Source organism: Corallococcus terminator, from assembly GCF_049194865.1.
GTDB lineage: Bacteria > Myxococcota > Myxococcia > Myxococcales > Myxococcaceae > Myxococcus > Myxococcus terminator_A.
Map to the genome: position 1 here is coordinate 1 of NZ_JBLZWL010000063.1, position 57671 is coordinate 57671.

The following is a 57671-nucleotide window of genomic DNA, read 5'->3' on the forward strand; positions in this document are numbered from 1 at the left end:
CGCTCGGTGAAGCGCTCATCGCCGAAGTGCGAGCGCAGGAACGCGCCAAGCTGCGGCGTGCCGGCGGAGCTCAAGTGAGCGCCGAGGAAAGCCTCCAGGTCCTCCGCGAACGCCTCCGCCGTGGGGTGACGGTCTTCCGGAAACTGGGCCATCGCCTTGAGGACGATGGCCTCCAACTCGACGGGCAGGTCGGGCCGCAGCTCGCGCGGGCGCTTGAACTCGTTGTGCAGGAGCGCGTTGAGCACCGCGAGGTCGTTCTCCCGCGAGAAGGGCCGCACGTGCGTGAGCGCCTCGAACAGGCTGACGCCGAGCGCGAAGATGTCCGCGCGCCGGTCCACCTCGCCGCCCTTCGCCTGCTCCGGCGCCATGTACATGTACTTGCCCTTCACGACGCCGGTGCGCGTGTTGGCGAGCCTCGACTCGGCCTTGGCGATGCCGAAGTCCAACACCTTCACCTGTCCCTGGTACGTCAGGTACAGGTTCGACGGAGAGACGTCGCGGTGGACCACGTTCTGCGGCTGCCCCATCTCATTGGCGAACTCGTGCGCGTAGTGCAGCCCGCGCGCCGAATCGATGAGCACCCGCAGCACAATCGGGAATGGCAGGTACTGCCGCCGACGCCCGGCCAGCCGCAGCGTCGTGGAGAAGTCCTCGCCCGCGAGGTACTCCATGCAGATGTAGTAGCAGCCCTCCGTGAAGCCCAGCTCCTGGATTTGGACGATGTTCGGGTGCGCCAGCTTCGCCGCCAGCCGCGCCTCGTCCCGGAACATCTCCACGAAGTCGGGGATGCTCGACAGGTGCGGCAGCATCCGCTTGATGACGACGTTGCGCTCGAAGCCGTCCGCGCCCAGCAACTTGGCGAGGAAGATCTCCGCCATGCCGCCCTCGGCCAGCTTCCGCACCAGGACGTACGGCCCATACGGACGCAACAACGGCGGCGGGACGTCCTCGGAGCCTGGCTGTGTCGTCGGAGTCAGGGACATCCTCAGGGCCCTCGCTGTCGAAGGGTGCGGACCGTATGGACATCCGGGGCACCGGGACGGGTCATCTTAAACACCAGTACCGGGGGCGCGCCCACTGGCTCCACCCAGGTATCGAAGCGGTGCTTGCCGTCCAGGGAGACAGGACGTCCATTGATGGACACGCGCGCATTCACGGGCGCCACGCCCGAGGCCCGGACCTTCTCGGCGGACCGCTGAGCGTTGCGCGGCTGCGACACCAGCAGCATCGGTACTGAGTTGTCGTACACCAGCTCGAGCTTGTTCATCCGTCCCCCCTTCAGTTGTTCGCCCGTCGCGGACAGCGGCGTGACGGACCAGAGGTAGCTGCCCTCGCCCAACGCGCCCGCGTCCAGCGCCGCGCGAGCCTCTGTCACCGTGCGCTCGGCCACCGGCTTCTCCAGCGAGCCGGCCCGGTACACCGCCACCTTGTACCGCGCCGCCGAGGCCTCCTCCGCATAGGTGAACGTCACCGACGGCGGCTTGTCCTGGTAGAAGATGGTCGTCTTCTCCAGGCCCTCGGGCACCACGTTGCGCACGCGGTCCAGGTCTCCGCCGAGCCGCTCCGGACCGAACGTCGCGCTGCCCTTCGCGAATTCCTGGCCGTCCTTGCCGCGTACCCGCCAGTACAGCGCGCCGCGCGCGGGGGCGGGCACGTTGACGAAGGACTGGAACACCGTGCCGGACAGCAGGGGCCGTGTGAAGGCCGCATCCGAGGCCACCTCCACCAGCACCTCGCCCTCCTTCTCCCAGCCGAAGGCCACCTCGGGCAGCCCCTGGTGGTAGACCTCCGCGCCATCACCAGCGCCGAGCAGCAACGGCGCCGGTCCGAGCGCCTCGATGCGCGCCGTGCCCGACTCACCCGTCACCGTCGCACGCTCACCGGCACGCAGCGGCTGGCGCACGTCCCCGCGCACCAACGTCACCCGCCCCGTGTGCGCGTCGACCAGATAGCCCGTCGAGGTGCGCCGCACCGCCAGTCGCGACGCGCCGTCTCCCTCCAGCGTGAGGCCGGGCAGCACCACGCGACTCTCGCGGCCCTGCGCGAGCTGGACGCCGAGTCCTCCCTGGCGCAGGTCCATCCGGGCCTCGTCCCGCGTGCCACCCTGGCCCGCGCCCTCCAGCACCATCTCCGCCGACGGGCCCAGAGACAACTGAGAGGTCGAGCCCTTCAACGCCAACTCCGCGGTGCCACCGCCGCGCGTGCGTACGCCATCTCCCGGGGCGAGCACATCGCCCTCCGCGCGCAGCGCACGCCAGCGCTTGGAGTCCTTGCCACGCAGCTCCGCCCGCCCCGAGCCCAGTCGCACCGTCACCGAAATGGGCGCGAGTTCCACCAGCCGCGAGCCGCGCAGCAGCAGCTCCGCCCGCCCCGCGGACACCTCGACCGAGTCGCCCTCCGACGCGCGCAGTTGCTGGCCATCCTTGGACACGAACTCGATGGCGCCCAGCTTCACCTCCACGCGCCCGGAGTCTTTCGTCACCTGCACGCTCACCTCGCTGGGCTCGGAGCCCACGCGCGTGAGACCGAAGGGCGTCAGCAGCGTCAGCGCCACCTTCTTGCCACTCGTGGGAGGAGTCCCAGCGGGTCGCGCGGGGACACGCGACAACACGATGCCGCGATCCACCGTCAGCACCACGCTCCCCGCCTCTTCACCCACGCCGACGCGCGCAGCAGCGCCCACTTCCACCGAGCGCCCGTCCGCGAAGCGCATCGTCGCCGCGCCCGTCGCGCCCGTCTCCAGCGCATCGCCCGAATACAGCGGGCCTTCCCGCGCGGGGACCTTCTTGCCGCCGCGCTCCACCAGCACCTCGCCGGACAGGCCCTCCAGGCGAGCCAGCTCCACGGCGGGGCCCGCGTCGACCACGGCCGGAGTCGTCTCCACCACGGGAACGGACGGAGCCGCCGCCTCCTCGTCGCAGGCTGTCGCGACGAGCAAGAGGGTCAGGAGCCAGGGACGCGCGTTACTCACCGTTGATGCCTCGGGACGAAGTCGACAGGGAAGAGGGCGTGTTGCTCACCGCCGCTGCATCGGGAAGGCATCTACGTCGAAGCGGACTCGCGTGCCAACCACCAGCAGGACCACGGGCGAGGGGATGCATGTCGCTCACCGCCGCTGCATCGGGAAGGCATCTACGTCGAAGCGGACTCGCGTGCCAGCCACCAGCAGGACCACGGGCGAGGGGGAGCATGTCACTCACCGCCGCTGCCTCGGGAAGAGGTCGACGTTGAAGATGGCCTGCTCGCCATCCTTCAAGGTGACGAGCTTGGTCTGCGCCAGATAGCCGCGCGCGGAGATGGTGATGCGGTAGGTGCCACCGCGCACCTTGAAGGTGAACGCGCCCTTGGCGTCCGTGCGCGCCTTCACCTTCGCCTGGGGAATGAGCAGCGTGGCCGCGACGGGCTTTCCGCCCCGGGCACTGCGCACCTGACCGGTGAGCGTCGCCGGCTCACCCTTGCGCTCCGAGGCGAGCGGCACGGACAGCTTCGTCTCCTGCCCCGCGACGATGACGGCCGCCTCCTCCGCCACACGATAGCCCTGCGACTTCGCCACCACGGCCACGGGCCCTGGCGGCAGCGCCTTCACCCACGCCTCGCCCTTCAGGTCCGTGCGCACCTCCACGGCCCCCACCGTCAGTCGCACGCCCGGCAACGGCACTCCGTTGCCCGCGCTCACCACCGTCACCTTGAGCCCACCCGTCGCCGGAGGCAGCTTGCGCGGGCGCACCGCCAGCGCCACGCGTCCACCCTCCTCCACGGTGACTCGACCCTCGGCAGGCTCGTAGCCATCGACGCTCACCCGCGCCACGACGTCACCCGGGGGCAGCTCCACGTTCTCCAGCGTGCCTTGCGCATCCGCCTCGCGCGGCGCGCTCTCCACGCCTCCCGACACCAGCACCACCCGCGCTCCGGACAGCGGCGCACCCGACTCCGCGTCCAACACCTGGAGCGACAGCCCTCCCGCTGGCTCCCGCGCGGGAAGCGGCGCCAGTTCCTGGGCCCGAGCCTGGGGCGCATCATTCCAGGCAAGCTCCAGCGCGGCGCCCACCCGACGCATGCGCTGCTCTGACCGCGTCCCGTCCGCGAGCGTCACCGTGTCCTGCACGTGCTGGAAGTCCACGAGCAGCGTGCCGGACCAGCGCTGCGTCCCCGTCAATGGAAACAGCAGCGCGCCCCCGGCCGCGAAACCCTTCGCCTCCGCCTTCGTCCCCGCCGAGTCGCGCACCGCCAGCGCCACCGGCACCTCACCCCGCGCCTCCACCTCCAACCGGGTGAACAGCGGCAGCCGCAGGCTCCCCGTCACCAGCGCCGCGTGCCGAACCCCGCGCGACAGCACCGGCTCCGAGGACGCGCCGAAGTGCGGAAGCTGCGCGAAGCCGTACCCCGCGCCCACCTCGGCCCGCACCGGACCGAGCCAGGTGCGCACCTTGGGCCCCACCGACGCACGCAGCAGGCTGCCTCCGGTGATCCGCAGCGCGCCTTCCTTGAGATCAAACCCCTCCCGCTGCACGCCCGCCCACCCACCAAGCCAGGAGCCCGCCCAGACCGAGCCCACCGCCGCCAGATCATTCGGGGTGAAGCCGTCATACGTAAGCCCAGGCCCTACATCCGCCTGGGCACCGTTGCGGAGGGCCACGCCGTAGCGCAGGCGCAGCGAGGCACGCTCGCGCACCTCCTCCGCCCGGGCGGGCGAGGAGCCGACCAGCACCAACAGCAAGGGCGCCAGACGCGCCAGGATGGGGGCAAGGGGGCGTGGGGGCGTCAAAGCCCGGCGGAGTATAGAGAAAGCCGCGAGCACTCCCAAACCGGCGCCATCCGGGCTTTCAGAAAGCCCTCCAAGGTGCTTGACGGCAACCCCCTGGGTGGCGGGGGCGGGGTCCAGGCCGTGTTCTCACCGCGACGCGCGGATGGCTTCTTGCTGGAGTGGAGGGGCTTTGCTAAGCATCCTCACCGTCGGTAGCGCCTCGTCTAACCTCCGGGATTCACTCCAGAAACAACGGGGTGTTGCCGTGAGGCGGGCGAGCGAACGCTGAGGAGCGCATACGCCCATGGGCACGCAACTGGTGATGTACGAAGAGGAGTTCACCAAGATCAACGCCGTTTGCGACCGGCTCACCAAGGACGCGAACGCGAAGGTGGTGTTCCTCGTCGACAAGAACGGGCAGCTCATCTCCTCGGCCGGGCAGACGCAGAACATCGACACCACGTCCCTGGCCTCGCTGACGGCCGGCAACGTGGCGGCGATGGGCGGACTCGCCAAGCTGATCGGTGAGAACGAGTTCCCCAACCAGTTCCACGAGGGGGCGAAGGACTCGCTCTACATGACCATCGTCGGCAGCCGGGTCGTGCTGGTCGTCATCTTCGACAACCGCACCAGCCTCGGCCTCGTCCGCCTTCGCATCAAGAAGGCCAGCGACGAGCTGACGAAGATCTTCGAGAGTCTGGTGAAGAAGACGGACGCCCCGGGTGCCGGGTCGCCGTTCGCCGAGATCTCCGACGACGATATCGACAACCTCTTCAGCGAGTAACCCGGGAAGCCATGTCCTTCATCAACTACTCATCCCGCGAAATCAACTGCAAGATTGTCTATTACGGGCCGGGTCTCTGCGGGAAGACGACCAACCTTCAGTACATCTACAACAAGACGGCGGCCGAGACGAAGGGCAAGCTGATCTCCCTCTCCACCGAGACGGACCGCACGCTCTTCTTCGACTTCCTGCCGCTGTCGCTCGGTGAGATTCGCGGCTTCAAGACGCGCTTCCACCTCTACACGGTGCCCGGTCAGGTGTTCTACGACGCCAGCCGCAAGCTCATCCTCAAGGGCGTGGACGGCGTCGTGTTCGTGGCCGACAGCCAGATTGAGCGCATGGAAGCGAACATGGAGTCGCTCGAGAACCTGCGCATCAACCTGGCCGAGCAGGGCTACGACCTGAACAAGATTCCCTACGTCCTCCAGTACAACAAGCGGGACCTGCCCAACGCGGTCTCGATGGAGGAGATGCGCAAGGCCATCAACGCGCGCAACATCCCCGAGTACCAAGCCGTGGCGCCCACGGGCGTGGGTGTGTTCGACACGCTCAAGGCCGTGGCGAAGCTGGTGCTCACGGAGCTCAAGAAGGGCGGCTGAGCTGGGAGCAGCCTGGCAGTCAACTCCCGTACCGCGGGTGAGAAGACGCCCCGCGGTCAAGGGTGTTACAACCTGCTGCCGACGGGCCGGGCCGTCCGCCTCCTGAGGTCGCACAGTGCGTGTCGCAGCCGCCACCCTTCGCCTCCTCGCGCTCGTGAGCGCCACCCTCTGTGGGGCGGCGCTCGCGCAGGAGCCGCGCCCCACGGCGCCCGCCGCCGCCTCGAGCGCCCCGGCGGCTTCCACCGAGGGAGACAGCACCGCGGATGAGGCCTTCAACGCGCGGGTGAAGACGCTGGAGGAGCAGGTCGTCGACCTGAAGGAGAAGATCTACCGCTCCAAGGCGCGCCTCCTGTTGCTCCAGGAGACGGTGCTGGGCGGAGACGTCACCACCGGGGCTCGCGCGCTCATCGTCCACAAGAACGAGATGGGCAGCTCCTTCATCCTGGAGTCGGTGACGTACGCGCTGGACGGCGCGCCCATCTTCACGCAGGTCGACATCCAGGGCGAAGAGCTGAGCAAGCGCGAGCAGTTCGAGGTCTTCAACGGGCGCATCGTGCCGGGACAGCACCAGCTCGCGGTGCGGCTCGTGTATCGAGGCGGCGGCTTCGGCGTCTTCAGCTACCTGGAGGGCTACAAGTTCAAGGTGCAATCCAGCTACACCTTCAACGCGGAGCCAGGAAAGGTGTCCACGGTGCGCGTGGTGGGCTTCGAGCAGGGTGGCCTCACGCTGGACATGAAGGACCGGCCCGCGGTGCGCTACGACATCGAGCTGTCGCGCGACTCGGCGCCCCGCATCGACGGCGAAGCGGGCGGAAGCCCCCCGGCCGCCACCTCCACTGAAGCGCGGTAGGGGCCCGCCGGTGAACGTGTCGCTTCGCGCTCTCGCCCTCGCGCTCGGCCTCGTCGGCGGCGCCTCCGCCTGGGCCGCCGAGCCCCCTCCCCCGCCGCCGACTCCTCAGCAGTTGGAGCAGCGGCTGACGGCCGTGGAGCAGCAGCTCCAGCTCGCCGAGGAGAGCCTGCGCTTCGTGGAGACGCAGTACAGCCAGCGCGCGGAGCCCGACGAGGAACAGGCCCGCTCGCGCCGCTACTCCGACGCGGAAATCCAGTACCTGCTCGGAGACTGGAACGCCGCCTCCGTCCTCTTCTATGACCTGGTGAGCGACCCGGGGTTCCGCGGCCACCCGCGCTACGCGGACGCGCTCTACTTCCTCGCGGACGCGCTGTACCAGCAGAAGAACGACATCGGCGCGAGGCTCTATCTGCGCGAGCTGTTGTCGCAGCCCACGCCCTCGGCGCGCCACCGCGACGCCCTCACGCGCTTCCTGGCCATCTCCGGGAGGCTGAACCTCTTCGATGGCGTCGAGGCGTACGTCGAGCAGGCGCGCGGATTGTTCGGCGGGCAGCTCCCGCCCGACGTGCAGTACGTCCAGGCGAAGTGGCTCTTCCGCCGCGCGGACCTGCCCGCCTCGGAGCGAATCGCCCGGGCGCGCTCGGCCTTCGCGCCGCTGGCCCAGGTCCCTGGTGGCCCGTACCAGCTCCAGGCCGGCTACCACATGGCGGTGCTGTCGATGCAGTCCGGCGAGCTGCCCCTCGCCATCCTCCAGTTCCAGCAGCTCCTCACGCCCCTGTCGAACGAGCAGGCCGCCGCGCCCGTCGCGACGTCGGGCAAGCCCGTCACCCGCTCGACGACGGACACGGACACCAAGCGCATCCGGGAGCTGTCGCTGATGTCGCTGGGGCGGCTCTTGTACGAGGCGGGCCGGTTCGACGAGGCGTTGGACCGCTACGGCCAGGTGCCGCAGGACAGTGAGTCCTTCCCGGACTCGCTCTACGAAATCGCGTGGACGCAGGTGCGCAAGGGCAACCACCAGGAGGCGAAGAACGCCGTCGACATCCTGTTGCTCGTCGCTCCCGACGCGAAGCTCGCGCCCGATGCGAAGCTCCTCCAGGGGCACCTGCTCCAGAAGCTCAAGCGGTACGACGAGGCCATCGCCGCGTACGACGAGCTCATCGGCACCTTCCGCCCCGTGCGCGAGAAGGTGGATCTGCTGTTGAACGCCAACCGAGACCCCGTCGCGTACTTCGAGCGGCTCCTGGCGCGCACGGACACCGTCCCCGACGTGCGCACGCTGTTGCCGCCCCTGGCCCTGAAGTACGCGTCCACCGAGCGCGAGGTGAGCAGCGCGGTGAAGATGGTGGGCGACATCGACATCGGGAAGAAGGGCGCGGTCGACGCACGCGAGCTGGCGGCCCGCATCCTCCGCGCGTTGGACGCACGCAAGCTGGAGACCTTCCCGGAGCTGCAGGCGGGCTTCACGCGCTCGGACGCGGTGGAGACGGCCGTCACGCACGTGGAGGCGGCGCTGGTGGAAGTGGAGGGGCTGACGCTGGAGCCTTCACTCACCTCGCAGGAGCGGGAAAGACTCCTCGTGCTGCGCCGTGAGCGCGACGCGCTGGCCGTCCGCTTCGACAAGCTCCCCACCACGCAGAAGGAGATGGAGGAGCGGCTGCGCCGCATGCAGTACCGCGTGGACGCGGTGGACCGCGAAGCCTTCCGGCTGGGCACGGAGATTCAGGGCCTGAACGCCATCGCCTCCTCGGTGCGCAAGTGGGTGGATGACACGCGACTGCTCCGCCAGACGCCGCCCGACGAGGAGCGCGAGTTCCTGGTGCAGCTCCAGGGCGAGGTCCAGACGCTGAACGACCTCCAGATGGAGCTGGACCGGACGCGGGGCCGGCTCGCCGATGAGCGCAACAGCGCCGCGGCCTCCCTCTCGGGAGAGCAGGCCATCCGTGGACGCTACGCGGCGGCGCTGCGCACCGAGCACGAGGTGCTCAGCGAGGCGGAGCGTCGGCAGGCCCCCACCGCCGTGCTGACACACGCGCATCAGGTGCGGGAGCGGGGCGAGGCGCTGAAGAAGCGCGTGGTGGAGGCGCAGGTCGCGCTGAGGGCCAAGGTGGACCAGAAGGGACAGCGCATCCGCGCCAAGGTGCTGGCCGAGCAGCAGTTGCTGGAGCGCTACGAGGCCGAGGTCGCCTCGGTGTCCGGCAACGCCAAGCAGCTGGTGGGCCGCATCGCCTACGACAGCATCCGGCGCGTGCGTCGGCAGTTCTACGACCTGGTGCTCAAGGCGGACGTGGGCGTGGTGGACGTGGCCTTCACCGAGAAGCAGGACAAGACGACGAACATCCAGAAGGTGTCCGCGCAGAAGGCCGAGGCGCTGCGCGCGCTGGACGCCGACTTCCGGGACGTGCTGTCGGAGGAGGGACGGTGATGCGGCGCGTGCTCGCGGTGCTGCTCTCCGTCGCCTCGCTGCCCGCCACCGCCCAGGCGCCGGCCACCGCCGCGCAAGCACCCGCCCCCGCCCAGGTGGAGAGTCCGTCCGGCACACCTGCCGCGGGCTACCTGACGGGCCTGGGCCGCACGCCCGAGGAAGAGGCGCTGCTCCAGGACGTCAGCCGCGCCCTGCGCACGTACGACGAGGAGTCTCGCGAGTTCAGCCGCGAGGTGCAGCTCTTGATGGAGCGCAAGTACGAGCAGAAGCGCGACTCGCTCGCGTCCTCGTACGAGAAGGTCATCCGGGACTTCGAGGCCCAGGAGCGCAAGGAGCGGATGGAGGCCATCGTCCGCTTCGAGGAGTTCCTCCGCCGCTACCCCCAGGAGCCGCGCTACACGCCGGACGTGATGTTCCGACTGGCGGAGCTGTACTACGAGCGCTCCCAGGACGAGCACCAGCTCGCGATGAAGGAGTACCGGGACAGGCTGGAGGCCCACGACAGGAACCCGGACTCGGCCTTCCCCGTGGAGCCGAAGAAGGACTACGGGGACTCCATCGCGCTGTACCGCCGGCTCCTGAAGGACTACCCCACCTACCGCCTCAACGACGGCGCCTGGTACCTGCTGGGCTACTGCCTGGAGGAGCAGGAGGAGGTCGACCAGAGCTTCCGCACCTACCAGCAGCTCATCGCCCGCTATCCGCGGAGCCGCTTCGCCACCGAGGCGTGGGTGCGCATCGGCGAGTACTGGTTCGACAACTACAAGGACCCGCAGGCGCTGCCCCGCTCCGCGCAGGCCTTCGAGGCCGCCGCCCGCGACACGCTGCATCCGCTCTACGACAAGGCCCTCTACAAGCTGGGCTGGACGTACTACCGGATGGACCGCTTCGACGAAGCGGTGGAGTCCTTCCTCACGCTGGTGGACTTCTACGAGGCCCAGCGCGTCGCGAAGGGCGAGGCGGAAGCCGGCGGAGACCTGCGCGACGAGGCCCTCCAGTACGTGGCCATCTCGCTGGCGGACGAGACGTGGGGCGGACTGCCTCGCGCCCAGGCCCTCTTCGCGAAGCGCGGCCCCAAGCCCTACGAGGCGGACGTGTACCGCCGGCTGGGCAACGTCTACTTCGACCAGACGAACCACCCGGCCGCCATCGCGGCGTATCAGCGCGTGCTCCAGCAGAACCCCATGGCGCCGGACGCGCCGGAGCTCCAGCAGCGCATCGCCCTGGCCTATGAGCGGGACAGGCTCCTCGCGGAGGCCTTCGCGGAGTCGGAACGGCTCGCCAGCCTCTACCAGCCCGGCACCGCCTGGTACGCGAAGAACCAGGGGGACCCGGACGCGCTCTCGCGAGCCAACACGCTCGTCGAGAAGAGCCTGTACACGAGCGCCACCTTCCACCACCAGCAGGCGCTGGTGTTCAAGAAGGAGGGCAAGTTCGACCAGGCCAGCGCTGGCTTCGCCACCGCCGCGCGCGCGTACGGCACGTACCTGGAGCGCTTCCCGCGCAGCAAGAGCGCGGGTGAGATGCGCTTCTATTACGCGGAGTGCCTCTACTTCTCCTTCCAGTTCGCCGAGGCGGCGAAGAGCTACGAGCTGGTGCGCGACACCGGCGTGAGCGAGAAGCACCGCGACGAGGCGGCGCACAGCGCGGTGCTCGCGTGGCAGCAGCTGCTCGCGCAGGACCTCCAGGCCGGCAAGGCCCAGGACCTCAAGCCGCTGCGCTCCACCGAGCGGCCCGAGGGCTCGACGGTGAAGCCCGTGCCGCTGGCGCCCACCGAGCAGAAGCTGGTGTCGGCCTCCGACAAGTACGTGGCGCTCTTGCCGCGCGACGCGAAGGCGGCGGGCATCGCCTACAAGGCCGCGGAGCTGTACTACGCGCACGACGACTTCCCCGAGGCCCGCAAGCGCTTCGAGCGCATCATCCAGACGTGGCCCAAGAGCGAGGTGGCCCGCTACGCCACCAACCTCACCGTGGAGACGTTCCTCATCGACAAGGACTGGCGCAGCGTGGAGGAGGTCAGCACCCGGCTGGCCAGCAACACGCAGGTCATCGACCCGACCAGCGACCTCCACAAGCAACTGGTGAAGTTCAAGCTCGCCGGCCGCTTCAAGCTCGCCGACCAGCTCCTCGCAGAGGGCAAGCACGAGGAGGCCGCGCGCAAGTACACCCAGCTCGTCGACGAGGAGCCCCGCCACGAGTTCGCGGACAAGGCCCTCAACAACGCGGCCGTCGCGCACGAGAACACCCGGCGCTTCGACTCCGCGATGAAGCTCTACGAGCGCATCTATCGCGAGTACCCCGCGTCGCCGCTCGCGGACGCGGCGCTGTTCCGCGTGGCCGTGAATGCGGAGAAGTCCTACGACTTCGACAAGGCCGTGGTCAGCTACCAGAAGCTGGTGAAGGACTACCCCGCGTCGAAGGACCGGGAGGCGGCGCTCTTCAACACCGGGCGCCTGCTCGAGGGCCAGCAGCGCTACGCGGAGTCCGCGGCGACGTTCCTGCGCTACGCGGAGCTGTTCCCCACCGCCGAGGACGCTCCGAAGAACCAGTACCGCGCGGCCATCCTGCTGGAGAAGCAGGGCGACCCTCGCGGCGAGGTCCGCGCGCTCCAGGAGTTCGTGCGCAAGTTCGCCAACAAGCCCGGGCAGGTGGAGCTGGTGGTGGACGCGCACCGGCGCATGGGTGACGCGCACCAGAAGCTCGGCGACGAGAAGGAAGCCCAGCGCGCCTACACCCAGGCCGCGAGCGAGTTCGACCGACGCAAGCTCAAGCCGGACACCCATCCCCTCGCGGCGAACGCGGCGGCGTATGGACGCTTCCAGTTGGCGGAGGCGGAGCTGCGGACGTTCGACAAGCTGAAGATTGGCGGCTGGGGCAAGTCCCTGGTGCGCAGCTTCGCGGTGAAGCGCGCGGCGGTGAAGACGGTGAAGGACGCGTACTCGCGCGTCTATCCGTACAAGCAGCTCGAGTGGTCCCTCGCGGCGGCCTACCGCTCCGGCTACGCGCTGGAGCGCTTCGCCAACACCATCATCGAGACGCCCGTCCCGGCCGACGTGAAGAGGCTGGGTGAGGAGGCGGTGGTGACGTACCAGGACCTGCTCGCGCAGAACACGGCGGAGCTGGAGGACGCGGCGGTGGAGAGCTACGCCGTCGCCCTGGCGGAGGCTCGCAAGAACCGCGTCTCCAACGAGTGGACCCGGCGCACGCTGGAGTCCCTCAACCGCTTCCGTCCCAAGGAGTACCCGGTGCTCAAGGCGCCCAAGCAGGCGCTCGCGTCCGACGCCGCCTATCCGGACGGACTCATCGGCAGCGTGAGCGGCCCCGCTCGCCCCACCTCGACGGACGAGAGCCGCATCACCGGGGGAGCCAAGCCGTGAGCTTCACGCCACGCACTCCGGGCGCCTCCGCCCTTACCGCGCTGTTCCTGTCCTTGGGCCTGTGGCTGTCCGCGTGTGCCTCGGCGCCCTCGGCTCCGAAGACGCGCCCCGCTCCCGAAGCCACGGCCCCCGTCGAAGGCACGGTCAACGCGAACTCGAAGCCCACGCCCACCGTCGTCGCGCCTCCTCCCCGAAGCGCGGCGCAGGACTTCGAGCAGGCCGTGGCGATTGCACGGGCCGGAGAGCTGACGGCGGCGGAGTCCGCGCTGCGCGCACTGGTGACGCAGAATCCGCGGCTCGACTACGCGTGGACGAACCTGGGCATCGTCCAGGAGCGGCTGGGTCGTCACGAGGACGCGGAGCGCTCGTATCGACAGGCGCTGGCGGTGGCCCCCGAGCAGGAGTCCGCGTGGGACTGCCTGGCGCGCCTGTATGGCCGCACGGACCGCTCGGCGGCGCTGGAGACGGAGCTGCGCGGGCTGGTGGAGGCGAAGCAGGACTCGGTGCCGCTGCACACGGCGCTGGCCATCACCCTGCTCCAGCAGAAGAAGCTGGCACCGGCCGCCGCCGAGGCGAAGCAGGCCCTGCGGCTCGATGAGCGGAACACGCGCGCCATGCAGGTGCTCGCGCAGGTGTACTACCGCGAGGGCAAGCACGAGCTGGCGCGCATGGTGCTGGAGAACGCGCGGGACATCGCGCCCGGCGACGCGGCCACTCGCAACGCGCTGGGGCTGGTGTACCTGGCGCTGAAGGTCGGCCCGCAGGCGCTGGAGGAGTTCAAGGAGGCCGCGAAGCTCCGGCCCGACTTCGCCGAGGCGCGCAACAACTTCGGCGCGCTGCTCAACGAGGCCCAGGACTACCCGGCCGCCGTCACCGAGCTCGAAGCCGCGGTGCGCGCCGCCCCCGACTTCGCCGCCGCGCGCCTCAACCTGGGCAACGCGTACCGGGGCCAGGGCGAGTTCGAGCGCGCCAAGTCCGAGTACGAGCAGGTGCTCACGCTGCGCCCCGGTCAGCCCGACCCGTTCTTCAACCTCGCCATCCTGTTCCTCGACGTGGAGCCTCCAGGGGTGGACCCCGTCGAGCGGTACAAGACGGCCATCACCTACTTCGAGCGCTACGAAGCCCAGGGCGGGCGCGACGAGCGCATCCCCCAGTACACGAAGGACGCGCGCAAGAGCATCGAGCGCGAGGAGCGACGGCTGGAGCGCGAGCGCAAGGACCAGCTCCGCAAGGCCGCGGAGCAGGAGAAGGCCCAGCGCGAACAGGCGAAGCAGGCCGCCGAGAACCCCTCTCCGCCCACGCAAGCCGCGCCCTCGGCCAGCGACGCGCCCCCCGCCGCGATCTCGAGCCCCGAAGCAGCCCCGGCCGCGAAAGCCCCTTCCGGCTCACAGCCCGCCCCCACCCCGGCTCCTCCCGCGCACGTCGGAGCACCCTCCGAGGGAACTCCGCCCCCCGCGCCGGTGTCCCAGCCCGAGCCCGCTCCCGGCACCGCGCCCTCGAAGAGCGGCTCGGGTAAGCTGGCCACCGACAAGAACTAGGACCGCATGCGCGCCACCTTCGCCCTCTTCGTGCTCCTCATCGCCGCGCCCGTGCTCGCGCAGGACGCTCGCAAGTCCTCCGCGCCCGGCACTGGCGGAGCCACGTCGAGCAGCGAAGCGGCGCCCGCGAAGAAGGCGCCTCGCAAGGTCATCCGCCTGGACGCGCTCACCGTCGAGGGCCGCATCCAGAAGCCCCAGGCGTTCTACATCCTCCCCCGCTCCAACCTGAGCTTCGACGACCTCAACCGCACGGAGAGCTTCGTGCCCAAGGTCGAGAAGAGCGTCGAGCAGGAGCCCTTCTAGGCCATGGCCGCCCCGTCATCTTCCAAGCTGCTCCGCGTCGGCCTCATCCAGAACGGCCAGATCGTCGAAGAGCACCACGTCCGGCGCGAGAGCGTCACCATCGGCCATGACGCGCGCAACACCATCGTCCTGCCCGCCTCGGACGACCGGCCCGCGCGCTTCAGCGTGTTCGAGAGCCAGGGCCACCAGTTCCTGCTCGTCATCAACGAGTCCATGAAGGGCCGCGTCAACCTCGGCTCCTCCGACGTGGACTTCGACGCGCTGCGCTCCCAGGGCATCGCCTCGCGCCGGGGCGACCTCTACGTCCTGCCCCTCCAGGAGACCGCGCGCGGCAAGGTGGAGCTGGGCGACGCCACCCTCTTCTTCCAGTTCGTCACGCCCCCGGCCGAGGAAGCCCGTCCGCTGATGCCCTCGGACATCCGCGTCAGCCGCTGGAAGACGATGGACCGCGTCTTCTTCGGCATCCTCGCGGCCTCGCTGCTCGTCCACTTCTCCGGCGCCGCCATCATCCTCTCCGCTGAAGCACCCAAGGAGCAGGAGCTGGCGTTGGATCAGCTCGATGACCGCTTCGTGCGCGCCATCATCCCCCAGCGCCCCATCGAGCCGGTGAAGCCCGCCACGGCGGGACCCACCGAGGCACCGAAAGAAGACCCCAAGCCCACCGAGCCGAAGGACGGCACGGACAAGCCCGCGTCGGAGAGGCCCGCGGCCATCGCCGCCGCCGAGCGCCACGCGGAGATGGTGAAGAAGGTCTCCGACAAGGGCCTCTTGAAGATGCTCGGCTCCAAGGGCTCCGGCACCGGCGCGTTCCAGGACGTGCTGGGCGGCGCCAGCGGTGGCAGCGACATCGTCGCGGCGCTCCAGGGCGCGGGCGGCGTGGGCGTGGCCACCGAGGCCTCCGTCGGCAAGGGCAACGCCCCGCGCGGCGGTGGCACCGGCACCGTGACGGGCATCGGCGAGCTGGGCACCCAGGGCGGCGGCAAGGTGGACCTGGGCACGAAGAAGGAAGTCGAAGTGAAGGGCCGCGTGCAGGACTCGACTCCAGAGGTCGACAGCTCCGACGTGGACCGCGACGCGCTCGCCCGCTACGTCCGCGCGCGCAAGGGCGCCATCCAGAGCTGCTACGAGAAGGAGCTCAAGCGAAACCCCAACCTCAAGGGCAAGGTGGTGGTGCGCTTCTCCATCACCCCCTCCGGTCGGGTGGGTGACTTCGACATCGACGAGAACACGCTCGGCAGCGAGGCGGTGGCCAGTTGCATCCGCGCCGCCATCCGCGGCTGGGTGTTCCCGTTCAAGCCCGAGTCCGCCGCCACCGTGTCCTACCCCTTCGTCTTCTCGCCAACGGGGTAGTCTCCAGCGCCGGTGCACCTGGCGCGGGCTCCGAGGACACCATGGAGAAGCTGGCCGTCATCGCCGCCTCACCGCTGTTCGAGATGCTCTCCCCCGTGGAGCTGGACCGCCTGGCGGAGCTCGCCCGGACGCGCCACTGCGCCCCCGGCGAGGTCATCTTCGCGGAGGGCGACCTGGGCGACAGCCTCTTCGTCGTCGTCGAGGGCCAGGTGGAGGTCGTCCGCGATGGCGATCCCCAGGCCCTGGCCGTGCTGTCCCACCCCGAGTTCTTCGGGGAGATGGGCCTCATCGACAAGGACTACCGCTCCGCCACCGTCCGCGCGCGCACCCGGGCCCACCTGCTCCAGCTGACCGCCGGGGACTTGCGCGCCTTCCGCGGCGACCACGCCGAGGGCTTCACCTTCGTCGTCGTCAACATCGCCCGAAGCCTGGCTGCTCGACTGCGTGAGGCCAATGCCCGCCTCTCCGGTAACCACTGAATAACTGGGGGGTTGTCGCGTTGACACCCCTCCCCCCGCCTTCTACGCTTTGACGCAATGGGATGGGCCGGGAGAGCCGAGAGGCGTATGCGCACTGTCGGAATCGTCGCTGCAATCGTCGCCACGGGCGTGGCCGTCGCGCAGGGACCGGTGCCGTCGCCCCGGGCGCCCGCCGCCTCCGCCGCGCTGGAGAAGGCCAGCGAGGTGCCTGACTCGCAGAAGCTGGAGCGCAGCACCCAGGCGCTGAGCGGGATGCGAGACGTGCTCCGCCAGGTGCTCGGCAAGGTGGAGGAGGCGCGCCGCACCAAGGACGTGGTGAAGCTCAACTGCGCCAACGAGAAGCTCACGCAAATCAAGGGCCTGCTGCGCATCTCCGAGCAGGCGGACGTGTCGCTCCAGGAGGCCCTCACCCGGCGCGAGGTCTCCACCAGCGAGCACGAATACACCAAGGTCATGATCGCCCGGCAGAAGGTCGCCCAGCTCCGCTCGGAGGCCGAGGAGTGCATCGGCCAGCTCGCCTTCCGCACCGACGAGAACCTCTTCGTCGAGGTGGAGGAGCCCGAGAACCTGCCTGGCGGTGACCCCACTCGCCCGCCTCCTCCCGACGACATCTTCGTCAGGCCCCCGCCCGCGAGCCCCATCAACTAGTCCCGTGCGCCCTCCGGCCCTCCGGGCAAGTCCAAGTCCCGTGTCGAACAATTCTTCGGCCTCTGAAATCGCGCGTGCTATGACGCCCGAGGCCGTCCGCATGAAAGGTGGGAGTGGGTACGCCCTCTCACTGGGAAGCCACTGCGAGCCATGACGCTGAGAGGGACATTCTGGGGCACGGTCTGCGGGCTGGCGCTGATGGCGCTCGGCTCCGTGGCCATGGCTCAGGACGGAGTCTCCGCGCCCGCTACGGGTGGCAACGGCTTCAAGGTCGGCAACGGCCGGCTGCATCCGTACTTCGATTTGGAGACGCGCCTGGACAGCGGCGTGGGCTACTTCGGTCGCGAGGGCCAGGAGTTCCCCGCGGGCGTGTCGTCGGACCTGTCGGGTGAATTGGTGATGCACATCCGGCCGGGCTTCCGGCTGGACATCCCCTCTCCCCGGCTGGCGTTCAACCTCAACGCCAACCTGGACTACGTGCTCTTCACGGGCCTGATGACGAAGGGCTCGAACGCGGCCTCGCACCTGGAGGGCGCGGCGGACCTGCTGGCGCGCATCAACCCGGAGGCGCCGCTGTCGCTGGAGCTGTCGGACCAGTTCGTGCGCTCGGACCGGACGCGCACGGCGGCCATCGGCGCGGGCATCCTCAGCCTCTACAACGAGGCCAGGGTGAGGGCCCCGTGGCGGCCGGGTGGCGGCGCGGTGGAGGTGACTCCGGGCGTGGCCTACGCGGTGGAGTTCTTCGAGCCGCTGGCCGCTTCTGCGCCCGCCGACTGTGGCGACAGCGTGTGCGACCCCGTCGGCGCGGAGCGCTTCAACTACGGCAACCTGCACCTGGGCGTGGAGAGCCGCTGGCGCTTCCTGCCGAAGACGGCGCTGGTGCTCGACACCGGCGTGGACGTGCGCCGCTACTTCAACGACGGCGGTCCCAACGCCACGCTGCTGCGCGCGATGATTGGCGTGGCGGGCCTCGTGTCGCCCAAGGTCGCGGTGACGGCGAAGGCGGGCTGGGGGCAGAACTTCGGGGCCACGGGCGGCGGGACGGTGATTGGCCAGCTCGATGGCACCTACCTGTTCAGCCCCACGCTGACGTTCAAGGGCGGCTATCTGCGCAGGCTGGAGCCGGTGGCGGCCTACGGCACGTTCCGCGATGACCGCTTCTCCGCGGAGGCCCGCGCGCTGATGGGCGGCAAGCTGACCTTGCACGCGGTGGGCATGGTGGACTTCCTGAGCTTCACCGGCAGCCGTGGCGACACGGTGGTGACGGTGGACGCGGGGCCCGAGTACCAGTTCCGTCCGTGGCTCATCGGCGCCGCGGGCTACATGCTGAGCAACCGCACTTCCTCGGTGGATGGCGGCGGCCTGAACTACACGCGCCACGAGGGGTATGCTCGCCTCTCGGTGACGTACTGAGCCCCCGCAGCGCCGGGGAAGCTTCCCCGCCCACGAGGTCTCCTCCCGGATGAGAACCCTCCGTCTCCCTCTCGCCCTGCTCCTGTCGGGAGCGCTGTCCGCGTGCTTCGGCTCGGCGCCGCGTCCTCCGCCTCCCGCGCCCACGCCGGCGGCCGAGGCGGGAGAGGCCCGCTCGGGTGGCGGCACGCTGGGGCCCGGCGACGTGGTGGAGGTGCGCGTCTTCCAGGAGCCCGAGCACTCCGGGACGTGGCGCCTGTCGCCCGAGGGCACCATCGACTACCCGCTGTGCGGCAAGGTGCCGCTGCGCGGGACGACGCCCAGCACCGCGGCGGACACGCTGCGCGAGTGCCTGTCCCGCTACGTGCGCCGGCCACAGGTGTCGGTGCTCATTCGCGAGTACAACTCGCACAAGGTGTTCGTCTTCGGCGAAGTGCAGAAGCCCGGCACCTTCCCGGTGGATGGGGAGATGTCCATCGTCCAGGCGATTACGCTCGCGGGCGGCTTCACCAAGCTGGCGGCGAAGAACAACACGCTGGTGACGCGCGTGGTGGACGGCCAGGAGCGCAAGATTCGCGTGCCCGTCGAGGACATCGGCGTGGGCCGCGAGAAGAACTTCATGCTCCAACCCGGCGACATCGTCTTCGTGCCGGAGAGCTTCTTCTAGGTCGCGCGGCACCCAGCGCGCGGAGCACGTCGCACGGTGCAGAATCCCGCGTGCATGCCCCACCTGGTGCTCGTTGGCTCTGAGTCCTTTCCCTTCGTGCGCGACGTGCTTCGCGCCGAGGCCCACCGCGCGGGACTGCGCGTCGTCGAAGTCTCCATGCGCGACTGGGGCTCCAGCGTCACCCCCTGGGTGGAAGTCGTGGGCGGACGCTTTCGCGCGGGCCTCTTGGGGCCCTGGGGCGACTTGGAGCTGCGGCCCGAGGACGTCTTCTGGTGTATCTCCGAAGGTCCCCTGCCCCGGGCGGAGAGCGACTACCTGGACTCGGAGCACGAAGCGCTGCGCGAGGCCTTCCACACGTGCTGCCCCGCGCGCGTCATCAACCGTCGCGGACTGCTCGCGCCGCTGTGGACGACGGCGACGTGGCGGATGCTCGCCCAGCGACTGCCTTCACCAGAGGCCGACAGCGTCCTCGCGCCGCCGCACTTCCACCTGGGCGCGCCGCCCGAGGACGGCCAGCGCTGGACTCGGTGGCCCGAGGAGGCGGAGACGAGCATGGGGCAGGTGTGGTGGACGGTGCCCGAGCCCGGTCCGCTGAGACAAGCCCTGGTGCTGGGCTCGCACGTCTCGCTCTCGCCGCTGGAGTTCGAGGAGGAGCCCCCCGCCTTGCCTCCGGAGCTGGAAGCGGACCTCACGCGGCTGGCCACCGCCTGCGGCGCCGACGTCCTGGAAGTCCTGCTGGTGCCCTCGGGCACACCGGACGCCTCCGCGCGGTGGACGGCCCTCCAGTTGGGCACGTCTCCCGAGGGACTGGAGCGCCTGCTGGCGCAGGAGGACGCCGAAGTGCTCGCGCAAGTGGAGCGCTTCCTTCGTGAGCGACTGGCGAGCAAGGAGGACGCGCGATGATCCTCGTCATGGGCCCCGTGGATGAGCTGCTGACGGCGTTCTTCCTCAAGCACCTCACCGACACGAAGCGCGAATACCTCTTCGTGGACGAGCGCCACCTGGGCAGCGAGGTGCACCTGGAGCTGGACCTGCCGCAGGGCCCCTCGGGGCCGGGACGCCTGCGGGGCGCGGTGCACTTCCCCACGTGGCGCGTCGGGCTGGAGGAAATCTCCGGCATCTACTCGCGGCTGGGGACGGGCAACGTCGAGCAGCAGCGGACGCCCGAGGTGCGCGCCGAGCAGGCCCACGCGGCGGCGCTGCTCGACCTCTTCCCGGGCCCGGTGGCCAACCGCGCCACCGCGATGCTCTCCAACGGCAGCAAACCCTGTCAGTACGCCGCCATCCTCGCCGCCGGCCTGCGAGTGCCGGACACCCTGGCGGGTGGCACCTGGGAGCGCTGGGAGCCCTTCGCGAGGGCGCTCGACGGGGACCCCGTCATCAAGTCCGTCAGCGACGAGCGCTCCCTGGTGAAGCAGGTGTCATGGGAGGCCACCCGCGCCTCCGCCCGGCCCGGCCAGGCGCTGGCGCCCCACCAGTTCCAGCAGCGCATCCAGGGCACCAACATCCGGGCCCACGTCGTGGGCGCCCGCCACGTGCTGGCCTGCCGCGCGGAGACACAGGCGCTGGACTACCGCCACCCCGACATGACAGGCCACTCGGTGAGCCTGCGCACCACCGAGCTGCCCGAGCCCGTCGCCGAGGCCTGCCGCCGGCTGTCACGGGCGCTCGGCGTCGACCTGGCAGGCGTCGACCTCATCGAGCCCCCGGGAGGCTCCTCCAGGCCCGAGGACTGGGTCTGCCTGGAGGTGAATACCTGCCCGGGCTTCATGTGGTTCGAGCAGAACGCGGGGCTCCCTATCGCCCGGGTACTTGCGGATTTCCTCGACACTTCGATAGGCTCATGACGCTGTAATTTTCCGAGGACTTGGGAATCCCGGAAATCACCAGGGGGAAGTACACCATGTCGAACGAGACGACCGAAGCGGGACTCATTTCGTCGCAGGACCTGCCGAAGCTGGCGGAGGCGGGGCACGTCGCGGCGCCCACGGTGGGCAACAGCGCCGCGGAGCTGCGCGAGGCGGTGCAGTCGGCGCTCGCCGAGCAGTGGTCGCTGATGGGCGTCATCAACACGGGCAAGAAGGCCTCCGACCTCGGCAAGAAGGCGGCGGACGCGCTGACCGACAAGGGCAAGGACATCGAGGACAAGGCCACGCACGCGGAGAAGGACGCCCGCGACGAGGCGCACCGGAAGATGAACTCCGACAAGTCCAAGAAGCACGGGCGGGAAGTGGGGGCGCAAGGCGCCACCGCGAACGCCTTCGCCCGGGCGCTGTCCGAGCTGCGCGGCTGAGCTTCAGGAGCGGGGTGACCAGCCCAGCTCGTCGATGAAGTGCCTGGCCTCGGCGAGCATCACCGGGGCCAGCGTGGGCGCGGAGGCGATGACATCTCCGCGCATCACGCTGAAGGGAGCGCCCGTGACATGGCGGATGACGCCTCCGGCCTCCTCCACGAGCAGCGAGCCCGCGGCGATATCCCAGGGCTTGAGGCCGAACTCGAAGAAGCCATCGAAGCGCCCCGCGGCCACGTAGGCCAGGTCCATGGCGGCGCTGCCCGTGCGGCGCATCCCCTGAGCGCGCAGGACGAAGCGGGTGAAGAGGCCCACCGGCCCCTCCGGATTCTCGCGCACGTCGTAGGGAAAGCCCGTGCACAACAGCGCCCTGTCCAGCCTGTCCACGGTGCTGGTGCGCAGCGGGCGGCCGTTGAGCGTGGCGCCCTCCCCTCGCGCGGCGGAGAACAGCTCATCCAGCATCGGGTCATACACGGCGCCGGCCAGCACGCCGCTGGGGCCCTCCACCGCCACGCTGACGCAGAAGTGCGGCACGCGGTGGGCGTAGTTGGTGGTGCCGTCGAGCGGGTCCACCAGCCAGCGCAGGCCATCCGTGCCCGCCGTCGCGCCGCTCTCCTCCGCGAGGATGGCGTGGGTGGGGTGACGCAAGCGGATGAACGCGAGCAGCGCCTCCTCGGATGCGCGGTCCGCGTCCGTCACCAGGTCGATGCCGCCCTTGAGTTCGATGACGCGCTCGCGGAAGAAGCGGTCGGCGAGGATGCGGCCGCCAAGGCGCGCACCCTCCTCCGCGGTGCGGCGCAGCTCGGCGGGAGTCTCCGGGGCCGTGTCAGCCATGACGTCTCCTGGGCGGGGCTACGGCGCGGGCTCGGCCAGCAGCGCTTCGATTTCCGACTGGTACTTGGTGAGGAACTCCTCGTTGAAGCCCTCGTGGACGTGGCGCACCACCCCGCGTTTGTCGACGACGTACGTCGTGGGCATGCCGCGAACCTTCAGCGTGCTCTCGGCCACGCGAGCGTTCTCGTCGACGAGGATGGGCAGGCCCACCTTCACCTCCTTGAGGAACGGGGCGATGGCGCGCGAGTCCTCGTCCACGTTGAGCGCGTAGACCTTGAGGCCCTTGGCGCCGTACTCGCGCACGAGGTTCTCGTAGAAGGGCAGTGCGTCCCGGCACGGCTCGCACCACGTGGCCCATACATCGATGAGCACCACGCTGCCCCTGTCACTCACCAGGTCATACGGCTCGCCACCGGGGTAGCGCTTCACCTGGAAGACGAGCGGCTGCGTGCTGGAGACCTGCGTGCCCTGCTCCTCCGCGCCACCGGGGAGCGCGGGTGTGAGGGGCGGCATCGTGCTGCTGCGAGCACAGCCCGTGACGGACAGGACACCCAGGAGGACACCGAGCAGGAGGCGCATGTCAGGCAGTCTCGCCCGTGCGGGCCTTCAAGGCCACGAGCAGCTTCTCGATGAACCCACCGAAGGCGCCGTTGCTCATGACGAGGAGCACGTCACCGGGGCGCGACTCGCGAGCCACCAGGTCCACCATGGCCTGCACGTCCGTGGAGCCCTCGGCCGTGATTCCCTGCGCCTGGAGGTCGGCCACCAGCTTGCGCACGTCGAGTTCCTCGCCGACGGGCACCTTGTCATGCCGCTCGGGCACCTTGAGGCTGGCGCGGGCCGCGCCGGTGAAGGCGTGGGCGTAGTCCTCCTGGTGGATGTTGCGGCGGCTGGTGTTGGAGCGGGGCTCGAAGATGGCCCACAGCCGACGCTCCGGGTAGCGGTGGTGGATGGCGTCGATGGTCTCCCGCACGGCCGTCGGGTGGTGCGCGAAGTCGTCCACCACGAGGATTCCATTCGGCTCGCCGCGAGGCTCCTGCCTGCGCTTCACGCCCTGGAACGTGGACAGGCCCTTGGCGATTTCGTCGAAGGACAGGCCCAGGCCGCGCGCGGCGGCGATGACGCTCAGCGCGTTCTCCACGTTGTGCAGGCCGCCCATGGGCAGCTCCACCGTGCCGAGCACCGTGCCGCGCTCCACCACCTGGAAGCGCGCGCCGTTGGCACCGAAGGAGACCTCGCGAGGGACGTAGTCCGCATCCGCGCCCTCCTTCGCGACGTACGTGACGACGCGGCCCTGGCAGCCCTCGCGCGCGAGCTTCACGGCGTTGGGGTACGCGGCGCAGACGACGAGCTGTCCGTCCGCGGGGATGAGCCGGACGAACTTCTCGAACGTCGCCTCGTAGTGGGGCAAGTCGCGGAAAATGTCCGCGTGGTCGAACTCCACGCTGGTGAGGATGGCGGTGCGCGGACGGTAGTGGAGGAACTTGGAGCCCTTGTCCCAGTAGGCGGTGTCGTACTCGTCGCCCTCGACGACGAAGTGCGGCCCTTTGCCGACGCGGTAGTTGCCCGAGTAGTTCTGGGTGACGCCGCCCACGAGGAAGGACGGGTCCCTTCCGGCCTCGACGAGGACGTGGGCCATCATGGAGGACGTCGTCGTCTTGCCGTGGGTGCCGGCGACGACGACGGAGTGGGAGCGGGCGAGGAAGAGCGAGCCCAGGGCGGCGGGGAAGCTCATCTGCTTGAGGCCGCGCTCGCGGACGGCGGTGGCCTCGGGATTCACGCGGCGGATGACGTTGCCGATGATGACGAGGTCCGGCTTCGCGTCGTCCAGGTTCTCCGGACGGTAGGGCGAGGCGGCGGGGATGCCCCAGGCCTTGAGCATGTCGCTCATGGGTGGGTAGACATTCTCGTCGCTGCCGGAGACTTCGTAGCCGGCGGCCTTGAGCATTCCAGCGAAGGAGCCCATGCCGGTGCCCGCCACGCCCACCAGGTGGACGCGGCGGACGCTGCCGGGCTCGAGGGTGTCGAGGACGTTACCGTTGTCGTCAGCCATGCGTTCCCTGCGAGATGCTGGTGAGGCCGAGCGCCTCCACGACGAAGTCATGGAAGACGGGTCGGAAGTCGCGGATGCGAAGCTCCTGGCGGCCGAGCGCCACGCGGTTGGTGACGAGCGCCACCACCAGCGAGCGACGCAGATCCACCCAGAGACTCGTTCCGGTGAAGCCCAGGTGCCCGACGGCGCCCGGAGGTGAGTCGCCCACGAAGCGGCCCGCGCTGGAGCCGACCTGGGACGGTGAGTCGAAGCCCATGGAGCGCGTGCTGCCTTGCACGAGCGCATCCGTGGCGAGCGCCCGGTGCCAGAGCGGGCCCGGCGCAATCACGGGGCTGGTGCCCGCGCAGCCGTCGAGCACGGCCTGACCGAAGCGGGCCACGTCCACGGCGGTGCCGAAGAGGCCCGCGTGTCCGGCGACGCCGTCCATCACCCAGGCGTTGTCGTCGTCCACCTCACCCGGCCGCGTGGGCTGGGTGGGCACGTCCTTCCACAGCGTCTCCTGGCCGGGCGCGGGCTCGCGGGGGCGCGTGGCGCCGGTGGGCGCGGGCATGGCGTCGGCGGGGAAGTCGGTGAGGCGGTGGAAGCGGGCGGAGAGGCCGAGCGGCTCGGCGACGTGGCGGGAGAAGAGCGTGTCGAGCGGGGCGTTGGCGGCGCGGGAGAGAATCTCACCGAGGAGGATGAAGCCCACGTCGCTGTACGCGGTGCGAGTGCGAGGCGCGGCGGCGAGCGGCGTGGAGGCGGCGGCCTGGAGGACCTCGTCGCGGACGCGGGAGCGCGTGGCGGAGGGACAGGTGGCGTCGAGCAGCTCGGGGTGGGCGGTGAGGGCCTGGGCGAAGAACGGGACGAAGGGAGGCAGGCCGGAGCGGTGGTAGAGCAGGTCCGCGACGGTGGCGCCCGCGTCGCCCACGGGCGAGCCGGGGAAGTAGCGGGACACGAGGGTCTCGGGCCCCACCTTCCCTTCCGTCCACAGGCGGAGGAACAGGGCGGTGGTGCTGAGGACCTTCGTGAGCGAGGCGAGGTCGAAGCGCGTGTCGCCGGTGACTTTGCCCGCGACGCCGCCGAAGACCTGGACGCCCCGGTGGAGGACGACGGCCTGGGCGGCGGGGAAGACGCCGATGCCCACGGCCTCGTCGAGCAGCGTCTGGAGGACGGCGATGGGGTGCTGTTCAGGAGGGGCGCTCATGCACGCACGGCTCCTTCGAGGAACGTGAGCCGGGCCGAGTCCGCGTCCAGGCGGACCTGCGTGCCGAGGGCCACGGGGTAGTTGAGGGCACCGTGGCCGATGGGGAAGCCCGCAGCGCAGGGGACGCCCGACTCGCGAGCGAGGTCTCTGAGGACGTCGCCGCTGGTGTAGTCGGTGCCCCGCTCCTCGCAGGCGGTGAAGTCGCCGAGGACGATGCCGCGCACGCGGGAGAAGACGCCGGCGAGGCGGAGCTGGGTCCACATGCGGTCGAGGCGGTAGGGGCGCTCGGTGACGTCCTCGAGGAGGAGCACGGCGCCGTCGAGCGGCGGCAGGTACGGGGTGCCCAGGAGGGTGGCGAAGACGGAGAGGTTGCCGCCGACGAGGTGGCCCTCGGCGGTGCCGGGGACGTAGGTGGCGGTGCCGGTCAGCGGAGGCGGGGCCTCGGGGGACTCGAGGAGGCGGAAGAAGTAGTCGCGGACCTCGGCAGGCTGCTTGCCGAGCTGGGTGAGGACGGGCCCGTGGATGGAGACGCGGCCGAGGACCTGGAGGGCGGCGTGGACGGAGGTGAGGTCGGAGAAGCCGGTGAAGAGGCTCGGCGCGGCATCGGCGAGGGGAAGCTTGGGGAGGAGCCGGGCGCTGCCGTAGCCACCGCGGGCGCAGAAGATGGCGCGGGCGGTGGGGTCGAGGAGGGCGTGGGAGAGCTCTTCGCCGCGGCGCGAGTCGTCACCGGCGAGGTAGCGGTACGCGGAGCCGAGGTCGGGGCGGAGGACCGGGGAGTAGCGCTCGGCGATGACGGCGAGGCCGACGTCGAAGAGGGGGCGGTCGAAGGGCCCGGAGGGAGCGACGACGTGGACGGTGTCGCGGGGGCGGAGCGGGAGGGGCTTGAGCCAACGCACGGGCGCTTCATAGCACCGGGGGGACGGCGGGCATCCGGATTCGAGCCGGGAGCGTTGAGTACTCCCGGACGTCGGAACGAGGACACTGCGGTCGCTCGAAGCCCCCTCCCCTACCCGGCCGAGCGCTCCAGGACGGCCGCGAAGAACGCGTCGGTGCCGTGGCTGTGGGGGGCGACGAAGAGGAAGCCGTCGCGAAGACAGGCGTCGGAGAGCCACCCCGCGCCGGGACGGCTGAGGCGGTAGTCGGGCCGGGCCGCGAGGAAGGCGGAGACGACGTCCTCGTTCTCGGCGCGGTTCACGGTGCAGGTGGCGTAGACGAGCCGGCCCCCTGGGCGCACCAGGTCCGCGCCGCGCTGGAGGATGTCGAGTTGGAGCGGAGGGAAGTGGGCGAGGACGTCGGGGGTGATGCGGAAGCGCTGGTCGGGGCCGCGGCGGAGGGAGCCCAGCTCCGAGCAGGGAGCGTCCACGAGGACGCGGTCGGCGCCGAGGCCCGGGCTGGGAGGGGACCGGAGGACCTGGACGCGGGTGAGGCCGGCGCGGGAGGAGCGCTGGAGGAGTCGGTCGAGCCGCTCCGGGTCGGGGTCATGGGCGAAGAGGCGGCCGGAGTCGCGCATGGCGGCGCCGAGCTGGAGCGTCTTGCCCCCGGCGCCCGCGCACAGGTCGACCACGGTTTCGCCGGGGAGGGCCTCCAGGAGGAGGCCGAGGAGCTGGCTGCCCTCGTCCTGGACCTCGAAGCGGCCTTCCTGGAGGGAGGGCAGCGCGTAGAGGTTGGGCCGAGGCCCTTCGATGTGGAGGGCGAGCGGGCTCCAGGGGCCCGGGAGGGTGGAGACGCCCTCGGAGCGGAGGCGCTCGGCGAGTTCCTCACGGGAGGAGCGGAGTGGATTGAGACGGAGGGTGATGGGCCCGGGGACGTTGAGGTGGGCGCAGAAGGCGTCGGCGTCGGGGCCGAGTTCGCGGGAGAAGTGGTCGGCGAGCCAGTCCGGGAGGGAGTAGCGGAGGGCGAGTGAGGGGGGCGGCGAGGGGTTCAGGGTGGGAACGCCCTCCCCTACTCCGGCGAGCGAGGCGGCCTCGGGAGCGGGGACGTGGGCGAGGCCGTGGAGGAAGGCGAAGAGGAGGAGCGGGGGTGGAGCGTCGTCCTGGTCGAGGAGGAAGGCGAGGCGGCGGCGCCAGAGGCCGACGTTGAAGATGGCTTCCTTGAGGGCCTGGCGCTGGTCGCGGGAGAGGGAGCGATGAGCACGGAGGGTGCGATCCACGACGCGCTCGGCGGGGGAGCCGGCGAGCACGAGGGAGATGGCCTCGGAGGAAACGGGGGCGAGCCCGGCGAGGGCGGACCAGGGTGGACCCTGGAGCCGGGAGAGCGGATCAAACGGGACAGTTGACAGAGGGGGCTCCGTTCTCTAGAAAGCGCGTCATCGCTGCGGCGCCGTTACCACAGCGAGGACATATTCCCCGATAGCTCAGCCGGTAGAGCGGGTGACTGTTAATCACTAGGTCCGAGGTTCGAGTCCTCGTCGGGGAGCTGAATAGAAGGCCCTGCCAACTGGCAGGGCCTTTTTGTTTAACACGGGCCTCGCGATGAACATCGCGGGGCCTTCGTGCTTAAGCCGCTGAATCCTAAGAGATTCTGGCTCGCGGCGCTGAAGAGGGCGCTCTCGGCCCTCCACCCGGCAAGAGCGAGATGCCCCCTCTCCTCCGCCGCCGATTGGGCTCTCTGGACCGCTCTTTCCCCCGTTCTGGGGAGAGAGGCCGAGAGTGGTTAACAGGTGCTGTTAACCATTGGGGAGGTGGTTAACAACATTCCCCTGGAGACCCGCTCTTTCCGCTCTGAGGTTTCCGGAAAGGCACCTCTCTCCGCTTCTTGGATTCGTCTCTTACCTGATTTCCAGCTCCCGGCAAGCGCGCCGCAAGGCCAGGGGGGAGCCTTCAAACCAAAACTGCAAGTGAAGATGCTTTCAGGAACCTCGGATCAGCCGTCTCTGCCCGCCTTCACCGGGCCCTCGCATCTCCGCGCAAGACAGACAGCGCTCTCGTCCTGCGCCTCCCGCGAGCGCCAAGACTCCGCAGAGCACCTCCCCTCGAGAGGTGCTGCGACCCACAGGAGCGCAGCACCTCCAGCGCCCCTCGGTTTTGCCGCGCACGCTTGTTGAGGGTCGATTGAACCGGCTGGATGATGGACGCCGGAATACCGAGTCGGTTCAAGGCCCTGCGGCTGCCTGACGGCGTTGCCCCCCCGGAAGCCTTGATCCGCCTTGTGCTCCGGCCCTGACTGCGACCGTCTATTCCCCAAGGGGAATCGCCTCAAAACATCCGCCCATCATCGGTGGAGACACCCTGCCGCGCACGCCCATGATGGATTTCAGTGGTTTCACGCGCTTGCTGAAAGCGCCCATCAACGAGCTGGTCCGTGAAACGCTGTGTAACCATCAAACAGCATGCGCGGTGACACTCGGGCCCGGCCACGCGCCCCTGGCCACCGACACATCATGCGAAGCACCTCATCCCCATGGCGCGGACTAGCAGTTCCTCTCGGTGCACCAGGGCCTCGAGTTCATCGAGTAGAGGCCATCTACTCATCCACAGGGGGCATCACTTGATCGCAATCTCCGCTTTGCAGCCTTCCACCGCTCAAGCCAACTCAGCCTCGACAGTCCTCCGCCCCGTCGGGATGAGCACACTCGCTCGCCATTGAGGCGTCACATGCGAGCAAGACGTGATCCCGCCCGCAGCGCGCGGCGAAGACTTTGCCAGCAGCGTGGTCATTACAGGCCGAGACGGCGGCACATGTCCTGATCGATCTCATTCTTGATAGCCGGGGGGAAGTACAGCGTCGATATCCCCGTCAGCTCGTCCTTGCGTATGCTGCCCAGCGTCGTCTTGACAATCAGCGGCCGGCCTTGGGGGAGGAACGAAGCTTCATAAATAATGACGGGATGGGAGGTGGGGTAAAACATCTGGAGTCTCTCAATGAGCACATCAAAATTATGACGCCGATAGCCAGCAAAATTAAATCCCGCATCTCCTGCACACTCCGCCTGCCAGAGCAGAAAGTGCGAACTCGTGTCGGGCCGGCGTCTGTGGATGAGGAAATCGGTGGCCTCCAGCGAATGACATCCGGGACGGGACGGGTCAATCCCAAGGTCCGCAAACAGTGAGGCATCCGCCGAGACAGCCGCGTGCATCTCGGCGCGAAAGCCGTCCCGCCGCGCAACTCTCACCGCTTGATGGGTCGGCCAAGCAAAGACGCCAGGATGTCCATAGAAGACGCCACACACGCGCAAGCCCGCTCGCACCGGCGCCATCAGTGCGTCCACCATGGCTTGGTAGGTATCGATACGAAGCCGGTCATTGCTGTAGAGTCCATATAAGGACTCCGAGGAAGGATTGAGTAGATGCAAACGCCGTTCGGTGACCGGATCGGCGACGCAATACAAAACTTTCTGGGCGCTGCGGATGTGAGCTTCGGCATCGAACGTGATATCCGCGATTGCGCGTATGCCGCTGCCGACGACCACAAGCTGCCCTCTTTCTCGAAATTCGAGTGCCCCAAAGTAACGGATCGCCTGTTCAATAACATCGATAATGGACCAGTCTTCACCAACGACACTGTTGTGGGTCGTCGTTGTTGTTTGATCGGTGGTCGTGGTGACGTGGTCCGTGGTGTTGGTAGTGAATGTCGTGCTAGTGCTGGTGTTGGCTGTGAAGGAGCTGGTGGTGTAACTGTTCATCGAAATATTCATAGGCTGCTGGCCGGCGGCATCGAATTTATCGCTCACCACTGGAGACAGACCGGCAAGCTCAAGCTCCTTCACGGCCCGAACACGTATGGCGCCAGGGTGGCCTTTCAACACAAGCCCAGCAAGCTCTTCGGAGAGGCCGGCTTCGGATATCAGCGCCTCCGGATCGGCGCGGAAGCGACCCAGGACTAGGGGATCGGACAAGCCAGCGAGAAAATCGGTCAGCGGCGTATTGCTCATGTCTATCTCCAATAATGATAAGGCACAGCGTTACGGGTGCGCGCCCGGTACGCAAGCAAGCCCGGCACTGCATAGTCCTGCAGTTGTAGTTTGGAGGAAACGCAAGAGCCGCACCTACCCCAAACCCAGTCGCTTCGTCCTGAGCGCGTATGCCTATCCATAACTCGGTCGCCGCGTCATAGTTACGTCCGGGCCACATTGGGCAGTGCGTCACAGCGAGCGAGGCGCGAACGGTCGTACTTGTTCGCCATACCCCAGGTAGACACCGAGTAAGCCCCCGCAGGACCGAGACCAGGCGGAGCAAGCCGCCCCAGCCGAGTTCCCCAAAGCGTTGGTCGAGCTTCCGCAACTCCCCATGCACCTGTGTCGGGTAGAGGTGCGGTACTAGGCTCACACGACAGGGGATGGCGAACAGATACGTAATAGGGTCGACATTCCGCAAGACCCACGTCGCATGGTGTGCAGCACCGCCCATATGCAACCATGGAATCGTCAAGTGAAAATCTAGGTGTGACGATGGCTGGGCTAGACCACCGACTACGCGTCGTAACGATGAACGTCAAGTTGATGACGAACGACGCCGTCATCAACCAGGACGCAGTCAATGCGAGAGCGAAAGCCATCGCTGCGGCGTTCCTCCGCGACCGCTGGCCGGATGTGATCTGTCTGAACGAGGTCCTGGATGAGACCGCGCGCGACATCCTGAAGGCGCGTCTCTCTGCAGAGTGGAGCCACGTCGCGGCAAAGTTCGGGCCCACCCGAACACTGGGCATCACCGACAAGTACATGGTGATCGGGTCGATTCTCGCGGGCCTCAAGGCTGGCCATCCGCTGCTTGCGCTCCCTGCCGGCGTCGCGTTTGCAGAGATCCTCGCCAAGATCGAGGTGCCGGACGATGCCGGCCTGATGGTTCTCAGCCGCTTCCCGATCATCAACAGGGCGTTCATGTCATACGCCGACTATCGAGACACTGACAGCCTTGCCGACAAGGGCGTCGCCATGGTGCAGGTCCGCCGCTCCGCAACGTGCGTCTATAACGTTTTCGTAACCCACATGCAGGCATCGTACGCAGCGTTCGATGAGTACCGCAAGGTGCGGGCAACGCAGCTCGAGCAGGTCGAGAAATTGGTCACAACCAATGCGCTGCAAGACTTCACGACGCCTTCGCGAGCCGCAACAATTATTTGCGGTGACATGAACATCCAGGGTATCGGTCCGGCGCGCCAAGAATGGCTGGATGTCTTCCAGAACGGAAGCAAGGTCCCCTTCTTTACCACCAACATGACGGATGCGTGGGAGCGGTTCATTGCGCCGGGGACCAACGGCCTGACGGATCGCGGCGTCACCAACCGCGACGTCGAGCACGGCTGGGAGTCACGGCTCGACTACGTGTTGCTCATGGATCCGCCCTTTGCCGCGTCGCCTCCCCGTGAGCGTCGACGCTTTGCCGTCCAGCGCATGTTCCTCACCCATGTCGGGCTAAGTGATCACATCGGCGTTGCCGCCGAGCTCAATCTCCACGATGTGCACTGTTCGCCCTGCGATGCGCGGGATATGTCAGGGCTCGCAACCGGGATCTACGACCAGAATCTCGAGGACGCGGGAATGGCGTGGCTGAGGTTCTCGGGCCGCGGGGGCTGGAGCCTGACATCCGACGAGCACACGAGTTTCGAAGTCTATCTGCCCGACAATATGAGTCAGGTACTGAGGCCTCAGTACACGACCCAGCTTGGAAAGATCCCACATGCGGGCCCCGCATGGCGGCGCGGTGACACTCCGTCTCTGCGGCAGCGGGCTTGGACGTTCGTGATTCCTGTCGACCAGTTCTACGTGCGCGTGTTCCGGCACAAGGACGATGCGGGGCCGGTCCAACTCGGCTACTACCGTCATATTGGCACGAGCCCCTATGACGCCGTGCCAATTTCTCCTCAGCGCGATCCGGTCGGGTTGAACTGGGGCTCGCTCTCGACAGTGAGCGTAAACCCGCCCATGGAGCTGTGGTTCACGGCGCTAGTGCGGCGCGCGGTGAGCGGTGCGTCTCACACGTCCAAGTTCGAGGTGCTCAACCCGACGGGCGGCCGGCTGAAGCTTCGCGTCGTGCATCGACCCGACCCCGGATCGGCGACCGATGAGGAGGAATGGGGCGCGGCAGGCTCCGCAGATCCGACCTTACAGGTTATGGCGCACAGGCCCGGCGGCGAGCAGGTCTTTTTGCAAGTGACCCGCGACGACGTCGCCCAGATCGGTTTCACTGCCCGGTGGTTCAGCGCCATGAACTACCTGCGGTTCGACGTCACGGACCCTCCGAGACTAGAATGCAAGGATGAGACGGGGGCGGACTGGGCAGGCGGGGATGAAATCTCGCTGGAAGTCCGCCCTGACGGCTTCGGCGACCCTCTCAAGCTGATCGAGGGGCAGGAGGACGTCAACACCGACGACTTGCTGACCATCAAAGGCCTGCCAAACGCGAACTGGCGCCCCGAAGATACCGGCTACGTGAACAGCATCGAGGTTAAGATTGTCGAGGATGAGACGTTCGGGGACGACGAGGACGTGAAGCATATCCCAGCTCTGCCGGAAGCGGCTGCATCGAGTCGGTTCGAGGTGATACTGAAACCCGGCACGGGCGAGTATCGCCTGAATGTTCAAGTTGGCCGGGAGCCCTGAGCCGGGGCCGTGTCCTGCGTGACGCCCACGCGGCGCGACGGGTCTCGATGGCTAACCGAGTTTGGGACCAGGCGGTGTTCGCAGGCGTTCGCATGCGACCGTGCCCTCCTTCGCCGTTGATGGCAAATTCCCTCACTGTGTTTGCAGCCACTCCCCTCCTGGGCCTTCCCAATATACAGTCGCTGCGTCATGCGTGTGTCGAAGGCTGGGGCGAAACCTGCATCGTCGAGGAATGGGACTCGCGAAACGGGCCGGTGGGGCTGAGACTGGCTTGAGCCACCCCGAGCCCGCCGCTGGGGGAACAGCTCCCAGCCTGTACTGATCCTGTGCCTACCCAAAAATCCGACCGCTGCGTTATGAGTGCGTGTGCCTACCCCATACTCGGTCGCTGCGTCACGCGTGCGTCCATGCCACACTGGGCAGTGCGTCAAATCGAGTGAGCGAGGCGCCGGCACGACCATCACGACGACGAGAGCAGCCTTCATACCTAAACCGAAGTTCGTGATTCGCGATCAGGCTGGGGAGCAAGCGGGCGCGGAGTGAGCGGGAAGAGGGAGCAGGGGCACCTCTCGTTCGGCTCTGTGTGCGCAGAAAACCTGAGAGCGAGAAGGCCCTGCCCGAGGGCAAAGGTAGGCAGTGGCTGAAGAGGAAGCAGCGCCAGGCGCTGCTCCGGTGGGGGGAGAAGAGTGGCTGCCCGCTCACCTTTCGACGGTGCATGGCGGTGGCGGCCGTGGGGCGAGGGGCGTCATGCAACGCCGCCGCGCGGGCACTGGGCTGTGCCACCTCCACCGTCGTCGGTGCCGTGCGGCGCTACCGAGAGGCCGGACGCGAAGCGCTGCGAGACAGGAGAGCGGCCAACTGGAGTTGCGTCGGTTTCGTTGAGTCCGTTCAACTGTGGGAGAAGGACCCAACGATGCCGAAACCGAAGCCTCCATACCCCGCTGAGTTCCGGGCTCGAATCGTCGAGTTGGCCAAGGCGGGACGGACAACGAGCAGCTTGGCCGAGGAGTTCCACGTCACCGACACGACGGTGCGCAACTGGGTACGTCAGGGCGAGCTAGACGAAGGCAAGCGCCAGGACGGGCTGACAACGGACGAGAAGCAGGAGTTGGCCCGCTTGCGGCGCGAGGTGAAGGTGCTGCGCGAGGAGCGTGACATCCTCTCAAAAGCCGCGGCCTGGTTCGCTCAGGAGGGCGTCGGGACGCCCAAGAAGCGTTCCGATTCGTGAGCGAGAACCAGGCCGACCATGCGGTAGCGACGATGTGCCGGGTGTCACCGAGGCGGGCTACTACGCCTGGAGGGCGCGGCCCGCTTCGAAGCGGGCCGCGGAGGACGCCCAGCTCTCCGCACGCATCCACGCCATCCACTGGCGGGTGAGGTTGCCAATCACGGTCACGGCCGATTGCGTGCGTAAAGGCTAGCCAGGAAGGCATCAGGGTGAGTGAGCGAGGCGCGTGCAGTCATCGCTCTACATGGGCTGGCGACGCTGGAGGTGCCTTGGCGCTGGAGCGCTTCGAGGAAACGGAGGCAGGGCGCATCGTCTACCGAATGAAGCGGCCCATGCAGACTGGCACTGCGCAGCTGCTCTTCACCGGGATAAAACGGCTCCGCCGCCTAATTAGTTTGGCCCCCGCTGCTCCCGTTCGACATGGGGCGGCACGTTAGCACGCGCTGACGACAGGCTAGGGACGCGCGTCGCTGCCACGTCCCCAGCCGGGAACGCCTCAGGGCCGCGGCGGCCGAGCGACCAGCGCGTGTTGACAAGATGACCTTGATTCCCGACTTCTCTCCGGGTCACTGGCCAAGGGGCCGAGGTGTATGATGTGCGCGTGTCTAGCAATAACAAGCACAGACAAGGTGCGCCCGGGGGGGGCAGAGAAAGCGGCAGGAGGATCTGCCGCCACATCGCCCCGTTCCCCCCGGTAGGCGAGCGAAGCGAAGGGGCCGCAGCGCCTGCCCTCCTCCCAACCTTGTCCCTGCCCAAGGGCGGCGGCGCCATCTGGGGGATCGGCTGAGTACGGAAGACCAAATCTGGCGGGGAAACTCAAATGCAGGCTCTCCAAGTCTTGGCCGAGCTGTTCCGGGTGACAGGTGCGCTTGAGCCCGTTGACCCCGCCACACCGGCGGACCTCTCGGAGCTCAGGCGCCGGTTGGCGCATCGTCTCTTCGACCGCCCGGGCGATGGGGTATCGTCGTTCGTTCCGTCTGACGTCGTCTTTAGCGGAGTCTTGGCAGAGCTGAGGGCCGTCGTTGCCCAAGTGGAGGCGGAGCGGACCGACCTCGCGGTGAAGCCTCCGCCGTCGAGCGTTCTACGACGCGATCTTCCGCTTCGCAGCACCAACCAGGACCCGAATTTTCCGGCCCGCTCAGGCGGGCGAGCCGTGCGTCGCACCTTCGGGCCAATGCTCGAGGGGCGAGAGAGGTTCGTCTTTTTCGATCTCTTCGAGGCGACCCCGTTCGTCCAAGTATCGGGCGAAGGCGGCGTTCCCTTCCTGCTGATCCCGCTAGACGCGTCGAGCCCGGACGGACTGACCTTCGAGTTTGGGGCCGGAAGTGTGTGGCTCGACGCGCGCCTCCTCGCGGACGGCGCGCAGGGCTTCACAGGCTTGCGCGTTGCTGGAGGGACGCTCCTTTTCCCCGAGGTTGCCAGCCTGATCGGCAATCGAATCTTCGCGGGAGCCTCGAGGTGCGTCCTATCGCTGAAGCTCGCTCCGCCTGACGTCGCCCCACTCGGGATGAGCGCTGGTCAAGACGCTGCGCACGCGAGCGCGTCGCGGCCCGGGAAAGTAACGTTCGAATTGTCGTCGCTGCGAGTGGAGCGCATCGTCGCCGACGACGGCGGCTTGACCGTGTACGGCGCCGCGGTGCAGATGACCCGCACGCAAGAAGCGGCAAGGGTGCCGGAACTCGCCGACGGCGTACTGGTGCCGTACGAACCGAGCGTTCGTCGACTGACCCCCGTCGACGTGCACTCTGCGCTCATGGCCGTGAGGGGCACCTGGAGAATCGTCAGCGCCGGTTGGTATCTCCCGACCGACGCCTCGACGCCCATCGAAGAACTCGGCGAAGCTGCTGACGCGGGGGCGATGGTCCTCGTCGTCGACGACGGATTCAGCGCGGTCTGGCAGGGGCTCGAGGCGGGTGGGTACTCCGCCGATCGCGCGATGATCGCCGTGGATTCACGAGAGCTTGCCCTGATCGCCCGAGGTCGCGCGCCACGAATTGCCCGACAGAGCATGGCGTTGTGGCGTGATTCAGCGCTGGAGCTGACGTTCGAAGAGCCTTTTCCCCTACGGTTCGTCGCGTCGCGCGAGGGGGCCGAAGCCCTGATCGGGAACGCCACGCTCTCGGCGCACCTCGATCGGCCGCTTCATGCGGACGGAAGTCGCCCCCGAGTTCGTGCTCCACGAACCGTGTTCTACCTTTCTCAGCGCTCGGAAGACGTCAACGTCCACGTCTTCGCGCACCGGCGATCCGAGCCGGGCGAGTTGGTTTCACTGGCCCTCGCGAACGCGTTGCTCAAGACGACACCGGTCGAGGCGCTCATCCTCGTCGGCGTGCTGCGCGACGGAGCGCGAGTCGAAGGCGCTTTCCTGCGGCTCACCTGGAGCCTTCACGACGTCGTCCCGTTTCTACCGGATCCCTACGCGGCGAACTTCGAAACCCGGCGAAGGCTCGCGGACGTACCCTCGGCGTTTCGCCTGACCTCGGTGACGGCCTGGCCCGATCCGGACTTACCGCAGCTCACGCTCCGCATCACCCACTCTGCAGAAGGGGTCGGCGACCTCGCACAACTGCTCCCCGCGGGCCTCGATTTCCCCGAAGGAGGGCGAGACGAGGGCCTTCTGCGGCGGCTCTTCCACCGTGCCTTGGGTGACGAGGAAGAGCGGAGGCGAGCGCTGCTGGTCCTGCTCGATCTGTCGAGCAACGCCGATCACCTGGGCGTGGGAGCGGCTTTCAGGAGCACGCCGAGTCAGAGTCCCGCGTTGGCGGTGGAGGGACAATTCCTGGCTGCCTCGGTGGCGGATCTGCGCGTGGTGGCCTTGCCCCAAGTGAGTTGGGAGCCGGTCCGCACTCATCCTGACGACCTGCAGCCTGGCTTTCCGCAGCCGCTCGTCTCGCGAGACGACGGCGGGCCTCTCGTCGTCGGCGTCGCGGTCGATACCGTGCACCTGGTGCCCATCGCCCCCGAGCCCTTGCTGCGCGGAATGGTCGCGCTCACGGAGCGGCCGGACGCAGCCGGAGCGGTGCAGTTTACCTTGCCGTTTGGCATCAAGGCCGTCGCCGTCATCCATCGGGAAGGCAGGTTCCCGGACCGCCCCTCCCTGACGCTGAACCAGCCGCGCTTCGGGGCGCTCCGCGGCGGGTTGCAGGTGACGCTCCGAGCTGCGACTCCGCTCGGCCTCCCCGGCGGCGCCATCCAAACGACGAACAGCACCGCGTCCCCAGCGCAAAGCGTGCTCGGGCAGGACGTCGAGGGGTTCTTCAATAACGCGTTTCATCCGGGCGACACGATCAAGCGCGTCCCTTTGTCGCGGATCGATTTCTCGGGCTACGGCGCGAGCACGCTCAGCCGTTGGGCCAACGAAAAGGCTGCTGCTGTCGACGTCACCAAGGTCGAGTTCAACGTTCTCACCGGCCGCACCAGCTACGAGGTGGTCGAAATTCAGAGCATTCTCTGGCCGTGCATGGCGCGCGTGGTCCGGCGCATCACCATTCGGCGCGAGGGGAACGGGGCAGTGTTGCGCCGGGACAGCGGGTGGGAGGCAGCGACGCCCGGGCTCTTCATGCGCCCGGATTGCGCGTGCGTGTTCCACCCTGGCGTCGTCAAAGGCATGTACAACATCCGGGAAATTCGCGACACGCCCCGGCGCGTTCGGGTCAAGCCCGACGTCGAGCTGCGAGCCGTCTATTTCGACGCCGACATCGCGTTCGAGAACGTATCGCGCGGTCAAGCCTCCGAAGGGCTCGGACCGCATGGCGAGCGCGTCGGCTTGGTGCCTTCGCAGCGGCAGCTCGGTTTCGTGCAGTTGATCAACCTCGACTCGACTCAAAAGCACCCGCTCTCACCGCAGCAACTCGCGGAGCTGCTCGACGCGAACTCGCCGGTGGGCGGCCCGCTCGACTGCGAGATCGACGTCGGCGGTTCGGGGTTTCACTTGAGAGTGGGAAGCGCTTACGCGTTCAAGGTTCAGCAGCCAGGGCCCGGGGAGCCACACTTCGCCCTCGCCGCGTTCGGTGCTCCCGAGCTGCCGCGCGAAGGGCAATGGAACGTCGTTCGTGCGCGCAACGAGCCGGCTGACAGCCCGGAGCCAGGGCCGGTGGACCCGCTCGGCGTTCCGTTGATTCGTCGAGGAGAGGCCGCGCTGGCACCGAACGCAAACCCGCATGCCTACCGCTTCGCGGACGCCGTCGATCTCTTCGATCCGACAGAGCCCGCGACCGACTATGGCCTCTTGTTCGCGACTCAGACCTTTCGTGTTCTGTTTCCGCAGCCGAGGATCGAGTCCGGCGTCCGCAGCGTCACCAGTAAGCTCGCACCGCTCTTGGCAGACGCGTACGCGATGACCGCAGCGACCGGCGTCTTCCCCCGGCTCAAGCAGGCGCTGGCGTTTCCGAGCAACAGCTACGAGCTCCAGATCCTGGGAGCCGGACAAATGCGCCTCTCGCCGGCGCCGTTGACGCAGACGGTGCCTCCTCGAGTGCTGGAGCTCGTCAAGGCGGCCGGCATCCACGCCTTCACCGAGTATCGCGGCGGGGACAAGTTCCAGCAGGGATCCGCGCAGGTCGAGCTGAGCTTCGACTCCAGCGCACGACCGAGTTGGAAATTCAAGATGGGGCCGATCAGCACAGTGACGGACATCGAGCCGTTCGGACCGCTGATGCGCATCATCTCTACGCTGCAAGCGAACAGCAGCTCGCCTCCGAAGGGCAGCAAGCCGCTCGTCGAATTCGGCGGGGCGCTGCGGCCGGTGGAAGAGTTCATCACGGTGATGAAGGAGTTCGGGCTCCCAGTGGACCTGCAGATCGAGACACCCAACTCAGCGGAAGCCGAATGCGCCCAGAAGCTCAAGATCAAACTGGATGTGGGCAACTTCGAGCTGAGGGTACCCGGCAAGATCGAGGGTGATTTTTTTCTCGGCTTCGAGATCGGCACCACCCGCGCCGTCAAGGACTTCCCCATGCCGGGGGGCTCTGTCGAGTTGTTCGTCGAGATCGAGGGCAAGCTGCAGATCCCGATCATCAATCGCCTCATCTACGGCGGAGGCTTGTTCCGGCTGAACTTCATTACTGGATACGACCCCACGGAGAAGGAGCCCGTCAAACTCGAAATCAAGCTCGCCGCGGCCGCGGTGGGGAGCGTGGGCGAACAGCACCTCATCCCCGGACTCCTCACGCTCGAAGGGGAGGTGCGCTACGGCTACGTGTTCGTCGCTGATTTCGCGAAGAAGGAATATCACCCTGGGGTCTTGCTGGGCCTGGCGGTGACGGCGGGGATCTCGGCCGGCAAGCAGGCGCTGTTCAAGGTGAGTATTGAAGCTGAGGTCATCGGCCTGGTGAAGCGGGTCGACGACGAAGAGATCAACGTTCGGGCCGAGTTCACCGTCGCGGGTGAAATCGAGCTCTTCCAGGTACTGGACGTCGAATACTCGATCGAGACCGAGTGGGACCAAAAGCTGCCCAGCAAGTTGATCGCGGCGCTGGCTGTCGCATCGCATTTTGGCCTCTTGCCCGTCCCGATCCCGCCTTGAGGGAAACAGAATCATGGCCAATACCGCTGCACGGTTGAGTGTGCTCGCGTTCCCGCAGTTCTGGGACGGAACTCAGATCGGTCTCCGGGTTCTCGTGTTGCCCAAGGGCAACCCGCGTGAGTCCCTGTTGCCGGGAACCCCGGCGTTCGCGGACGCGGCTCTCGGGCTCGACGTCGTGTTGACCTCCGGGCTCGAGGCGATGCCGAGCCCCGGCGTGAAGACAGCGCGTGTGACCGTCGACCTCGATACGCCGAACCAGCGCGCCGCGCTGTTCGCCGAACTGGAAGGGGCCTTCAACATCAAGCCGGCCCCGCCGGCGCGCGTGCTCCGTCCGCCCCAGACCCAGATCATGAAGTTTTTGACTCCGAGCTACCGCAACGCGTTTGCGTTCGACGGTCCGCGCACGCGGTTCGCCGTCACGGACGATAGCTACAAGTGCGCGCTCACGGAGACCAACGTCGCGACTCAAGCGCCGCGGCCTCCTCTGACTGACGAGGTCACCTGGGGACAGGTCGTCGCCTTTGCGCTCAAGAATCCTCTGCTCGCCGAAGCGTTGGGGCTCCTCTACAGGGATATCGTCGTCCCGGCCGAAGGCATCTTCGACACCGGCGGCTGGTTGCACGTCGCGCTGACGCCCGGCAGCGCGTACGCGAGCGAGACCGCGGCCGACCCCAGCCTGCTTTCGCTCTACGCCGCGCGTGTCCCAGCGTTGACGGAACCGCGAGCCCTCTTTGCCGCCGTGCTTTTTCCGGTGCTCGCGGCCCCGCCCGGCAGCTACGACGACGTCTTCGTGGAAGCCGAGTCGTACGACGACGGCTTCGCCAAGATCGTCCATGGCGCTCAACCGCGCACGATGGGCGTGGTCGACCTGGATCCATCGGATCCTCTCCCCGTGAAGGACATCGGCGTCCGGCTGGGATGGGACGACGAACAGATCGCGATCTGGCTGAACCGCAGCATCGATCCGGCCGTCGCCGAGGACACTCTGCTCGGCGTCGGCGGCTATCGACTGGACGTACGGCACGCCGGCTCGGCTGATTGGCACTCGATGGTGAAGGCGCGCGGTCCCGTGCAAGTCGGACCGCTCGCCGTCGGAACCTTCGACGCCGAGCTCGCGGTGCAGACGGCGCCAGTTCAACTGCAGGGTCAGAAGAGTGGCAACTTTTGGCTCCCGAGCTACTTCGTGTCGTGGGCGGGGCGCTCGGTCGTCGTGCGCGATCGCGCTGCTTTCGAGGTCTCGGGGCAAATCGCCGTCGCGGCTCCGACGCTTGAGCCGATCGACGACGACGCCGTTCCGCTGCGCTATGGTCGCGACTACGAATTCCGCGTCCGGCTCCGCGATCTGAGCGGCGGCGGGCCTGGTGCCGACCGAGACCCCCGTAACCCCGCACCAGCACCGATCGCGCAAGTACCGTTCCGTCGCTGGGTGCCGCCGAAGGAAGTCGCGGTAACGGAGGAGCCGTCGCGTTTGCTCGTCCACCGCCCGCTCATCGGCTATCCGGATCTCGTCTTCACCGGTTTCGACGCGCCCGTCGACGCGCTGCTGGCAGATACCCCGCGGGCGCTCTTGGAGCAGAGGGAGACCGGGGTCCCCGACCCGGATGTCGTCGCCGTTCAAATCGCCGTGGAGGTGCGCACCTTGGAAGGCGATGACCGCGTGAGAGGGAGGCGAGGGCCGCACCTACGGCTGTACACGACCGTCCGACACTTCGCAGCCGGCGCCCCGCTCCACGCCCCTTTGGAGGTCGAATTCAACTTTCGCGACGTCAAGGATGTCCGCGAGCTACAGCCGGCCGATCCGTTCGAGGCCCAACCCGGGGTCGGGCCGCTGGCCTTGCCGACCGCACGCGACGTTCGGCTGCGGTTGCGTGCCGTGGGGAAGCCCGATCCCGGGCTCGCGTACTTCGGTTCGGAAGCAGCGCGGCTCGCGCAGCGCGACGTGAGTGTCGCGCTGCGCGCTCCAGCCGCCGACGAGCGCGAGCTCTTCGTCCGGCGGCCTGCCGGCGAGCAGATCCGTGCGTTTTTCCTTCAACCCGAGCCAGCGGCGACCAGTCAACTTGCCGCTGAGGCCGCGCTTCAGGGGCGAAGCGGGGAGGTCCCCCCGGACCTCGCTCAATGCTTGGCACAGCGCCTCGACTTGAACGCCGTCGGCTTGACCCTGAGCGGCAGGGGACGGCGCACCGTCTTCGGCTGCTCCTCCCACCTGGCACACACCCTGAGCTCGGCGCGGGCGGCCATCACGTTCGGCTCCAAGGCGGAGCTCGCGCAGCAATGGATCGTGGCGCTCAGCGTTCAGCTCGACCGCGACTGGACCTGGGACGGCGTGGCTCCTCGCGGCTTCGAGATCCATCGGGCGAACGGAGAGGTCGCCGGGACCATCGAGCTACCGCGCTCCGTCAGTCGCGAGGCCCTCGACGGCGACGAGCGAGGCCAGACCGATCTCGTCTTTTTCGACGCTGTCGACGGCAAGCCGCCCGCCGGGAGTCACCCCGCGGAGTTGATGCGCCGGTACTCCATCGTTCCCGTCTTCTGGCAACCGACGCCCGTCGCAGATCCGCCACTCGAATGGCCGTTGCGTCTACCGATCACCGCCCCACCGCGACAGACACCGAGGCTCGTCGCGGCCGGCATCGCGCTCTCGCCCTACGAGAAGGCCGACGACTACTCCTCCACCGAGGGGCGCCGCCGCCATCTGTGGCTGGAGTTCGAAGCCGCGCCGGATGACCCCGACGATCTCTACTTCGCTCGAGTGCTCGCGTACGCACCGGATCCGCTGCTTTTGCACGAGGACGAGGAGGTGCGGGCTCCGCCGGAACCCGGGTTGCCGATCGATCCGGAAACCATTCGGATTATCACCCCTGGGCAACCTGGCGACCACGCGGGCCTGGACGCCATGCAGGCGTTGATCCCCGCGACGCCGCGCGAACCAGGCCAACCCGTGCGGCATTTCCTTCTCCCTCTTCCGCCCGGTGCCGACCCTGCCAGTCCGAGACTCTTCGGCTTCTTCGTCTACGAGTTGCGCGTTGGACACGACGCCAGCCGCTGGTGCACCGCACAGGCGCGATTTGGCCTGCCGTTGCGGGTCACCGGCGTTCAGCACCCTGCACCGGCGCTGGTCTGCGCCGCGACCCGGCTTCCCGACTACGTCGCCGTGAGCGCGCCTCTCGCCACACCTGTCCTCGACGGTCGAAGCTTGCGACCGAATCACCCGCGCACCGACATCTGGGCGCTGCTCTACGCGCAGGTGATGCAGCTCGATGGGGTATCGAAGCGCAACATACTCATCGGTCGCGCGCTCGCCGAAACGGAAGTCGCTCCCAGGGACCAACGTTTGGCCGACTACCCCCGACAGCATGCCCGAGCCCGCTTCGATCAGAAATCCATCCTAGAATCCCTCACGGCCCTGGGGCTCCCCGCGGGCGCCGGGCTCACGGCGATGGCGGTCGAGGTTTATCACGGCGCCCTCGAGAGCTCCGATCCACTCGGCACTGGTTTGGGTCAGGTTCGGATCCTGCGCGCCTCGAATCTGACCCCGGTCCCAGCGATGTGCGCTCCGGCGTAGCTCGTGGACAGCGCGCCGTTCAAGCGTACGGAAACCGATTCGGTTATCTGCGCCGAGTTCGGGACGGCGAGAAAGACCGATCCCGCGGGTCAGGGTGTTGAGGAATCTCTCGCCCCGACCGAAGACCGTATCGCCGACGCGACGACGCGCGCGAAACGCACGCTCGGCGTACTCGAGTTCCTCGTCGCCTTTCGTCCCGAGCGCGAGCGGACAACCTTGCCTTCGCGCACGAGACGGCTCGACCACGCGAGCAGCGCGCCGAACGTCTGAGTTCGGCAAGGGGAGATACCGTCGGGACGACGGACGAACATTCGGACTCTATCAGCCGGGAGTGAGCGCCGTCCCATGCATTTGCGACAGCGGCCCGCGAGATCCTCGCGCCACTGGTGCTGGAGTACCTCCGCCGCCATCCGGACGTGCATGTCGACGTCGTGACCGAAGGCCGGCTGGTCGACGTCGTCGCCGAGGGGTTCGACTTCGGCGTGCGGATGGCGAACCTCGTGCCCACCGACATGATTGCAATTCCGCTGGGAGAGCCCCAACGCCATGCCATCGTCGCTTCGCCGGCGTACCTGAAGAAGCACGGTCGGCCGCGCGTCCCACCGGACCTCTTCCGTCATCGGTGTATCCGGGTGCGCTTGCCGAACGGCAGCCTCTTCCGGTGGGAGTTCCGTAAGCGGGGGCAGACGGCCCTGATCGATGTGACGGGGCCCCTCACGCTGGACGAGGCCAGCCTCTCGCGGATCGCCGTCCTGGAGGGCATCGGACTCGGCTTTTTCATGGAGCCGGACGTGCGAGGCGACATCGAAGCGGGACGCCTCGTTCGCGTGCTCGAGGACTGGACACCGGAGCTCGCTCGGCTCTGCCTCTACTACCCTGGCCGACGCAATTCCTCGGCCGCTCACACGGCGTTCGTCGCACTGGCCCGCGACGCCGCGGTAGCTCGCAAATGAGGCTCGCAGAATGAAAAGACCGCTGCGTCAATAGTCGTGCAGCTCATCGTCCGCGATTCCCTGGGTATGGTCGATGCACTCATCCAAAGTCACATTGACACCGAAGGTGAGAAGGCCCATGGCGTGGGATTCTGCGAAGAGCGCGCCCAGCGCGCAGCAGCCAAGCCACCGACGCAATGCCCCATCCCCGGTGGGCATCGGCGAGCAGAAACTCGACACCCTCCAATCCATCCCCCGGAGCTGCTGCGCACTGCGCGCAGAAACCAGACCTGCCCCTCGCCCCACTCCAAGCCCTTTTGTCCGGCGCCGAGGACACGACAGGAGCGGACGGAGCCAAGCCGCCCGGCAGCCCGGCGCGGCTGGCCCAACGGCCACCCGCAGCGACATCTTCCCTGACACAGGGGGATACCGTCGGCTGGCAGGTGCGTACTTCCTGGAGCAATGAAGGCGTGCGTGGGAAGCCGGCACCGTCATCCACATCAAGGCCCCGGGAGAAGGGTTCGACACTGGGGGCGTCGTGCACGCCGCCAGCCATCCGCAGAGTCCGATCGCCACGTTCCGCCGCTACATGGCCCCTGCTCGACCACGGGCGACATTGCCCGGCGGAGGGACCGGAAGCAGGGCGCATGAATGGCCGCCGGCTCAGCGGCCCCTGCGCGCGGCGGGACGCGTCCAATCTGTTGCTCGCGGCCTGGAGACACGACCGCCGGGCCCCCATGAAGGAGGGTCCGGCGGCGGAATGCGACGCTTCAGCAGGGACGGCGGGGACTACCGGGCGTCGCGCGGGTCCACGGTGAGGCAGGGCTCCATCTTCTCGGGGGGGACGAGGTACAGCTCCTCGCGGCCCAGGTTCTGGGTGATGCCCGGCGTGGCGAAGCCAATCTGGCCGCCGCCGTCAAACACGAGGGCCGTCCAGTCGTTCTGCGAAGGGGCGTGCCAGCTGGTGGCGCTGCCGTTGCGGTCGAAGTCCAAGCTGTAGTTCACCCGGTCGATGATCCCATCGGCATTGAAATCGAGGTTGGCGCTCGCGTTGCCGACGACCTGGACGCCGTTGACGCGCAGCCCACTGATGCGGGCCAGGTCCTCTTCAGTGGTAGGGGCGACGGGCGCCAAGGCGGTAGCCTCGTTGACGATCCACTCGACGACGCCGGCCACCTTCACGCGCGCATAGAACTGGTACTCGTAGTTCATGACGCTCAGGTAGTTGGGCTTGTAGTGGCTGTCATCGTTCCCGCCGTGGCGCAGGCCGATGTTGTGCCCCAGCTCGTGCATGAGGGTGCCGGCCAGCTGCAGCTCGGTGCCATTGAAAGAGGCCACCGTCACCACGAAGTCATGCGCGGGAATGCCGCGAGAGTTACCACTGGAGAAGCCCCCGTCGTATTGTTTCGCGAACACCATGTAGTGGAAGTAGGGCGCGCGGAGCGCGGCGAAGTACTTTCCCTTGATGACGTCGAAGTCCGTCCAGACGGGGTTGAGGTCCTGGTCCGCGTCCGCGGCGGCGATCTGCTGGTCCACCACGATGTGCAGGGTGATGCCCGTGGAGCCATCCGGGTTCGTCACCGGCGCGTTGGCGAAGGCGGTGATGACCCGGTTCAGCATGGCCTGGGTGGGCCTTTGGTTGGGGTAGTAGTCCGCCTCGACGAAGATGTCCTTCCTGCGCGCGTTCGCGCCGAGGGCCGTCAGGTCCAGGCCGCCGCCGAAGCCGAACGACTCCGCGTAGTCGTTGAGTCGGTCTCCGTCCGTGTCGGGGTTGTTGGGATTGGTGCCCAGCAACAACTCCACCGTGTCGCAGACGCCGTCGCGGTCCGTATCGGGGAGAAGCGAGCAGGCGGGGATTGGGAGGGGGATGGCCGTCGCGGACTCCACACCCTGGCGGGTGCTGGCCGGCTCCGCTTCCGGGAGGTCGGCGCCGCCACACCCGTTCAACCCCAGGAGCGCGACGGAAGCTGTCAGCAGAGCCTTGTGAAGCCTAGACATAAGATTCTTTCTTGTCCGCAAAGGATTGGCGTCACGCCAATCGCATCCTTAATAGTCGAGCACGTTGTTCAAGCCGCCAATGCCGAAGCTTTACCAGTTTACCGCTATTTCTGCGTATTTCATGATTTCTGACTAAGAGCTCCGCAACTCCATGGCGCCCTTGGTGCGCCAGCTGCGGGGACCGAACTGGACGACGTGGGCATGGGCTGAACGCAATGGCCCTCATGTGTTGCGTTGTTGCGCATTGCGCTCGGCATCTACTTCTGACATGGCGGGCCCACGCTGTCGTGGGTGACGGCTTGTCGGGAGGAGTGACGCATGCGAGTGGCAATCATTTTGGGCGTGGTGGTCTTCGGAGTGCTGGCGGGCTGTGGCAAGGACGCGCAGACTCTGACACCGGAAGAGGGTGGTGAGTCTCTTTCAGCTCACTCGAGCGACCTGTATGTCGCCAGCAGTACGATCTGGCCCGAAACGACCATCGGTGTGTGCTGGGAAAACGCAACGGCGGCGAATGCCACCGAGCGGGCGTGGGTCAGATCCGCGGTAGAAAATACGTGGGCAACAGTCTCCAGGGTCGGCTTCTATGGCTGGGAGCCATGTCTCTCGGGATCTCACGGAGTACGCATCCGGATTTCGGATGAAGGGCCTCACGTGAAGTTTCTGGGAAAGCGACTCAATGGCGTGAGCAATGGGATGGTCCTCAACTTCTCCTTCGTGAATTGGGGCCCGAGCTGCCAGTTCCAGCGGGAATTCTGCATCCGGGCCATCGCGGTGCACGAGTTCGGGCATGCGCTCGGTTTCGCGCACGAGCAGAGCCGCCCAGACCGGCCGTCCAATTGCACCGAGCCAGCCCAGGGTTCGAATGGCGACCTGATGATTGGCGCATGGGACCTCCAGTCGGTGATGAACTACTGCAACCCAAACTGGAATGGGAATGGCCAGTTGAGTGACACCGACATCACGGGCGTGAACCAGGTCTACGCTGTCACGTGCGAGGAGACGTGCAGGGCGCAATATGACGTCTGCTCTGGTGAGTGCTGCGAGGACTGTTATGGGCAGTACACAGCTTGCTACAACGCCTGCTGGAACTGACAAGGTGGCCCGCTGTTTGGGGGCGTGAGGTATCAAGCAAAGACAGGACTGCTCGCCTGACATCAAGGGGCGCGCAGTCCTGTCAGTGCAGGCCGACGGCCGCGACCTGACCCGGCGGGAGCAGTCCGGGTGTCGGCAGCAGAAGCGCCGCACACGCAACTCGAGTCGCACGACGCGTCCTGCGGCGGGCAGGTCCGCCGGGCGTCGGACCTAGCTGCCATGTACCGCGGTACTGGTCACCCTCCGCGCTATCGTGGGCCACCCGGTCCACCCGACACCCAGGAAGTGGGTACAGCGTTTCCATTCCCAGGATGTATTCGCCCCGCTGGCAGCTTGCCGCGTCTGCCTAATCCCCAGAGGGGAGCCATACGAAGTGCGGGAGAGCCACGGAACTGGGCTCCCCCCAGGACGCACTCCCGCGGGCCTATGAGCGCTTCCCTGAGCTCGGCGGGCGCACAGCGCCTTGACGTTGGTTCGTGGTGACTACTGGAGGGCCCGCGCGTCATCGCCCCCTGGGGAGAGCAGCCTCTCCATGGGGAGTTCCACTCCCTCTCGCGCCAGGTACGTGATGGTGACGACCTTGTTGTCGGTCGAATCCACACCGCGCACCGTCACGAACGCCGCGTTCCACACCTGCCGCTCCGGAGCCATGAAGGCCGTGCGCACGAAGTTGAAGGATTGCTCGTTGTCCCCATGTTCCGTCTCGATGCGGCACAGGCTGGCCCGGCACTCGATGGACCTGAGCTGCGAGGGGTCTGGCAGCGCGGCCCTCACGCCGTCCTTGGCTTGCCGCTCGGCGCTCCGCGCCCACGCGGTGTCGAAAGGCTCGTCTCCGAAGTAGGCCTCGAGGCGCTGTCTCACCTGCTCCGTGGAGGCGGACGAAGGGGCGGGCGTCCCCCCAGCCTTGGGTGTCGCGGCGGCGGGCTCGGGTGTCGAGGCAACGGGCTCGGGTGCCACGGGCGAGCGGACGGGGGCCTCGACGCGCGCTTCACGCAGACGGGCGGGCGGCGTGGGCTCGGGCGCGGAGGCCGGCCCCTGCCTCTCGGTCGCGAGCGGCTCCGCCATGGAGGCGCGTCGAAGGAGCTCGTCCCTGTCATGCCGCTGCTGGAAGAACAGCACGGTGGCGCAGGCGCAGGCGAGGACGCCTCCCGTCAAGAGATGTCGGGGCTTCATGGTCATGACCTCGGTGGAGGGAGCCGCCGCTCCCCGAAAGCCGGGGAGCGGCGGCTCGACGGGACTACTGGTACCAGTAAACGCTGTTCACGCGTCCGCCCGGGTTGAGGTCGCACGCGAGGTTCAGGGTGCCGCCGACAGGCACGTACACCGGGCCGAGCGCGACGCTCACGTTGGCGCCGAAGCTCGGGAGGTAGGTGACGGGCACCGACCACATCTGCGTCGCATCACGGCTGAGCGCGAAGAACCGGCAGCCGACGTTGTTGGCGGAGCTCGCGCCATAGGCATTGAAGGTGACCCGGTAGTTACCGGAGTCGTCGACCTGGAGCGGGTAGAACAGCCCGACCGTCCTGGGGCAGTTGTTCGTCTGCGTGGTCCACGACTCGCCCAGGCAGGCGCCATCCGCTTGGAGCTGGGGCTTGCCGTGCCACCCGGAGACGGTGCGGGCGCTGGCGGTCCCCGCCACGCTGCCGAGCACCACCGCTGAAGCAATGAGGATCCTCTTGTAATGGGCCATCGGTTCGACTCCTTGGAGTGAAGGTGCTTCGAGGCGTGTGAGAGTGTTTGCCGGAGCCGGCCCCTCGGCTCGGCGGCATGAGCGTGGAGGTGTGGAGTCGGTGCTTCGGCCGTGAAGGCCTCTCCATACGTCCTCGTCGGATGCATGGCTTTGCAGCTCACATGCCGCTCCAGTCGCCGCGTTCCTCGGACGCATCTGCCTCGGAGCGCACCTGACCGAGGCCCAGGAAGGCACGCCACGGGCACAGCGCCGCGCGGTGCCAGGCACACCGTTTCGCTGTGTCGGATGGCCGGGGGCCGGGTGTCTGGGTAGACCATCATGGGCTACCATGACGGGATGGGGGGAAGCCGTGGACGATGACCGGGACGTCACTCCGGAGGTGGCACAGCTCACCGTGGGGGCCAGCCTCGTGCCGGACGGCTCGCCCGGAGCGGGTTCGGGCCAGCTCCACGGAAACGCTTCCGTGGGGCACTACACGTTGCTGGAGCTGCTCGGCCACGGCGGCATGGGAGAGGTCCACAGGGCCTGGGACAGGCGGCTGAGCCGCACCGTCGCGCTGAAGTTCGTGCGAGGCGCGGACCCGGACCGGGTGATGCGCTTCCTGCAAGAGGCCCGGATGCAGGCGCGAATCGACCATCCGAACGTGTGCGCGGTGTACGAGGTCGGTCATGCGGAGGGCCGGGACTACATCGCGATGCAGCTCATCGAGGGCCAGCGGCTCGACCAGGCCGCGGCAGGGCTGTCGCTCCCGGAGAGGGTCCAACTGATGCGAGAGGTCGCCTCCGCGATGCACGAGGCGCATCGGCTCGGCGTCATCCACCGCGACCTCAAGCCGGGCAACATCCTGGTGCGACGGCAGGAGGACGGGCGCTGCGCCCCGGTGGTGATGGACTTCGGTCTGGCGCACGAACCCAGCCTCGAGCAGGGCCTCACCCGGTCGGGCGCTGTGATGGGCACCCCCGCGTACATGTCACCGGAGCAGGCCCGAGGGGAGACGCGGGCCGTCGACCGGCGCTCGGACGTCTATTGCCTGGGCGCCACCCTCCACGAGCTGCTGACCGGCGCTCCTCCGTTCTCGGACAAGACGCTCGTCGGCACCCTCAACAAGGTGCTCCACGAAGAGGCGCCGCCCGTGCGCACGCTCGTGCCTCACCTGCCCGGCGACCTGGAGGTCATCGTCCTCAAGTGCCTGAGCAAGGACCCAGGGCAGCGCTACCCTTCGGCGCGAGCCCTGGCCGAGGACCTGGGGCGCTACATCGACGGAGAGCCCATCCTCGGGCAGCGCCCGGGGCCGCTCTCCCGGCTATGGCGCCGCGCGCGCAAGCACCGGACCCTGGTGGCGAGCTCCGCCGTGTCACTCTCGCTCATCCTGGTGCTCTCGGGCCTGGGCATCACGTCCAGGTGGGACGCGCGACAGGCTCGACTGCAATCGGAGGGGCGTGCGCGGATGGCCGAGCAGCTTGGCCAGCAGGTGAAGGACCTCGAGTGGTTCCTGCGATTCGCATACACGGCCCCCCTGCATGACACCCGTCGAGAGCAGCAGCTCGTGCGTGAGCGCATGGCGCGCATCGCCGCCTGGCGGCACACGCTGGGGGCACCGGGAGATGCGCTCGTCCAGTACGCTCTGGGACGTGGCCATCTGGCGATGCAAGAGCTGGAACAGGCGCACACCGCGCTGACGCGCGCGAGGCAGCTGGGGCTGGACTCGCCAGAGCTCCATCATGCGCTGGGAAGGGGCCTCGGCGAGCGCTACCACCAGGAGATGGAAGCGGCGCGGCACGGGGGCGACCCGGCGTGGGTCGCGGCGCGGCAGCGCGCCCTCGAAGAACAGTACCTCCGGCCAGCGCTCCAGTCGCTCGAACGCAGCCAGATGCTGGAGCTGGAGTCCCCCCAATATCTGGAGGGATTGATTGCCTTCTATCGCCACGACTACGACGCGGCGGCTCGGGCGGCGGCCCTCGCCGAGACCCAGGCGCCGTGGCTGTACGAGGCCCGGAAGCTCGCGGGCGACGTGGCCCACGCGCGAGCGATGGAGCAGTTGGAGCGGGGCAACTACGACGCGGCCCGCTCGGGCCTCCACGAGGCCCGCCGCCTCCATGAGCGCGCCGTGGAGCTGGGACGCAGTGACGCCCGGAGCTACGAGGCGCTGGCGGAGGTGGGGTTGCAGGAGGCGGAGTTGGACCGGCGCGAGGGGCGGTCTCCCGGGGCTTCGCTGGAGAGGGCGCTGTCCGCGGCGGAGCAGGGTCTCCAGGCCGCGCCGTCTCGCGGCGCTGGCTACACCCGGAAGGCCTTCATCCTCCTCAATCGGTACCGCGCCGCGAACCCGGGCGGTGAAGAGGTGGACCCGAAACGACTCCTCACCGACTGCATCGCGACCGCGTCGCGCGCGGTGGAGTTGTCTCCCCTGGACGTCCAGGCACACGACATCCTGGGCGTCGGCTATTTCTTCCGGGGGCTCCAGGCGTCCTGGGAGGGAGGAGACCCCGAGCCGTCCTGGCGCGAGGCCATCTCCCGACTGGGTCGGGCCCTCGAACTCCAACCCCAATACCCCTGGGGACTCAACGACTTGTCGCTGGTGCATCGTTGGCGAGGCAATCGCCAGCGCGAGCGCGGTGAGGACCCATCCACCTCCTATGCCGAGGCGGAACGCCTCCTGCGTCTGGCCGTGAGGTACGACCCGAAATACGTGTTCGGGTACTCGAACCTGGCGGAGCTGTACAACGCGATGGCGGCTCATCGGCTCGCGCGGGGGATTGATCCGGAGCCGGAGGTGCGAAAGGCCATCGCGGCGGGTGAGGCAGTGCTCGCCATCAACGGCAACTACCACTCCGCGATGAACAAGCTGGGGCTCTCGGAGCTGCTTCGCGTGGAGTACCTCGTCGCCTCGGCGGCGGATGCACGGGCTCCGTTGGCGCGTGCCGCTCGCTGGTTCGAGCGCTCGCTCGGCATCAATCCGACCTTCGCGCGGACCCACTTCTTCCTCGCGACGGGGCACTTGTTCGCGGCGACCCAGGCCGTGGTGGAAGGTCGCGCCCCCGATGTCGCGCTCGAGGCGGGCCGACATGCCCTGCGGGACGCGACGCTAGGGGATGCGAGCTGCGCCGACTGTCAGGTCCTGAGCGCGCGGCTGGCGCTCGTGGAGGCCACCTGGGTACGACGCAACGGCGGCTCCGGACTCCGACTCCTCCAGCTCGCGCGCGCAGAAGCGAGGAGAGCGGTGGAGATACAGCCCTACAACGAATCCCACCAGGAGCTGGCGAGGGCCTGCCTGCGTCTGGCGGAAGCTGTGTCTCCCCGCGAGGCCCCTGGCTTCATCTCCGAGGGCCTCGCGCAAGTGGACCGGGCGCTCACGCTGGACCCGAAGCTGGCTTCGGCTCATGCCGTCCGTGGAGGGTTGCTGTTGCTCCAGGCACGGCTGGCACGCGCGGAGGCGGCGCGCGCCGAGCATCTGCGTCAGGCCCGCGAGTCACTGGTGAAGGCCCTCGTCTTCAATCCACTGCTGCGGCGGGAGTACGCGGAGGCGCTCCGCGAGGCGGGGCTCAGTCCGGCGCCGGGGTGAACGTGCCCGTGGCGAGTTTTCCCGTCGGTGTCCATGTGGGCGGCCTGGCGCAAGGCGGCACACCGAGCATGCCGGCGGGCGGGGCAATCTCGGGGACCCGGCGGTTCTCGGGGTTGAGGCAGACCGCGCCTTGGGGACTCCAGAGGGCCTCCAGCGTCCGGAGCTCTTCGACCTCGTTGTTCGCGTTCCTCCCCAGTCCGAACTGGTCGCGCTTGTCGATGCGCGTGCCATTCCGGGTGTAGCTCTTGAGGTCTCCGCGGCCGACGAAATACGCGGCGCGCTTGGCCTGCAGGCACGAGCCGAAGAGATGGCCGCGGAGCGTGTCGTAGACGCCTGTGTCGGGGTTCCAGGGGACGTAGCCCCAGTCGAGGCAGGTGACGATGGCCCCCGACTCACAGCCGATGGTGGTCCACGTCGGGACGGGCTCGACGGCTGCGTTCACGCTGTTGATGCGCAGCCTTGGCAGGAAGGAGGTTGCGTCCCTGTCGGAGGCGATGACGCCCCTCGGGTCGCAGTGATGCACCCAAGGACCCGTGGCCTCCCGGTAGAGGACGTCATAGCCGCGGACCCGGGTCGAAGCCCCGAGGCGGGGCGTCACCATCACCTCGAAGGTCGCCGCTCTTTCGGGCCCGCCGTCATCGGCAGGGAGCGAAACCCGGAGTCTCAGCAGGTGGAGGTTCTCGTCTCGAAGTTGAAGAACCTGGGTCGCGGTGTCGCAGGCGCTGGACATGGGACAGTAGTTCACGGTGAACCAGGTGCCCTCCGCCTGGATGCTGTGAATCCTGACGGGCTCGCCTGGGCCGGACTTCTTGTGTAGCACTCCCGTCACGGTGTATCCGCCGAGCAGGTCCCCGGGCGTGCTGGGGACTCGGCCCATCAAGCGGACAGAGGGGCGGCGTGCGCTGGCCGAGGCCGGGATGTTCGCGAAGGCTTCGGGACAGAAGCGGGGTCTCCCATCCACCTGGAAGCAGTAGGTGCCGCCCTCGACGACGAAGATGCCCAGCCCGTTCGTCTCCGGAGGTCGGCAGCTGGGTTGCCCGGTCGGACATTCCCATGGCGACAGGGGTATGGCTTCTGGGGGGAGGACACAGGTCTCCGAGCGGCAGTCCTGGACGGGCAGGCTCTCGTTGAGGTCGGGCTCTCCGGGGGGCGTGGGCCTCACGCAGGACTTGCTCCCGGGGAACAATACACAGCACCCGCTGACCCCCATGGCCAGGAACAGCATCACCACGTACTGGAGCCTTGCGCTCACTCGCGAGCCGAGTCCGGGAGGGCGGAGGCACTGCTTCGTTGTCATTGCCAGTCCATTCATCGTGGGGCTTGTATAGCGAACGTCGTGCCAGAGCGGGCCGCGTGAACAGGGTTCCCCGCGCCGCGAGGAGTCTCGATGACTTGCGAAGCGACGCGGGCCCGCAGTGGTGGAGCGAGGGTCGGTGGCACAGGAAGAGGCACCGCCTGACGTGTGCCCATGGCACAAGCGTATGATGGCAACCATGGAACGGGAACTGGAACGGTCGACGGTGCGCTCCAGCAGGGATGTCGCTGGCGCTCATGCGAGCGATGCGGCTCGTGTCCCAGGGCTGCTGCGCCTCTTCGGAGGAGGCCGGGCAATGGCCGTGGCGATGCCCTCGAGTGGGGAGGTCCTGGAGTTGGGGCGAGGCGCCGCCGCGCTGGGTGAGGTCCAGGACGCGAAGATGTCGCGGCGTCATGCCCAGGTCCGCTTCGATGGGCGGAGCTTCTGGGTCACCGACCTGGGCAGTCAGAATGGCACGTTCGTGGACGGTGAGGCTTTTCCCAAGGGGACGGTCCATGAGGCGAGGCGTGTGGTGCGCATGGGGGACTCGCTCTTCGTTCCCTGCCAGGACCTACGGCCGTTCCAAGCCGAGGGGGTCCAAATCGTGGAGGGGTTCGTGCGGGGGCCGGCGATGCAAGGTCTGCTCGCGGAGGTCTCCCGGGCGGCCAGTCTTGGCTTTTCGCTGCACATCCATGGGGAGAGCGGTACTGGCAAGGAAGGCGTGGCGCGCACCTTCCACTTCCACTCTCACCGGCGAAGTGGCCCTTTCATCGCCGTCAACTGCGCGGCCATTCCCCTGAGCATCGCGGAGCGACTGCTGTTCGGCGCTCGGCGGGGAGCGTACTCAGGGGCCGACGTGGACGCCCCGGGTTACCTCCAGTCCGCGGATGGAGGCACCTTGTTCCTCGACGAGGTCGTGGAACTGGACCTGTCTGTCCAGGCCAAGCTCCTGCGGGTACTCGAGAGCAGGGAGGTGCTCCCGTTGGGGGCTTGGAAGGCACAGCCGATAGACTTGCGAATCTGCTGCGCCAGCAACAAGGACCTGCGCACCCTGGTGGCCAACGGGCAGTTGCGCGAGGACCTGTACTTCCGCATCGGCCGACCGGAGGTCACGCTGCCGCCGTTGCGCCAGCGCCCCGAGGAGATTCCCCTGCTGCTCGAGCAGGAACTCCAGCGGATCTCGCCCGGGATGGGCCTGCACGTCTCGCTGGTCGAGGAGTGTCTGCGGAGGCCCTGGCCCGGCAACGTCCGCGAGTTGCTGGTCGAGCTGCGCGGCGCGGTACAAGCCGCGCTCATGCAAGGCGCGTCTCGTGTCGAGGCACGTCATCTCGGTCCTGGCGCCGGAGCGAGCTTCGGGCCGGCCTTGTCACGGGCTCCCGAAGCGCAGCGAGAACCTCCTCGGCAGCGGGCGCCATCGAAGGCGAAGCCCTTGCCTCCCGACGAGCGTGCCCGCATCGAGCAGGCCCTGCTCCAGAACGGAGGCAACGTGACCGCCACGGCGCGAGCGCTCGGCATCCATCGCACGCAGCTCCGGAGGCTGCTCGAGCGCCACGCACTCACCCCTCCCGATGCGGACGAACAGGAGTGAGTCAGGGAGACGGCCGCCCACCTCGAAGGCTCTATCGACGGAGGGGCGCTGGGGCCGCGACACACGCAACTGGACGCCAGCAGGCCCCGTTCGTCTCGGCCCCTCTCCCACCCTCACCCCGGCCGTGCAGGAGCTGAAGCGCATCGGCTGAATCCGCTCACGCGACAGCTACCTTGACGCTCACCGTCCGCGACAAGCCGCTCGACCCCCTTCGTACGTCGTTCACGATGTCCAGGGCGCATCCTGGGTTCTTTCTGGCATTTATGATGGCCATGTCACACGCGGCATCGGCTGCGTCGTCCTGGGGATGGAAGGGCGCTTTGCCCCCCAGAACGAGGACCTACACATGAAGCCCAGGATGAATGCCTTCGCGGTCGCGCCTGAAGCCCTCAACCTCATGCTGGATTTCAGCAAGAAGGTGGAGGCGCTCGGACTGGAGCCAAGCCTCTGCGAACTCGTCAAGATCCGTTCATCCCAAATCAATGGCTGCGCCTTCTGCATCCACCTGCACACCCGCGACGCCCGCGCCCATGGAGAAACCGAGGAGCGCATCTACCTTCTGGACGGGTGGCGTGAGTCCCCGCTGTACACCGAGCGCGAGCGCGCTGCCCTGGGCTGGACCGAGGCCCTGACGCTCATCGCCACAACCCATGCCCCGGATGAGGATTATGCTGCGCTCAAACCGCACTTCACCGAAGAGGAGATCGTGAAGCTATCCCTCATGATTGGTGTCATCAACACCGCGAATCGACTTGTCCTCGGCTTCCGAGCCGTGCACCCGGTGAACCCTCGCAGTGAAGCCGCCTAGTTCAAATCCCGCGGACGTCTTCGACCCGCTCCGCCCCCGCCTGCTCCGCATCGCGTACCGGATGCTGGGCATCGTCGCGGAGGCGGAGGACGTGGTGCAGGAGGCGTACCTCCGTTGGCACCAGACGGACCGCGACGCCGTGCGGGACGCCGAGGCCGTACTCGTCCGCACGGTGACGCGCCTGTGCCTGGACGTCCTCAAGTCCGCGCGCGTCCGCCGTGAGGAGTACGTGGGCACCTGGCTCCCAGAGCCCATCATCGAGACAGTGGAGGGCGACGACTTGACGCTGACCCTGATGATGGCCCTGGAGCGCCTGTCTCCGCTGGAGCGGGCCGCGTTCCTCCTGCACGACGTGTTCGGCAAGGACTTCGATGCCGTGGCGAAGGCTATCGACCGGGCCCCTGCGGCCTGCCGCCAGCTCGCCAGTCGGGCACGAGCCCACGTGCAGGAGGCCCGGCCCCGCTTCCCCGTGACGGAAGAGAAGGGCCACGAGTTGGCCTCGGCGTTCCATGCCGCGTCGCGGAGCGGTGACACGCAGGCGCTCCAGGCACTCCTGGCCCAGGACGCCATTTTGTACGCCGATGGCGGAGGCAAGGCGAAGGCGGTCCCCAATCCCATCTACGGGCGAGAGAAGCTGGTGCGCTTCTTCGAAGGGGTGTGGCGCATTCCAGCCGTCGGCTCGGCGCAGCTCGTGCACGAAGGCACCATCGACGGCCTGCCCGCGTACGTCACGATGGATCCGGAGGGAATGCTGCAGACCACGGCTTTCGCCATCGAGGACGGCCGAATCGTCGCCATCTACGTCACGCGCAACCCCGACAAGCTGAAGGGCATCCGTCGCGCGATGGAGGGCGCGTCGTAGGAGGCGTCGGCACGCACCACCGCCCCTGCGCCATTCTTGCCGGCCGTAGCTGGCAAGCCAGACCTCTGCCGCCCCTCGTCACGAGCTGCATGGCCACACAGAGGCGCCTGCGCACGCTCACCCTCCTTCGCCCCTTCCATGACGCACGCTTCTTACCGGACCCGAATATCCGGTAACCACACCCGTTCTGCTGACGTCACGAGCCTGTCACAGCCACGTTCACGAGGCTTGCCTGGAGGCCCACCCCTCGGGGTGCCGACCGCCCTTCGCGCCCTTGCACAGTGCGCTGATATCTTTGGGCTTCGCGTTCTCCAAGAACTCCGCGTGACCGCATGGACAGGATTGCCACCTTCTTTCGATGACACCCGACGTTCTCAACTGTTTCACGGCAGCTTTTTAGTATCATCACAGTCGATTGCGCTTCGCACTTCGGGGTCCTTCACATGGCCGATTCCCGGACCTC

Annotated in this window: 38 protein-coding genes, 1 tRNA gene and 5 pseudogenes; 29 read left to right on the plus strand and 15 right to left on the minus strand. The window is 67.9% G+C overall.

Annotation, left to right across the window (positions count from 1 at the left end; translation table 11 throughout):
• The 3 genes from ACN469_RS19940 to ACN469_RS19950 all read right to left on the minus strand — a co-directional run.
• Positions 1 to 983: serine/threonine-protein kinase (locus tag ACN469_RS19940; protein WP_498770221.1), on the minus strand; the 983-nt coding region annotated here is incomplete at its 3' end.
• Between the two features lie 2 nt (positions 984 to 985).
• Positions 986 to 2971 (minus strand): FecR family protein, encoded by a 1986-nt coding sequence (locus ACN469_RS19945; protein WP_498770222.1) that lies wholly within the window; start codon positions 2969 to 2971, stop codon positions 986 to 988.
• Between the two features lie 225 nt (positions 2972 to 3196).
• Positions 3197 to 4708 carry an MSCRAMM family protein gene (locus ACN469_RS19950; protein WP_498770387.1) on the minus strand — a complete coding sequence of 504 codons (1512 nt, stop codon included), beginning with the start codon at positions 4706 to 4708 and terminating at the stop codon, positions 3197 to 3199.
• A gap of 340 nt (positions 4709 to 5048) precedes the next feature.
• Here ACN469_RS19950 and mglB point away from each other — a divergent pair, with 340 nt between their 5' ends.
• The 15 genes from mglB to ACN469_RS20025 all read left to right on the plus strand — a co-directional run bounded on the left by mglB (position 5049) and on the right by ACN469_RS20025 (position 21467).
• Positions 5049 to 5528: a gliding-motility regulator GTPase-activating protein MglB gene (gene mglB / locus ACN469_RS19955; protein ID WP_163866756.1), complete on the plus strand. Its 480-nt coding sequence runs from the start codon at positions 5049 to 5051 to the stop codon at positions 5526 to 5528.
• 11 nt (positions 5529 to 5539) lie between these two features.
• The gene (gene mglA / locus ACN469_RS19960) at positions 5540 to 6127 is read left to right on the plus strand and encodes a gliding-motility regulator Ras-like GTPase MglA (protein WP_163866755.1); all 588 of its coding nucleotides are present in this window, start codon (positions 5540 to 5542) and stop codon (positions 6125 to 6127) included.
• Between the two features lie 115 nt (positions 6128 to 6242).
• On the plus strand, positions 6243 to 6977 hold the full coding sequence (locus ACN469_RS19965; protein ID WP_498770225.1) for a dihydrolipoamide acetyltransferase: 735 nt from the start codon (positions 6243 to 6245) through the stop codon (positions 6975 to 6977).
• A 16-nt stretch (positions 6978 to 6993) separates the two neighbouring features.
• Positions 6994 to 9402: a tetratricopeptide repeat protein gene (locus tag ACN469_RS19970; RefSeq protein ID WP_498770227.1), complete on the plus strand. Its 2409-nt coding sequence runs from the start codon at positions 6994 to 6996 to the stop codon at positions 9400 to 9402.
• Entirely contained in the window at positions 9402 to 12779 is a 3378-nt protein-coding gene (locus tag ACN469_RS19975; RefSeq protein ID WP_498770229.1) for a tetratricopeptide repeat protein, read from the plus strand. The genes ACN469_RS19970 and ACN469_RS19975 overlap by 1 nt, the downstream gene beginning before the upstream one ends.
• Complete coding sequence (locus ACN469_RS19980) at positions 12776 to 14317, plus strand: tetratricopeptide repeat protein (protein ID WP_498770231.1); 1542 nt, start codon at positions 12776 to 12778, stop codon at positions 14315 to 14317. Before ACN469_RS19975 ends, ACN469_RS19980 begins: the two co-directional genes overlap by 4 nt.
• 6 nt (positions 14318 to 14323) lie before the next feature.
• Positions 14324 to 14620 (plus strand): hypothetical protein, encoded by a 297-nt coding sequence (locus ACN469_RS19985; RefSeq protein ID WP_498770233.1) that lies wholly within the window; start codon positions 14324 to 14326, stop codon positions 14618 to 14620.
• 3 nt (positions 14621 to 14623) lie between these two features.
• Complete coding sequence (locus tag ACN469_RS19990; RefSeq protein ID WP_498770235.1) at positions 14624 to 15970, plus strand: AgmX/PglI C-terminal domain-containing protein; 1347 nt, start codon at positions 14624 to 14626, stop codon at positions 15968 to 15970.
• Between the two features lie 41 nt (positions 15971 to 16011).
• Entirely contained in the window at positions 16012 to 16449 is a 438-nt protein-coding gene (locus ACN469_RS19995; protein WP_498770237.1) for a cyclic nucleotide-binding domain-containing protein, read from the plus strand.
• An 87-nt stretch (positions 16450 to 16536) separates the two neighbouring features.
• Positions 16537 to 17097: a hypothetical protein gene (locus ACN469_RS20000; protein ID WP_498770239.1), complete on the plus strand. Its 561-nt coding sequence runs from the start codon at positions 16537 to 16539 to the stop codon at positions 17095 to 17097.
• Between the two features lie 150 nt (positions 17098 to 17247).
• On the plus strand, positions 17248 to 18510 hold the full coding sequence (locus ACN469_RS20005) for a hypothetical protein (protein ID WP_498770240.1): 1263 nt from the start codon (positions 17248 to 17250) through the stop codon (positions 18508 to 18510).
• Positions 18511 to 18559: 49 nt separating this feature from the next.
• Entirely contained in the window at positions 18560 to 19174 is a 615-nt protein-coding gene (locus tag ACN469_RS20010; protein WP_498770242.1) for a polysaccharide biosynthesis/export family protein, read from the plus strand.
• Between the two features lie 36 nt (positions 19175 to 19210).
• A complete protein-coding gene (locus ACN469_RS20015; RefSeq protein ID WP_498770244.1) occupies positions 19211 to 20077 on the plus strand; it encodes a hypothetical protein in 867 nt (288 codons plus the stop codon).
• Positions 20074 to 21021 (plus strand): ATP-grasp domain-containing protein, encoded by a 948-nt coding sequence (locus tag ACN469_RS20020; RefSeq protein WP_498770246.1) that lies wholly within the window; start codon positions 20074 to 20076, stop codon positions 21019 to 21021. Before ACN469_RS20015 ends, ACN469_RS20020 begins: the two co-directional genes overlap by 4 nt.
• A 56-nt stretch (positions 21022 to 21077) precedes the next feature.
• Positions 21078 to 21467, plus strand: coding sequence for a hypothetical protein (locus ACN469_RS20025; protein ID WP_498770247.1), 390 nt, complete (start codon positions 21078 to 21080; stop codon positions 21465 to 21467).
• A gap of 3 nt (positions 21468 to 21470) precedes the next feature.
• Here the strand turns inward: ACN469_RS20025 and ACN469_RS20030 are convergent, their stop codons facing one another.
• The 6 genes from ACN469_RS20030 to ACN469_RS20055 all read right to left on the minus strand — a co-directional run bounded on the left by ACN469_RS20030 (position 21471) and on the right by ACN469_RS20055 (position 27683).
• Positions 21471 to 22298, minus strand: a complete 828-nt coding sequence (locus tag ACN469_RS20030; RefSeq protein ID WP_498770249.1) for an inositol monophosphatase family protein — start codon at positions 22296 to 22298, stop codon at positions 21471 to 21473.
• An 18-nt stretch (positions 22299 to 22316) separates the two neighbouring features.
• Positions 22317 to 22877, minus strand: a complete 561-nt coding sequence (locus ACN469_RS20035; RefSeq protein WP_498770251.1) for a TlpA family protein disulfide reductase — start codon at positions 22875 to 22877, stop codon at positions 22317 to 22319.
• Position 22878: 1 nt separating this feature from the next.
• Positions 22879 to 24351, minus strand: a complete 1473-nt coding sequence (gene mpl, locus ACN469_RS20040; RefSeq protein WP_498770253.1) for a UDP-N-acetylmuramate:L-alanyl-gamma-D-glutamyl-meso-diaminopimelate ligase — start codon at positions 24349 to 24351, stop codon at positions 22879 to 22881.
• Complete coding sequence (locus ACN469_RS20045) at positions 24344 to 25534, minus strand: serine hydrolase domain-containing protein (protein ID WP_498770255.1); 1191 nt, start codon at positions 25532 to 25534, stop codon at positions 24344 to 24346. The genes mpl and ACN469_RS20045 overlap by 8 nt, the downstream gene beginning before the upstream one ends.
• Positions 25531 to 26430, minus strand: a complete 900-nt coding sequence (locus tag ACN469_RS20050) for a S66 peptidase family protein (protein WP_498770257.1) — start codon at positions 26428 to 26430, stop codon at positions 25531 to 25533. Before ACN469_RS20050 ends, ACN469_RS20045 begins: the two co-directional genes overlap by 4 nt.
• Before the next feature lie 110 nt (positions 26431 to 26540).
• Entirely contained in the window at positions 26541 to 27683 is a 1143-nt protein-coding gene (locus ACN469_RS20055) for an RsmB/NOP family class I SAM-dependent RNA methyltransferase (RefSeq protein ID WP_498770259.1), read from the minus strand.
• Between the two features lie 193 nt (positions 27684 to 27876).
• Here ACN469_RS20055 and ACN469_RS20060 point away from each other — a divergent pair.
• Positions 27877 to 27949: transfer RNA gene (locus tag ACN469_RS20060), tRNA-Asn, on the plus strand.
• Positions 27950 to 29189: 1240 nt separating this feature from the next.
• Here the strand turns inward: ACN469_RS20060 and ACN469_RS20065 are convergent.
• Positions 29190 to 30404: an SAM-dependent methyltransferase gene (locus tag ACN469_RS20065; RefSeq protein ID WP_498770261.1), complete on the minus strand. Its 1215-nt coding sequence runs from the start codon at positions 30402 to 30404 to the stop codon at positions 29190 to 29192.
• Positions 30405 to 30956: 552 nt separating this feature from the next.
• Here ACN469_RS20065 and ACN469_RS20070 point away from each other — a divergent pair.
• From ACN469_RS20070 to ACN469_RS20105, 8 genes and pseudogenes are all read left to right on the plus strand, one after another.
• Positions 30957 to 33071, plus strand: a complete 2115-nt coding sequence (locus ACN469_RS20070; RefSeq protein ID WP_498770263.1) for an endonuclease/exonuclease/phosphatase family protein — start codon at positions 30957 to 30959, stop codon at positions 33069 to 33071.
• A gap of 715 nt (positions 33072 to 33786) precedes the next feature.
• Positions 33787 to 33912: pseudogene (locus ACN469_RS20075) on the plus strand (helix-turn-helix domain-containing protein); the annotation flags it as partial.
• A 72-nt stretch (positions 33913 to 33984) separates the two neighbouring features.
• Positions 33985 to 34143: pseudogene (locus tag ACN469_RS20080) on the plus strand (transposase); the annotation flags it as partial.
• 21 nt (positions 34144 to 34164) lie between these two features.
• A pseudogene (locus tag ACN469_RS20085) lies at positions 34165 to 34438 on the plus strand (IS3-like element ISMxa1 family transposase); the annotation flags it as partial.
• A gap of 1014 nt (positions 34439 to 35452) precedes the next feature.
• Positions 35453 to 39823, plus strand: coding sequence for a hypothetical protein (locus tag ACN469_RS20090; protein ID WP_498770265.1), 4371 nt, complete (start codon positions 35453 to 35455; stop codon positions 39821 to 39823).
• A gap of 13 nt (positions 39824 to 39836) precedes the next feature.
• A complete protein-coding gene (locus tag ACN469_RS20095) occupies positions 39837 to 43385 on the plus strand; it encodes a hypothetical protein (protein ID WP_498770266.1) in 3549 nt (1182 codons plus the stop codon).
• Positions 43386 to 43388: 3 nt separating this feature from the next.
• Entirely contained in the window at positions 43389 to 43655 is a 267-nt protein-coding gene (locus ACN469_RS20100) for a hypothetical protein (RefSeq protein ID WP_498770268.1), read from the plus strand.
• 89 nt (positions 43656 to 43744) lie between these two features.
• Positions 43745 to 44338 (plus strand): annotated as a pseudogene (locus ACN469_RS20105) (LysR substrate-binding domain-containing protein); the annotation flags it as partial.
• Between the two features lie 30 nt (positions 44339 to 44368).
• On the opposite strand, the pseudogene ACN469_RS20110 reads toward ACN469_RS20105, so the two are convergent.
• Together ACN469_RS20110 and ACN469_RS20115 are read right to left on the minus strand one after the other, a co-directional pair.
• Positions 44369 to 44569 (minus strand): annotated as a pseudogene (locus ACN469_RS20110) (hypothetical protein); the annotation flags it as partial.
• 537 nt (positions 44570 to 45106) lie between these two features.
• On the minus strand, positions 45107 to 46315 hold the full coding sequence (locus ACN469_RS20115; RefSeq protein WP_498770270.1) for a hypothetical protein: 1209 nt from the start codon (positions 46313 to 46315) through the stop codon (positions 45107 to 45109).
• A gap of 318 nt (positions 46316 to 46633) precedes the next feature.
• On the opposite strand from ACN469_RS20115, the gene ACN469_RS20120 reads away from it, so the two are divergent.
• Complete coding sequence (locus ACN469_RS20120) at positions 46634 to 47407, plus strand: M12 family metallopeptidase (RefSeq protein WP_498770272.1); 774 nt, start codon at positions 46634 to 46636, stop codon at positions 47405 to 47407.
• A gap of 483 nt (positions 47408 to 47890) precedes the next feature.
• Here the strand turns inward: ACN469_RS20120 and ACN469_RS20125 are convergent, their stop codons facing one another.
• Together ACN469_RS20125 and ACN469_RS20130 are read right to left on the minus strand one after the other, a co-directional pair.
• Positions 47891 to 48580, minus strand: coding sequence for a hypothetical protein (locus ACN469_RS20125; RefSeq protein ID WP_498770274.1), 690 nt, complete (start codon positions 48578 to 48580; stop codon positions 47891 to 47893).
• 64 nt (positions 48581 to 48644) lie between these two features.
• Positions 48645 to 49097 carry a hypothetical protein gene (locus tag ACN469_RS20130; RefSeq protein ID WP_163866731.1) on the minus strand — a complete coding sequence of 151 codons (453 nt, stop codon included), beginning with the start codon at positions 49095 to 49097 and terminating at the stop codon, positions 48645 to 48647.
• Between the two features lie 328 nt (positions 49098 to 49425).
• On the opposite strand from ACN469_RS20130, the gene ACN469_RS20135 reads away from it, so the two are divergent.
• Positions 49426 to 52656 (plus strand): protein kinase domain-containing protein, encoded by a 3231-nt coding sequence (locus ACN469_RS20135; protein WP_498770276.1) that lies wholly within the window; start codon positions 49426 to 49428, stop codon positions 52654 to 52656.
• Here the strand turns inward: ACN469_RS20135 and ACN469_RS20140 are convergent.
• Complete coding sequence (locus tag ACN469_RS20140; protein ID WP_498770278.1) at positions 52637 to 53908, minus strand: ADYC domain-containing protein; 1272 nt, start codon at positions 53906 to 53908, stop codon at positions 52637 to 52639. The two genes, ACN469_RS20135 and ACN469_RS20140, sit on opposite strands and share 20 nt — an antisense overlap.
• A gap of 358 nt (positions 53909 to 54266) precedes the next feature.
• Between ACN469_RS20140 and ACN469_RS20145 the strand changes: the two genes are divergently transcribed.
• The 3 genes from ACN469_RS20145 (at position 54267) to ACN469_RS20155 (ending at position 57208) form a co-directional block, all read left to right on the plus strand.
• A complete protein-coding gene (locus tag ACN469_RS20145; protein WP_498770280.1) occupies positions 54267 to 55538 on the plus strand; it encodes a sigma 54-interacting transcriptional regulator in 1272 nt (423 codons plus the stop codon).
• 346 nt (positions 55539 to 55884) lie between these two features.
• On the plus strand, positions 55885 to 56346 hold the full coding sequence (locus ACN469_RS20150; protein WP_498770282.1) for a carboxymuconolactone decarboxylase family protein: 462 nt from the start codon (positions 55885 to 55887) through the stop codon (positions 56344 to 56346).
• Positions 56333 to 57208 (plus strand): sigma-70 family RNA polymerase sigma factor, encoded by an 876-nt coding sequence (locus ACN469_RS20155; protein WP_498770284.1) that lies wholly within the window; start codon positions 56333 to 56335, stop codon positions 57206 to 57208. The genes ACN469_RS20150 and ACN469_RS20155 overlap by 14 nt, the downstream gene beginning before the upstream one ends.
• Positions 57209 to 57671: the final 463 nt, after the last annotated feature.

Excerpts from the sequence above, each read along its gene's own strand:
- mglB (WP_163866756.1), top strand. The coding sequence starts at position 5,049 with ATGGGCACGCAACTGGTGATGTACGAAGAGGAGTTCACCAAGATCAAC.
- mglA (WP_163866755.1), top strand. The coding sequence starts at position 5,540 with ATGTCCTTCATCAACTACTCATCCCGCGAAATCAACTGCAAGATTGTC.
- ACN469_RS19975 (WP_498770229.1), top strand. The coding sequence starts at position 9,402 with ATGCGGCGCGTGCTCGCGGTGCTGCTCTCCGTCGCCTCGCTGCCCGCC.
- ACN469_RS19985 (WP_498770233.1), top strand. The coding sequence starts at position 14,324 with ATGCGCGCCACCTTCGCCCTCTTCGTGCTCCTCATCGCCGCGCCCGTG.
- ACN469_RS19990 (WP_498770235.1), top strand. The coding sequence starts at position 14,624 with ATGGCCGCCCCGTCATCTTCCAAGCTGCTCCGCGTCGGCCTCATCCAG.
- ACN469_RS19995 (WP_498770237.1), top strand. The coding sequence starts at position 16,012 with ATGGAGAAGCTGGCCGTCATCGCCGCCTCACCGCTGTTCGAGATGCTC.
- ACN469_RS20000 (WP_498770239.1), top strand. The coding sequence starts at position 16,537 with ATGCGCACTGTCGGAATCGTCGCTGCAATCGTCGCCACGGGCGTGGCC.
- ACN469_RS20005 (WP_498770240.1), top strand. The coding sequence starts at position 17,248 with ATGACGCTGAGAGGGACATTCTGGGGCACGGTCTGCGGGCTGGCGCTG.
- ACN469_RS20010 (WP_498770242.1), top strand. The coding sequence starts at position 18,560 with ATGAGAACCCTCCGTCTCCCTCTCGCCCTGCTCCTGTCGGGAGCGCTG.
- ACN469_RS20020 (WP_498770246.1), top strand. The coding sequence starts at position 20,074 with ATGATCCTCGTCATGGGCCCCGTGGATGAGCTGCTGACGGCGTTCTTC.
- ACN469_RS20025 (WP_498770247.1), top strand. The coding sequence starts at position 21,078 with ATGTCGAACGAGACGACCGAAGCGGGACTCATTTCGTCGCAGGACCTG.
- ACN469_RS20030 (WP_498770249.1), bottom strand. The coding sequence starts at position 22,298 with ATGGCTGACACGGCCCCGGAGACTCCCGCCGAGCTGCGCCGCACCGCG.
- ACN469_RS20035 (WP_498770251.1), bottom strand. The coding sequence starts at position 22,877 with ATGCGCCTCCTGCTCGGTGTCCTCCTGGGTGTCCTGTCCGTCACGGGC.
- mpl (WP_498770253.1), bottom strand. The coding sequence starts at position 24,351 with ATGGCTGACGACAACGGTAACGTCCTCGACACCCTCGAGCCCGGCAGC.
- ACN469_RS20045 (WP_498770255.1), bottom strand. The coding sequence starts at position 25,534 with ATGAGCGCCCCTCCTGAACAGCACCCCATCGCCGTCCTCCAGACGCTG.
- ACN469_RS20065 (WP_498770261.1), bottom strand. The coding sequence starts at position 30,404 with ATGAGCAATACGCCGCTGACCGATTTTCTCGCTGGCTTGTCCGATCCC.
- ACN469_RS20070 (WP_498770263.1), top strand. The coding sequence starts at position 30,957 with ATGAACGTCAAGTTGATGACGAACGACGCCGTCATCAACCAGGACGCA.
- ACN469_RS20095 (WP_498770266.1), top strand. The coding sequence starts at position 39,837 with ATGGCCAATACCGCTGCACGGTTGAGTGTGCTCGCGTTCCCGCAGTTC.
- ACN469_RS20115 (WP_498770270.1), bottom strand. The coding sequence starts at position 46,315 with ATGTCTAGGCTTCACAAGGCTCTGCTGACAGCTTCCGTCGCGCTCCTG.
- ACN469_RS20120 (WP_498770272.1), top strand. The coding sequence starts at position 46,634 with ATGCGAGTGGCAATCATTTTGGGCGTGGTGGTCTTCGGAGTGCTGGCG.
- ACN469_RS20125 (WP_498770274.1), bottom strand. The coding sequence starts at position 48,580 with ATGAAGCCCCGACATCTCTTGACGGGAGGCGTCCTCGCCTGCGCCTGC.
- ACN469_RS20130 (WP_163866731.1), bottom strand. The coding sequence starts at position 49,097 with ATGGCCCATTACAAGAGGATCCTCATTGCTTCAGCGGTGGTGCTCGGC.
- ACN469_RS20135 (WP_498770276.1), top strand. The coding sequence starts at position 49,426 with ATGACGGGATGGGGGGAAGCCGTGGACGATGACCGGGACGTCACTCCG.
- ACN469_RS20145 (WP_498770280.1), top strand. The coding sequence starts at position 54,267 with ATGGCCGTGGCGATGCCCTCGAGTGGGGAGGTCCTGGAGTTGGGGCGA.
- ACN469_RS20150 (WP_498770282.1), top strand. The coding sequence starts at position 55,885 with ATGAAGCCCAGGATGAATGCCTTCGCGGTCGCGCCTGAAGCCCTCAAC.